This window comes from Pseudomonas sp. MDV22-iso1 (assembly GCF_058145095.1).
On record NZ_JBYVMF010000038.1, the window covers coordinates 1 to 41,974 of the forward strand.

Sequence of the window (41,974 nt, forward strand, 5' to 3'; positions counted from 1 at the left end):
GCAAGAAGATCAAAAGCAGATCAAAAGCCAAAGCGAGGCGGCCTGACAGCCGACCATTCTCTTTGGATATAACCGGATCAAACTGTGGGAGCTGGCTTGCCGGCGATGGTGGTTTTGAAAGCGCCTCAACTCTCCCTGATACAACCAAACTCCTTCCTACGCCTGCTTGACCCTCATCAACTTCTTCAAAAGCGGTCTGCCCAGCATCAACAGGAACACCGGTCCACCCACCAGTAGATAGAAGTAGTAGGTCACCGCCCGCCAGATCAGAATCGCCGCTGCAGCAGTTGATTTACCCACCATGGGGGTCAACAACGCTGCTGAAGTCAGTTCTGCCGCTCCGGCGCCGCCCGGCAACAGGCTGAATTGCCCCGCGCTGAGAGAGAGCATCTGGATCAAAAAGGTCCAGGCCCATTGCAGGTCCGCGCCCAGGCCGCGCAGTGCCAGGTACAACACGCTGTAGCGCAGCGCCCAATGCAGGCAGGTCAGTGCGAACACCGTGATCAATGTCTTGCGGGGTAGCTTCAATGTGTCAGTGAACGCGGCCAGAAAATGCAGGAGTTTTCGTGCCCATCGCAGGCGCGTGCTGGCCTGGACGTTGAGACGAGCGAGCAAACGACCGGTCAGGCGAATCAGCAAGCGGTGGTAGCGTGCCACTACCACGCAACTGACCAGACCACCGAACATCGAGAGGGCGCTGACCATCAGCAGCCACTCCATGCGCTGGCTCAGGTGCTGGAACAGTGCATAAATCAGGATCCCACTGAGCGCACAGAGAAAAAACACCAGGTCACTTAACTGGTCCATTGCAAATACAGCGCTGCCCCTGGCCGGTCGGACGCCGTTACGGGCGAGCAGTGCCATGATCGTCAGCGGTCCACCGCTGCCCCCGGGCGTGGCGCAATAGGCAAATTCGGCGGCCATCACCACGCCAAGGCTTTTCACCCGGCCGACCTTGTCGCGCTGATCGCCCAGCAATAGACGTAAACGCAGGGTGTTAAGCACCCAGCACAGCAGGATCATGCCGAACATGATGAGAAGCCAATGCAACGGAAAGTTGCGCAGCCGGTACCAGGTTTCGTTGCCTCCGAGCAGGGAGGGGATCAGCACCGCAACCAGCAGCGCGACGAGCAGCAGAATTCCGCGACTCATGCCGCGCGACCGATGCGCTGGTTTTGCCGTTCAAGCCACCGGGCTTTGGTCATGGGGACGCGGCCTTCGTCGAGCAGTCGTTTAAGGGTTTGTAGCCAATAATTGCGTGAAAACTCATGGCACATGTCCACTGGATGCAGGCCGAGGCGAATCACGGGTGCATGCCGCCAATGTTGTTCACGATAATCGCTGATCCACTTCGACAATCCCCGGCGCCATGGGCTACGCGCGCTCCAGACCAGTCCGGGTGCATCAACCGTGCTGAAATCGGGCAAGCGATACAGGTGCTGCGGGTCGCTGGTGTAGCTCAGCGGTAACTGGCGCAGTGCCTGGCGTGTCCCCTCGCTCATCAGCCAGGCTGGCGCGACGAAGCCATGAAGCGGCCAGTTGTAGCGATCAAACAGTTCGATGCCTGCGCGTAAGCGGGCAAGGGCCGCCTGTTCGGACAGGGTGTAGAACTCACCTTCGTGGGTGTAGACCCGACGCATGAACCAGTCCCGTGGATTACTCGGTTTCGTGCCGTCATCGCAATGAAAGTAGCCGTGGAGAGCCAGTTCGTCACCTCGGGCGACGCGATGGGTGAGCATTTGCCGGAAGTCCGGGTGAGCATCGAGATTGTTGCGCCGGTGGAAATCGGGCACGACCAACCAGGTGATCGGCACGTCACCCAAGGCGTCGACGGCTTCAACGAAAGGTTGGTAGTCGGCCCAGGTTTGCGGTGCGACATCGTGCAGCACCAATAACACGCTGGGCACGTTCATGGCTTTATCCATTGGCCGTCTGCGGCCAGTGATTGCCGAGCACGGCGTGGTAGTGCCCCAGAAGACTATTGACCACGGTGTCCCAGGCGTAATGCTGTTCGACATGGGCGCGGGCTTTTTTACCAAGCTCTGCACTGCCTGAGTGGAACAGTTCGCGGACCGCACTGGCCATCGCCGACGAATTGTTCGGGGCGCAGAGCAAGCCACATTGATCAGTGACGATCTCCTTGAATGCTCCGGCATCAACGGCGATGACCGGGATGCCGCTGGCCATGGCCTCCAGAATGACCAGGCCGAAAGTTTCCTGGTCGCCGGCATGCACCAGCGCATCGGCACTGGCTAACAGTCGCGCCACTTTTACAGCCGGGCAGAACTCATCGACGACGGTGACGTTCTCCGGCACGACCACTGGCATGGACGAGCCGACCAATAGCAAGTGATAGCGAGCACCTAGCTGTTTCATGCAATCGAGCAGCACCGGCAGGTTCTTTTCCTTGGAACCGCGCCCGGCAAAAATCAGCAAATGGGTCTCTTCAGCAATGCCCAGTTCGGCCCTTAGTTCCGGGTCCCTTGCGCCAGGATTGAATGTTTGCAGGTCGACGCCCAAAGGCTGGACGTAAACATTCCTGACCCCTAGCCCCTTGAGTTTGTCAGCCATGACCTGGCTCGGCGCCAGCACCCGGTCGAAGTTGCCATAAAGTCTGCTGACATAGGCTTCGACATTCGGGGTCACCCAGTTGCCCATGCGATTGCTGCACAGCAACGGCAAGTCGGAGTGATAGAAACCAATCACCGGCACATCCAGTTGACGCTTCGCATCTAAAGCAGCCCAGGCGGTGAGGTATGGATCGCCGACTTCTATGAGATCAGGCTGCAAATCCTGCAGTACGTTTCGCCACGGAGCCAAACGTACGGGGAAACGGTAGCCCTTGCCGAAGGGCAGGGCGGGAGCGGGAACGGTGAAAATGCCATCCCGTTCGCTCAGGTGGGCACCGGGGATCAGCAGGCTGTGGCGAATGCCAGGCTTGATCCCCAGGCGTCGGTGTTTGGCATCCAGATACGTGCGCACGCCACCGCTGGCAGGGGCGTAGAACATGGTTATGTCAGCGATATGCACGATGAGCATCCCTCCGGTCCGTTGTTCTCCCTTGGTTGACCTTAATGAAGGATAGATGTTCGGTTGGGGTTTGCTGGCGTAGGGGTTAGCGGGGGGGGGCGGTGGGAGCAAGACCGCCATCGCTGCATCGGTATCTACACATCTTTCAGGAGCTGCCAAAGTCCTGTGGCGCGGGAGTCATTCCCTCGCCACAAGTTCGGTGTGTTCTACGACGAGATACGTAGATCTGATGGAGCGCCAACCGTTCTAGATTCGGAAACTACCCACCAACTGTTTCAAGCGCGCGGCCTGCTGTTCAAGGTCGGAACACGCCCGCAACGTCGATTGCAGGTTTTCCACGCCTTCCTGGTTCAGCGTATTGATCTCAGTGATGTCGACGTTGATCGATTCAACCACCGCCGTCTGTTCTTCGGTCGCGGTGGCCACCGACTGGTTCATGCCGTCGATCTCGCCAATCCGCAAGGTGACGCTGTTCAAGCGTTCACCAGCGAGGTTGGCGATGTCCACGCTGTCCTGGCTGTGGCGCTGGCTGTCGCTCATGTTGCTGACGGATTCACGGGCGCCGACTTGCAGTTCCTCGATCATGGTCTGAACCTGTTGCGCCGATTCCTGGGTGCGATGCGCCAGGTTGCGCACTTCATCGGCCACCACCGCAAATCCACGTCCCGCTTCACCCGCTCGCGCTGCTTCGATCGCCGCGTTGAGGGCCAGCAGGTTGGTTTGCTGGGAGATGCTGGTGATCACTTCAAGGATCTGGCCGATGTTCACGGTTTTGCTGTTCAGCGATTCGATGTTGGTGCTCGACGCGCTGAGCATGCTCGACAGCTGATTCATCGCGGCAATGCTGCGGTCCACCACTTGCTGGCCGTCTTCGGCCAGGTTGCGGGCGTCGCTGGCCTGACTCGAGGCCTGTGCAGCGTTGCGGGCGATTTCCTGGGTGGCGGCGCCGAGCTGGTTGATCGCCGCGGCTACGCTGCTGGTGCGTGAGGCTTGTTGGTCAGAGTTGAACATCGACGAGTTTGAAGCGGCGAGCACGCGCAGGGCCACTTCGTTGACTTGACCGGTGGCCGATGACACTTCGCGGATCGAACCGTGGATACGTTCCACAAAGCGGTTGAATGCGGTGCCGAGGACACCAAACTCGTCGTTGTTCTGGATGGTCAGGCGCTTGGTCAGATCGCCTTCACCGTCGGCAATGTCTTCCATGGCGCGGGTCATGACATGCAGCGGCTGGATCAGGATGCGGATCAGCATGCCCAGCAAGGCAATGATGATTGCCACGGCAATAAGGGTCGCGACGACGGCCGAGGTGCGAAATTCGCTAAGCATCGAGAAGGCTTTTTCTTTATCCACCGATAAACCGATGTACCAGTTCACCGAAGGCAGGCCTTTGACGGGGGTGAAGTTGACGATGCGGGTCTTGCCATCCACTTCGACTTCGCTGAAATCGCTGCTGATACGCGGCGTGTTGCGTGGATAGGCCTCGCTCAACGTTTTCATCACCAGCGATTTGTCCGGGTGCACCAGGATCTTGCCGTCGGCGCTGACCAGGAATGCGTAGCCCATGCCATCGAAATCCCGAGCGCTGAGGGTGTCGATCAAGGTTTGCAGGCTCAGGTCGCCACCGACCACGCCGATGCTCTGACCGGCCTTCTTCGAGGCGCTGGCGATGGAAATGATGGTTTGGCCCGTGGCCGCATCGACGTAGGGTTCGGTCAGCGTCGCAGTGTTGCTGCTTTCGGCGCCTTTGTACCAAGGGCGCACGCGCGGATCGAAGCCAGCAGGCATTTTCGCGTCCGGGCGAATGGTGAAGCTGCCGGTGGCATCGCCAAGGTAGGACGCCATGAAGGTCGATGTCAGGGCTTTCTGCTCGAGCAGGCTGTCAACCGTGGACCGCTCGGGGTTGAGGGCGATGTTCTGGGCAAGGTTGTCGATCAACAGGATGCGGCCGGTCAACCAGGTCTGAATGTTGCTGGCGGTAACATCGCCCATTTCAGTGAGGTAGTTGTCCAGGTCTTCGCGGATGGCGGTACGCTGCAAGTAGTCGTTGTACAGCGTGAACGAGGCGAAGGCGGCGATGACAATGAGCGCGGCGGCAAGCAGTATCTTATGGCTGAAACGCAGATTTTTGTTCATGGCTTGGGGTTCCGCTAAGGTCTTAATGTCAAGGGCGTGCTTTTATAAAGGAACGCGAAAGGGGTGGTGGTAAACACAAGCGGATAATTCCGTGCTCTCCTTAGGGAATTACCGACGCTATTAGTCTTTTATATCGGCCGTGAAGGATCAAAGATTAACCATGGGTGACAAAATGCCTGACTCCTTGCAACTCGTTATCGGTGCCGATCTCGCGGGGCAGCCGATCGCCCAGGCGATGCGTCTCGCAAACCGCCATGGCCTGGTCGCCGGCGCTACCGGGACCGGCAAAACCGTCACCTTGCAACGCCTGGCCGAAGCCTTCAGCGATGCCGGCGTGGCGGTGTTCGCGGCGGATATCAAAGGCGACCTGTGCGGGCTGGGCGCTGCCGCAAACCCACAGGGCAAGATCGCCGAGCGGATCGCCGGGATGCCCTGGCTGAACTACACACCTCAGGCGTATCCGGTGACGTTGTGGGATATCCACGGCCAGTCGGGTCACCCGTTACGCACGACCTTGAGCGAGATGGGCCCGTTGCTGCTGGGCAGCCTTCTGGAACTGACTGACAGTCAGCAGTCGGCGCTGTATGCCGCGTTTAAGGTGGCCGACCGTGAAGGTCTGTTGTTGCTGGATCTCAAGGATCTGAAGGCGCTGCTCAATCATTTGCGCGACCACCCGGAGTCATTGGGCGATGACGCCGCACTGATGACCACCGGTTCCAGCCAGGCATTATTGCGGCGCCTGGCGACGCTTGAGCAGCAGGGGGCGGAAGCGCTGTTTGGCGAGCCTGCCCTGCAACTTGAAGACATATTGCAGCCGGCCGTCGATGGTCGCGGGCGCATTCACCTGCTTGATGCCAGCCGTCTGGTGCACGAGGCCCCGAAGGTCTACGCGACGTTCCTGCTGTGGCTGCTGGCCGAGCTGTTCGAGCAACTGCCGGAACGCGGCGATGCGGAAAAACCGCTGCTGGCGCTGTTTTTCGACGAAGCACATTTGTTATTCGCTGGCACGCCCAAAGCCTTGCAGGATCGCCTGGAACAAGTGGTACGGCTGATTCGCTCGAAAGGTGTCGGGGTGTATTTCGTCACCCAATCGCCGGGCGATCTGCCGGATGATGTGCTGGCACAGCTTGGCCTGCGCATCCAGCACGGGCTGCGCGCGTTCACCGCCAAGGAGCAGAAGTCCCTGAGGGCGGTGGCTGAAGGTTTCCGACCGAACCCGGCATTCGATGCCTTGGCAGTTTTAACGGAGCTGGGCATCGGCGAGGCGCTGGTCGGTACGTTGCAGACCAAGGGCACGCCGGAGATGGTCCAGCGGGTGCTGATCGCGCCACCGCAATCGCGGATCGGGCCGTTGACCGAGACGGAGCGCACAGTGCTGATTGCAGGGTCGCCGTTCAAGGGGCGTTACGACAAACCGATCGATCGCGAATCGGCCTATGAAGTATTGATGGGGCGCAAGGGATTGGCGCCCGAGCCTGAAGCGTTGCCGGGAAAACCCGCCGCTGAAGAGCCAAGCTTTACCGACAAGGCCGGGGAGTTTCTCGGCACTGCTGCAGGGCAGGCACTGAAATCAGCGATGCGACAGGCGGCTAACCAGTTGGGCCGGCAATTGGTGCGCGGGTTAATGGGGTCGCTGCTGGGTGGCAGCAAAAAACGCTAAAAGCAAAAGATCGTCCGAACGCGACTTGAGCCGTCGGACGATCTTTTGATCCTGCTTTCAATCCTTGGGTTTGGCGTGAGCCGCCAGGCGCTCAAGCGCAGCCCGCAGGTTCGGGTCGGTAATGCCATCGGCCGTCGCCTGGATGGTCGCCCCGGCGTCAACCGACAAGCTGATGGTATGCCCCGCCGCCCCTTGCGGGACAGTCGGTGGCTGCACCTTGAACAGGATGCGTGTCAGGCTGGCAAATTCATCGAACAGCTGCAATTGCCGTTGCAGGCGTTTTTGTTGATAGCGCAGGCGGGTCGCCCAGTGGCCGTCGGTGACGATCAGCAACAGGCTGCCTTCGCGCCATGAAGCCACGTGGCAATGCTCACGGGCAGCCGGTTGCAATTGGCTTTCCAGCAGACGCTGGAGATGGCCCAGGCGTTGAGCGTGGCCGAAGATGGCTTTCAGCGGTTTGGCTTCGCGAAGCAGGACGGCGGGTGCTCTGGCCGTAAGAGGGCGAAATGCCATGATCAGACACCTGAAGTAACAGAGCCGCCATGTTAGCAGAAAGCACCCGATTGACCCGACCCATTGCTTTGCGAGCGCTTTACCCATTAAATCAACAAGTAACTTCTGCCGTGTATGACTTGAAGTTCAGCAAAAAGCCCTTATTTTAAGTGAGCCCCGTAACAACGCTGTGCCAGCATCGTGGAACAACGCCACTTTCCTCACCATCGTTTCCGGGTAGAATGCTCGTTCGCATGCGGCCATGAGGGCTGCTCGGGCGACTCACGGGGCCGCCCTCCATCCCTTTAGTGTGGAAGATCCTGCCGATATGTTTGCGCCTTTGTTAAAGAAACTTTTTGGAAGCAAGAACGAGCGTGAAGTCAAACGCATGCTCAAGACGGTGCAATTCGTCAATGCCTTCGAAGAGCAAATGGTGGCCCTTTCGGACGATCAATTGCGTGCCAAGACAGACGAGTTCAAGGCCCGCATCGCCAAAGGGGAAACCCTCGACAAGTTGCTGCCAGAAGCCTTTGCGGTCGCCCGCGAAGCCGGTAAGCGTGTCATGGGTATGCGCCACTTCGATGTCCAGCTGATCGGCGGCATGACCTTGCATGAAGGCATGATCGCGGAAATGCGTACCGGTGAAGGCAAGACCCTGGTGGCAACGCTGGGTGTTTACCTCAACGCGCTGTCCGGCAAGGGCGTGCACGTAGTGACAGTGAACGACTACCTGGCACGTCGCGACGCCAACTGGATGCGTCCGCTCTACGAATTCCTCGGCCTGACGGTCGGCGTTGTCACGCCGTTCCAGCCGCCGGAAGAAAAACGCCTGGCCTACGCCGCTGACATCACCTACGGCACCAACAACGAATTCGGCTTCGACTACCTGCGCGACAACATGGCGTTCAGCATGGAAGAAAAATTCCAGCGCGAACTCAATTTTGCCGTGATCGACGAAGTCGACTCCATCCTCATCGACGAAGCGCGTACCCCGCTGATCATTTCCGGCCAGGCCGAGGACAGCTCCAAGATGTACGTCGAGATCAACAAACTGATCCCGCAGCTGGAGTTGCACGTCGAGGAAGTTGAAGGCGAAGTCACCAAGGCGGGTCACTACACCGTCGACGAGAAGACTCGTCAGGTGGAGCTCAACGAAGCCGGTCACCAGTTCATTGAAGACATGCTCACCCGCGTCGGCCTGCTGGCTGAAGGCGAGATCCTGTACTCGGCACATAACCTGGGCCTGCTGACCCACGTATATGCCGGTCTGCGTGCGCACAAGCTGTTCCATCGCAACATCGAATACATCGTGCAGGACGGGCAGGTCGTCCTGGTCGACGAACACACCGGTCGTACCATGCCGGGTCGTCGTTTGTCCGAAGGCCTGCACCAGGCCATCGAAGCCAAGGAAGAACTGAACATCCAGGCCGAGAGCCAGACCCTGGCCTCGACTACGTTCCAGAACTACTTCCGTCTGTACAACAAGCTGTCCGGCATGACCGGTACTGCAGACACCGAAGCGTTCGAGTTCCATCAGATCTACGGTTTGTCGGTGATGGTCATTCCACCAAACAGACCGTTGGCCCGTAAGGACTACAACGACCTGGTGTTCCTGACCGCCGAAGAGAAATACGCAGCGATCATCACCGACATCAAGGAATGCATGACCCAGGGCCGTCCGGTGCTGGTGGGTACTGCAACCATCGAAACTTCCGAGCACATGTCCAATCTGCTCAACAAGGAAGGCATCGAACACAAGGTTCTGAACGCCAAGTTCCACGAAAAAGAAGCCGAGATCATTGCCCAGGCCGGTCGTCCCGGTGCACTGACCATCGCCACCAACATGGCCGGTCGCGGTACCGACATCCTGCTGGGCGGCAACTGGGAAGTGGAAGTGGCTTCGCTGGAAGACCCGACCCCTGAGCAGATTGCCCAGATCAAGGCCGACTGGCAGAAACGTCACCAGCAAGTGCTCGAGTCGGGCGGCTTGCAGGTGATCGCGTCCGAGCGTCACGAATCGCGCCGTATCGACAACCAGTTGCGTGGTCGTGCGGGTCGTCAAGGTGACGCCGGTTCCAGCCGTTTCTACCTGTCGCTGGAAGACAGCCTGATGCGCATCTTCGCCTCTGATCGGGTGAAGAACTTCATGAAAGCCCTGGGCATGCAGCCTGGCGAAGCGATTGAGCACCGCATGGTGACCAACGCCATCGAAAAGGCTCAGCGCAAGGTTGAAGGCCGTAACTTCGACATTCGTAAGCAATTGCTCGAGTTCGACGACGTCAACAACGAACAACGTAAAGTGATCTATCACATGCGTAACACGTTGCTGGCCGCTGACAACATCGGGGAAACCATCGCTGACTTCCGTCAGGACGTGCTCAACGCTACCGTCAGCGCGCACATTCCACCGCAATCGCTGCCTGAACAGTGGGATGTGGCCGGTCTGGAAGCGTCGTTGCAGAGCGACTTCGGCGTGGCGTTGCCGATCCAGCAATGGCTCGACGAAGACGATCACCTGTACGAAGAGACCCTGCGCGAGAAGCTGATGAACGAGCTGATCGCGGCGTACCACGAGAAAGAAGACCAGGCGGGCGCCGAGGCGCTGCGCACCTTCGAGAAGCAAATCGTGCTGCGCGTACTGGATGACCTGTGGAAAGACCACCTGTCGACCATGGACCACCTGCGTCACGGTATCCACTTGCGTGGCTACGCCCAGAAGAACCCGAAGCAAGAGTACAAGCGCGAGTCGTTCACGCTGTTCTCCGAGCTGCTGGATTCGATCAAGCGCGACTCTATTCGTGTGCTGTCGCACGTTCAGGTTCGTCGCGAAGATCCGATCGAAGAAGAGCAACGCCTGCGCCAGGAAGCCGAAGCACTGGCGGCACGCATGCAGTTCCAGCACGACGAAGCGCCTGGTCTTGAGCAACCGGGATTGCTCGGTGAAGAGGTCGATGTGGCCCTCGCCGCTGCGCCGGTACGCAACGAGCAGAAGCTGGGTCGAAACGAACTGTGCTACTGCGGTTCGGGCAAGAAATTCAAGCATTGCCACGGGCAGATCCAGTAAAACCCGTTTCATACGCTGAAATACCCGCGCCGCGACCGGCTTATGCCGTCGCGGCGTTTTGCCATTTAACACCGCCGTTCATTCTGTGACGGTGATGACTACTTTTTAAGGAGCGCATTCATGGCTGTTGGTCTTGGTCCTTTGCCAACGTTGCACCCGGTTGCCGGTTTTGAACTCGGCATTGCATCGGCTGGCATCAAGCGCCCCGGGCGCAAAGACGTCGTGGTCATGCGCTGCGCCGAAGGTTCGACGGTGGCAGGCGTGTTTACGCTGAACGCCTTTTGCGCCGCCCCGGTGATTCTGGCCAAGCAACGCGTGCAAGGCCCTGTGCGTTACCTGCTGACCAACACGGGCAACGCCAACGCCGGTACCGGCGAACCTGGCCTGGCCGCCGCCGAGCGCACCTGCGCCAAACTGGCAGAGCTGACCGGTGTCGATGCCAGCCTGGTGCTGCCGTACTCCACGGGCGTGATCGGTGAGCCGCTGCCGGTCGAGAAGATCGAAGGCGCGCTGCAAGCCGCTCTCGATGACCTGTCGGTGGACAACTGGGAAGCTGCCGCCACCGGCATCATGACCACTGACACATTGCCAAAAGGCGCCAGCCGCCAGTTTCAGCATGACGGCGTAACCATCACCGTCACTGGCATCAGCAAAGGCGCCGGCATGATTCGCCCGAATATGGCGACCATGCTGGGCTACATTGCCACCGATGCCAAAGTCTCCCGCGATGTGCTGCAAAACCTGTTGCTGGACGGTGCCAACAAGTCGTTCAACCGCATCACCATCGACGGCGACACCTCGACCAACGACTGCTGCATGCTGATCGCAACCGGTCAGGCAGCACTGCCGGAAATCACCCGCGCCGAAGGCGAGTTGTTCGCCAAGTTGAAGCAGGCCGTGTTCGAAGTGTGCATGGACGTCGCTCAAGCCATCGTCCGTGACGGTGAAGGCGCGACCAAGTTCGTGACCGTTGAAGTCAATGGCGGCGGCAATCATCAGGAGTGCCTGGACGTTGGTTACACCGTGGCACACTCGCCGCTGATCAAGACGGCTCTGTTTGCTTCCGATCCAAACTGGGGCCGCATTCTCGCCGCTGTTGGCCGTGCGGGTGTGCCAGACCTGGACGTGAGCAAGATTGACGTGTTCCTCGGTGAAGTGTGCATCGCCAGCCATGGCGCCCGCGCAGCAACTTACACCGAAGCCCAGGGCTCGGCGGTGATGCAGCAGGAAGAAATCACCATCCGCATCGAGCTGGGTCGCGGCGATTGCAGCGAAACCATCTGGACCACCGACCTGTCCCACGAGTACGTCAAGATCAACGCTGAGTACCGTACGTAAACCGGGCCGGCCGAGCGCGACCCCGGCCCATCGCGAGCAGGTTTGCTCCCACATTGGATGTGTGTACAGCTCGATCCATTGGGGGCGCGGGCTTACTCGCGATGACGGTCTGCCAGTCACCACAAGACTGGCCTGTTTTCCTCATCAAAAGGTCCCGAACATGAGCCTGCACCTGATCATCGGCGACAAACTGCTTTCCTCCTGGTCCCTGCGCGGCGCACTGGCTCTCGAACTGGCCGGCGCTACCTATACCGAAGAATTGATCAAGCTGAACCAGCCCGATACTCGCGAACGTCTGCTCAAGCACTCGCCGACCGGGAAAGTCCCTCTGTTGAAAACCGAGCACGGCACCATCGCTGACTCCATGGCCATTGCTGAATACCTGGCCGAACAATTCCCCGGTGCCAATCTATGGCCCAAAGACACCGCCGCCCGTGCCCAGGCGCGTTCGGCCTGCGCGCAGATGCACGCCGGGTTCTTCGCCATGCGCGGCAACATGCCGTTTGACCTGTCTCGCGATGCACCGCTGTCGCCGGTTCCAGCGGACGTTCAGGCAGACACTGAGCGCATGCTGGCGTTGTGGGCCGAGTGCCGTAACGCTGCGTCCGAACCAGGTGCGTTTCTGTTTGGCGATGCGACAATAGCCGACGCCTTTTTCGCGCCGATCGCCGTTCGCCTGCGCACCTATCAGGTGAAATTGCCGGCGGTTGACGAGGCCTATGTCGAAACCATCTACCAATGGCCAGCATTCAAGGCTTGGCAGAAAGCAGGTCTGGAGGAGGTTGGGCAGTGAAACGTGTTCATGTAGCTGCAGCGGTCATTCGTGACGGCAGCGGCAAGATCCTCATCGCTCGTCGTGCGGACACTCAGCACCAGGGTGGCCTTTGGGAGTTTCCCGGTGGCAAGGTCGAGACCGACGAATCTGTTGAAATCGCCCTGGCGCGGGAGCTTCAGGAGGAGTTGGGCATCGTGGTCAACGCTGCGCGTCCGCTGATCAAGGTCCGACACGATTACCCGGACAAGCAAGTGTTGCTGGATGTCTGGGAGGTGTCGGCGTTTAGCGGCGAGCCTCACGGCGCTGAAGGCCAACCGCTGGCCTGGGTCGCACCCCGTGATCTGCTGGATTACGAGTTTCCGGCCGCCAATCAGCCAATCGTCGCAGCCGCGCGTTTGCCTGCCGAATACTTGATCACCCCCGAAGACCTGGAAACCCCGGCCCTGCTGCGCGGTATTCAGAAAGCCATTGCGGGCGGCATCAAGCTGATCCAGCTGCGGGCGCCCAACGGCTACGATCCGAAGTACCGCGATCTGGCCGTGGATGCAGCGGGTCTGTGTGCCGGCAAGGCGCAGTTGATGATCAAGGGACCGTTCGAATGGCTGGGTGATTTTCCGTCAGCCGGGTGGCACATCACTTCGGCACAATTGCGCAAACACGCGGCGGCGGGCCGACCGTTGCCGACATCGCGCTGGTTGGCTGCGTCCTGCCACAACGCTGAAGAGCTGGCACTGGCCGAGCAGATGGGCGTGGATTTTGTGACGTTGTCACCGGTACAGCCGACCCAGACGCATCCGGATGCTCAGCCGTTGGGTTGGCAGCAGGCTGCCACGTTGATCGAGGGATTCAGCAAGCCGGTGTTCCTGTTGGGCGGTGTTGGCCCGACTGAACGGCAGAAGGCTTGGGAAGCAGGGGCGCAAGGTGTGGCGGGGATTCGGGCGTTTTGGCCTGAGGCCTGATTGTGTGTTCAGGCTGCTGGCCCCATCGCGGGAAAGCCTTGCTCCTACAGGAGTAATGCTTGCTCGCGATGGGGCCACTCAATGCTTGGACTAAGCCTCAGGTTTGGAAGCCGGCTGCCACAAAATCTCGGCAACGCCCTGGCGCTTGGCAATCAAGCGCGCCACCACAAACAACACATCCGATAACCGATTGATGTAGGCCAACCCAACCCCGGCCAACGGTTCAATCGCATTCAACTGCTGGCACTGGCGCTCCGCACTGCGTGCCAGGCTTCTGCACACATGGGCCTGGGCGATCAGCATCGAGCCGCCCGGCAGGATAAAATTCTCCAGCGGTCCCAGCTCCTCGTTCCAGAGATCAATGGCCGCTTCCAGGCGTTCGATTTCAGCCGCGTTCAGTGCTTGATACACCGGCATCGCCAGCTCGCCACCCAGATCGAACAGGCGGTGCTGACAAGGTGCCAACACGTCGATCACTTCGTTCAAGCCCGGATAACGGTCGCTTTCTGCCGCCAGACCCGCCAATAACACGCCGACCTGGCTGTTCAGCGTATCAACCTCGCCAATCGCCTCGATGCGCGGGTGATCCTTGGGGACGCGGCGGCCGTCACCCAGCCCGGTTTCGCCTTTGTCGCCGGTGCGGGTGTAAATCTTCGACAAGCGAAAGCCCATGGGTTACCTCGATAGCTGATTGAGTTCTTGAGAGACCAGCGGAGTGCCCGCCAGGGGCAGGCGTAAGGTGAAACACGTGCCTTGGCCCAAGGTCGATTGCACTTCCATCTGACCCTTGTGGTTGTTGGTGATGATGAAATAAGAAACGGACAGGCCAAGGCCGGTGCCCTGGCCGATTTCCTTGGTAGTGAAAAACGGCTCGAAGGTGCGCTTGCGGACGTTCTCACTCATACCGATACCGTTGTCCTCTACCTGGATCTCCGCCCAAGGCGGGTTCAACTTGGTACGCAGGATAATTCGTCCGGGCTCACGGTCATCCTCGCGCTGGTGAATGGCCTGTGCGGCGTTTTTCAGCAGGTTGAGTAACACCTGTTCCAGTTCGTTGGCGGTGCCAGGCACCGGGCCGAGCTGTGGATCGAACTGGCGAACGATGGCCTGGCCTTTGAAATCGAAACCGATCGCCAGGTCGAAGTCGTTACCCGCGATTTCCACTGCCTGATCAATCAATGCCGGTAGATCGCAGGGGGCCATTTGGCGGGTGCTGCGACGGCTGAAACTGAGCATGTGCGTCACGATCTTCGCCGCGCGAGCGCCCGCCTGCTGGATACCGTCGAGCAGCTGTGGGACTTCGCGCGCGACCAGGTATTGGTTAACGGTCTCCAGCTCAATACCCATGAGTTCAGCTTGTTCGAGGTTTTTCGGCAGCTCCGAGGACAGGCGTCGGCGAATGTTCTGCACGTTATGCAGGATGGCGCCCAGCGGGTTATTGATCTCGTGGGCCATGCCGGCCGCCAGCCCCCCTACGGAAAGCATTTTTTCCGACTGCACCATCATTTCTTCGAGCGACAGGCGTTGGGTGATGTCATCGATGCGGATCACCACACCGCGTCCGGCCCCGCCCATCAATGGATAAAACGTCAACGCATAATGCTTGGGCTCGTCGTCCTTGAACCAGGTCACACGCTCGATCTTGGCCACGGTGTGCTGTTCGACTGTTTGCTTGAGTTGCGGCAGGAACGGCTTGAGGGGTTCGAACGCAAGGAATATCGGCTGATTCAACGCTTCATCGAGGCGCGTACCGGACAGGGCGCTGGCTTCCTGATTCCATTGCGTCACGTAGAGCTGTTCATCCAGTGCGATCAGCGCCGACGGCATGGAGTCGATGATGCTGTTGAGGTAGTTCTGGAAGCCCGTGAGTTTCTTTTCGATCTTGCTGCGCACCTGGACTTCGAGCTCCAGCTTGCGGTTGGTGTGACGGGTTTCTTCGGCCAGACCCTGGGCCTGGTCATAGGCTGCCTGGGAGTCGTCCCGGGCGCGCTTGAGTTGGTGCTCGCGGGCTTCGATTCGCGAGAGCATGGTATTGAACGCCTCGGCGAGGCTGCCGATTTCATCATGGTTGCCCCGGGACGCGCGCAGGGCATAGTTCTCTTCGCGGGTCACCTGTCGGGACAGTTCTTCGAGTTGATGGATGGGCTGGGTAATCAGGCGTTTGATCTGCCGGGCGATCACCAGCCATAACAGCACACTGAAAATCAGAATGCCGAGACTGGCCGTCAGGGTGCCGGTGTAGAAGGCCACCGGTAATTCGCTGCTGGCAACCAGGAGCAAATGGCCGGGAGCCGTGCCGGGGCGGGGCAGGGTGATCAGTTGATTGCTGCGAAATTCAGTCGCTTGCCAGGACTCGATGTGCCGGTAGCGCTCCGGCAGCTTGAGCTTTTCGCCATGTTGCAGTTGCGCGAGCCGTTCGCCCTTGCCGTCGTAAAGTGCCGCCGCGCGCAACGGGGAATAGCTGTTCAGTTCGTTGAGCAGGCGTTCGGCGCTTTCCGGCGACTGCAAGGCCTCGGACACCAGACTCGGGTTGGACACCAGCCGCCCGATGGTCTGCAACGCCTGGGGCGCCATGCTCTCCTGCGAGATGTAATACGCGGCGCTGATAAAGGTCAGGTTGGCGACCAGCAGGACAGTGGTCAATAGCACCAGCAGGGCGGCCAGCAGTTTCTGGCCGACCGGGAGGTTTTCAAGGCGCTGGCGCAATGGCATCAGGTTCGTCGCTGAAAAGGAACAAGTGGCCAGCGTAGCCGCTGCTCAGTCGCTGGGCAATCCAAGGGTGTGCAGATGGGCGATCAACCGTGACTCAAGCTGATTGAGGTGCGGCAGGTTCAATTGATGCCGGGCGGCGACTTTACAGGCGTAGCCCAGTAGGTAGCTGATTTCGGTGCGCCGCCGATTGCTGACGTCCTGATACATCGAAGAGTAATTGGCTGCGGTGGCATGGATGACGCGCTCTACTTCCTGCTGCAGTTCCTCGGCAGCGGCGGGCTGGCCGCAACGTTCGAGCAGCTCGGTCAGTTCGCCACAGAGGGTGGCGACTTCGCAATGATGGTCCTGAAGGCCGCCGTTGCGGCAATCGTGCAGCACCGTCAGCGGATTGATCGCACAGTTGAGCGCCAGTTTTCGCCACAGTCGAGTCAGGATATCGGTACTCCATTCATGTGGGATGCCCGCGGCGGTTACATCATCCAGCCAGAACGGCGCCACTGGATGACTCGCATCTCCCAGCCAGGTGTAACCGTGGCCGGCGAACACTACGCGCCAGTCGCCATCGCGAAAGGCGCCTTCGGTGCTTGAAGCGAAGATGCAGCGCGCCTGTGGGGCCTGTGCGGCGACGGCGTCCTGGCTGCCCAGGCCATTCTGCAAGAGGATCAACTCCGCTCCAGGGACCATCCGGGGTACAAGCTGGGCGACAGCGTTCTCGGCATCGTAGGCTTTACAGGCCACCAGCAGACGAGCAATCGGTTCACTGTTGTCAGGTGTCTGCGCCGGTACCGGATAGCAGCGTGCTTCACCGTGTTCGATCAGTGTCAGCCCGCCCGCGGCCTCGTAAGCTTGCAGGCGCGTCGCGTCCCGCACGATCAACCTGACCGGTAACCCGGCACGTGCCAGGCGTGTAGCCCACAATGTGCCGAGACTTCCGGCGCCCAGAACATGCCAGGTGGTGGACATCAGCTTTTTGCTCGGATTGAGGCGTGCATCAGCGGCTCGCAGTGAATGATGGGAAAGACCCGTTATAATCAGCGCGGATTTTAACCGCAAGCCAGGCGTGCTCCATCGGTACGCCTTTTATTGGAGAGATTACATGCCGTCGTTCGACGTGGTATCCGAACTGGACAAACACGAAGTCACCAACGCGGTCGAAAACGCCGTCAAGGAACTCGATCGCCGTTATGACCTTAAAGGCAAAGGCACCTTCGAGTTCAAGGAAAAGGACCTGACTGTCAACCTGACTGCCGAGGCCGATTTCCAGCTCGAAGCTATGATTGAGATCCTCAAGCTGGCGCTGGTCAAGCGCAAGATCGATGTGCAGTGCCTTGAGGTCAAGGACGCTTACGCATCGGGCAAGCTGATGAAGCAGGAAGCTGTGCTCAAGGAAGGCATCGACAAAGAGCTGGCGAAGAAAATCGTCGCTCACGTCAAAGACGCCAAGCTCAAGGTCCAGGCCGCCATTCAAGGCGAGCAAGTGCGTATCACTGGCAAGAAGCGTGACGACCTGCAGGAAGCCATTGCGGCCCTGCGCGCCAAAACCTTCGACATGCCGCTGCAGTTCAACAACTTCCGCGACTGACGGGGGCGGGAACCTCTCGGCGTTTTCGGCGTCCGAGGCCCAAGCAACGGCAGAAACGATTGAGCCCCATGGGTTCGGTCTTTCTGCCGCTCATTTTTCGTGTGCCGGGTAGCCGGAAATCAGGAGTGTAACGATGGATTTGAATGCTGAAGTGGACAACCTGGTCAAGGCGTCCCAGGCCTGGATTCCGATGATCATGGAATACGGTAGCCGTGTGCTGCTGGCGATCATTACCCTGGCCATCGGTTGGTGGCTGATCAATAAGGTCACGCAAAAGCTCGGTGCCCTGCTGGCGCTGCGTAATGCCGACCTGGCCCTTCAAGGCTTTATCAGCAGCCTGGCGAACATCATTCTCAAGGTATTGCTGATCGTCAGCGTGGCGTCGATGATCGGTGTCGAAACCACATCATTCGTTGCGGCCATCGGTGCAGCGGGTCTGGCCATCGGTCTGGCATTGCAGGGCAGTCTTGCAAACTTCGCTGGCGGCGTGCTGATTCTGTTGTTCCGCCCGTTCCGTATTGGTGACTGGATCGAAGCTCAGGGTGTTGCAGGTACAGTTGACAGCATCCAGATCTTCCACACCGTACTGCGTACCGGTGACAACAAAACCATCATTGTGCCAAACGGTAATCTGTCTAACGGCATCATCACCAATACTAACCGTCAACCGACTCGCAAAGTCGTCTTTGATGTGGGCGTGGATTACGAGGCGGACTTGCAGAAAGCCCGTGAGGTATTGCTGGATCTGGCCAAGGACGAACGCATTTTGGCAGAGCCGGCTCCGCAAGCCGTCATTTCTACACTGGGCGATAGTTCGATTACTGTTTCCCTGCGTGTTTGGGTTAAAACAGCCGATTACTGGGACGTGATGTTCATGTTCAACGAACAGTCCCGTGATCGATTGAAAACTGCGGGTATCGATATCCCGTTTCCACAGCGGGTGATTCGAGTGGTTCAGGAATCTGCGGTGCAGTAACTGTAAAACGTAAACAATAAAAAAGGCCCATCCGAAGATGGGCCTTTTTTTGGTTACCGCGAACTAACTGCTTTCGATTACAAGATCGACAGCGGGTAGTCGACGATCAGACGGAACTCGTCGATATCGCCTTCGCCTTGGTCAGTGTTGGCGCGGTGCCATGCTTGACGAATGCGGAACGACAGGTCTTTAGCCGGGCCAGCTTGTACTACGTACTTGGCCTCAACGTTGGTTTCGTGGTGTTTGCCATCTTCACCGTACAGGCCAGCGTATGCGCCATTAGTTGGAGCGTTCGAACCGTCGATGTCCCAACCTTTAACGTAACGGGTCATGAAGCTCAGACCAGGAACGCCGTATTCGGCCATTTTCAGGTCATAACGTACTTGAGCCGATTTCTCGCCAGGACCGTTGAAGTCAGAGTACTGGATGGAGTTGGCGAGGAAGATCGAGTCGCCGCCACGGTTGTTTTTACCCACGCCGACGTAGTCGAACGGAGTATCGCCGTTGATTTTCTGGAAGCCAACGGTGAGGGTGTGTGCTTTCAGGAACGAGAAAGCAGCTGCCAGGGAGAACGCGGTGTTGCTGATGTCGCCGGCTTCAGCGCTACCGGAATCGTCTGTGCGGTAGATGTTACCGTCCAGGTTCACCGACTGATCGCCACCCATAGGGATGGTGTAGTTGGCGTTGGCGTAGTACTGGTTCCAGATATCTTCGAGCTGGGCGCCATACAGCGACACGCTGAAGTTTTCGTTGATGCCGTATTTCGCACCACCGTAGTTGATGGTGTCGGCTTCAACGCCAGCGTAGTTGGCCCACAGACCGCCGTCACGGCCGTTTTTGTCCTGGCTGGTCGCCGAGTAGAAGTGACCGGCTTCGAGGTCAAGGTCTTTGATCTCGCTGCTTTGCAGTTGGAAACCGCTGGCAGTTTGCGGAAGGATGCGCGAGCCGCCAACAGCAAATACAGGAGCGGTGCTTGGCTGCATGTCGCCAGCTTTCAGCTCGGTCTTGGAGATGCGAACTTTCAGTGCAGCGCCGGCTTTGCCTTGGCTGTCATTGTTTTCGCCAGCAGCGTTAGTGCTCAGGTTACCCGAACCCGAGTACTTGTCGGAGCCGTCCAGTTTGATGGCGAGGTAACCGAAAGCGTCAATACCAACACCAACGGTGCCCTGGGTGTAACCAGAGTTGAATACACCGTGGAAACCCTGGGTCCAGTCTTTGTCATCGACTGCGCCGTCTTTCTTGTTACGGTTGAAGTAGTAGTTGCGGAGCAGCACGTTGAAAGTGCTGTCTTCAACAAAACCTTTGGCTTCGGCCTGGTCGCCTACGAAAGGTGCGGCCGTAGCCATTTGAGTGCTGGCTGCTGCTGCAACTGCCAGTGCGATCATGCTCCACTTCATCACGCGCATCGTGATTTGCTCCTTTGGTTTTATAAGAGTACTGCCGTCCCACCTGTTTTATTATCTGGGCGGCTCTTTCTTTTTGTGTCGGCGCAAACTTATATCACGCCGACCATGTTGGCGATACTTGCCCATCTAACCTTTCAGCATCTTTACGAGCGTGTCGCAAATAGCGTGGTCGATGTCGCAAATTTGCAGCCCCGACGCAAGCGGACTGACAACTTTTTCGTTGTTTTCCAGGGCCTGAGCATCGGTAAAAAGAGTCCCTGGTAAAACGTGTGAATCTCCATTGGGCAACCCTGCCACTGTTTTTATTTGCCTTCAGGCTGCCACATCCAGTGGAGGCGCCAAAAGCTATGTGGGTGTGAATGCAACAAGCGTGCACAAATCAGGGTTACGCCGCTGTTTTTTTCAGAAACACCTTCTTCCGCTGTAAAAACCTCATAAAGCCGGGGGGTTCAGCGCCTTTTTTCAGGGCTTGACGCCATCATTGGCATCGTGTTTCAGCCTGATGGTCGGCAGCGTGACAACCAAAAACGTTACCGGTTCACCCCGTCAGTGAGTAAACGGCGGATGCCCGACGCATCAGCGTAGACGCACTGTGCGATTTTGGTGCAATAAATTTCAATCGCTGTGCTGAATTCATACAGCAAGCCCGCCAAGCTGTCGCGAACACATCGTTGTTTTTCAGTCATTTCCGAGGTTTTTTTAAAGTAATTGGTTCTGAAGTGGTGCGCCTTGGCCAAAAATGTTCCATGTCGGAGCATGTGTCGTGTGAATTGTCGATCATCGTGAAGCGGGCGACGTTCGCGGTTATGCTGCCGTCCTGTCGCTTGGCGCGTCGTCTCTGGAGGCGGACGCTAAGCTCAAAACTGATGACCAGCCGGGAGTGCGCGCAGTGTTCGCTTTAGATCCACGACTTCAACAAGACACGTTACCCATCGGGGATTTCCCGCTTTGCCGGCTGCTGCTGTCCAACGATTCCAACTATCCATGGTTCATTCTGGTGCCGCGCCGCAACGATATCAGCGAGATATTTCAGTTGGATGTCGCCGATCAACAGCAGCTATGGCAGGAAACGACTGCGCTTTCGGAGGTGCTCAAGGATTCGTTCGACGCCGATAAGTTGAATGTCGCGGCACTGGGTAACGTAGTCAGTCAGTTGCACATGCATGTGATCGTGCGCAAACGCGAGGATGCTGCGTGGCCGGCTCCGGTGTGGGGCAAACACCCTGCCACTCCTTATAGTCAGGAGCAGGTCGCGACCATTCGCGAGCGACTGCGGCTGGTGTTATCCGATGACTTCACGTTTCTGGAGGGTTGAATCATGAGCCTGGAAGAACGCGTCAACGATCTCGAAAGCCGACTGGCGTTTCAGGATGACACCATTCAGGCGTTGAATGATGTGCTGGTAGCGCAACAGCGCGTGGTTGAGCGCTTGCAGTTGCAGATGGCTGCCTTGCTCAGGCGCCAGGAGGAAATGGCGGGTCAATTCGATTCGTCCGAAGAGGAGGCGCCACCTCCGCACTACTGATAAACAGCAGGCAATAAAAAAACCGCGATCAGCCTGGCTGCTCGCGGTTTTTTTTAGCTTTGGATCAGCGTCGCGGCAGAGCAGCGATCACGTCTTCGGCTTGCAGGCCCTTGTCACGATTCATGACGGAGAACTCCACGCGCTGGCCTTCCACCAGAACGCGGTGGCCTTCGCCACGAATAGCCCGGAAATGCACGAAGATGTCATCGCCGGAATCACGGGAAATAAAGCCGAAGCCTTTGGACGTGTTGAACCACTTGACGGTGCCGGTATCGCGGTTGGTCATGTCATAGCTTGGCGAGGCGGCAGCCGGTGAAGATTTGTAGAAGCTGATCGCCAGGTGCAGCAGAACGGCGATGACGGCAGCGATCAGGCTGAACAGAACGGCAGGCTGGCCGGCAATGACAGGCATTGGCGCGAACAACGTCAGGGTTTGCAAGACGACAGCCAGAACCAGCAAGGCGCTGACGAGGTTTTGCAATTGATGACGCGTGCCTTTGTTCCAGTAAGGAATGACAGGAGCGAGGGTCAGATTAAGCAGGCCGAAAAAGGCCAGGTACAGCGCATCTTGGTGTTGCAGGTAAGGAACAGCTTCGGCTTGCAGGCTAGGGATGAAGGACAGCAGCAAGGCTGCTGCGCCCATTAGCAGGTGGACGATTTTCAACATTTTGATTAACTCACGTTAAGACGGATCACAAGGAAGAGCTGATGGAGCACGGTTCGCTTCAGAACAATAAGAGGCGTTGGGCACGTTCCCGATATCAGCCTATGCGCAGCGCCCGGAAAAAAAGGTGCTAGCGACACACTGCCTATTTAACAGCAAAGCCCGTGGCTACTCAAATCAGGGAGTCCAGCGGCACTGGGCGGTCGATTTGTCGCACGCCCCAAGGGCATCCATTGCTGCGGTGTGGCGACAGGCTTGCTAGAGTGGTCCTGCACCTGTTGGATGAATTTTCATCACCTTTAGGGGAAACGCATGGCAATCGATATTGGTATCAGCGAAGAAGATCGCAAGTCGATCGTCGACGGACTTTCGCGTCTGTTGTCGGACACTTATGTGCTTTATTTGAAGACCCATAACTTCCATTGGAATGTCACCGGGCCCATGTTTCGGACCCTGCACCTGATGTTCGAAGAGCAATACAACGAGTTGGCGCTGGCCGTCGATTCGATTGCCGAGCGCATTCGCGCACTGGGGTTTCCGGCGCCGGGCGCCTATTCCATTTATGCGCGTCTGTCTTCCATTAAGGAAGAAGAGGGCGTTCCCAAGGCCGAGGACATGATCCGGCAGCTGGTCGAGGGTCAGGAAGCTGTCACCCGCACGGCTCGCGGTATTTTCCCATTGCTCGACAAGGTCAGCGACGAGCCAACGGCAGATTTGTTGACCCAGCGCATGCAGGTCCACGAGAAAACCGCGTGGATGCTGCGCTCATTGCTGGATCAGTAATAAAGAGCAGGCGAGCGCGGATGACGTCTGGTCGATGTCGTCCGCGCAATGCCATCCTTTTCCCTTCTTGCTGAATGAGCTTTTACCCGCGCATGTAGGAAAACGTCTTCAGCAAGACCCGCTCCGAGATCGCCTCTCAGTTGTAGGCTTATCCTACGTCGACGGTCATAAAGTCATCTGGATATACCTTTGCGCCTGCGCTTTGATAAGAGCCAGCATTGCTCTTGCAAGTGGCGGGATGACAAAGGAGTGTCAACAGTATGGATAGTGTTGTCAGAGGCAAAGAGGGACGGTTCGATCCACTCAAAGGTATCGGGATCGATCCGTTTGTCAGTGAATTCGATATGGGGCTGGCCCAGCCGTTATCACGGTCTGTTCGTTTAAACGGCTTTGCGACCTGTTTGCGGCTGGAGCAGGTTTACTGGGATATTCTGGGAGAAATGGCCAGGGCCAATCGATGTTCGGTCAGTGCGTTGTTGTCTCACGTCGATCGCGAGGTGCATTTGCGCCACGGAGGAGTGAAGAATTTCAGCGGACTGGTCAGGGTTGTCTGCGTTGTACATAGCTTGAAGGAAGGGCGCGCGTGACCCTGACTGGGCAGGCGCGCTAAAAGTGGCAGAGTGTCGGTCTGTGCAGTCTTACGGCTGCACTGGCTGCATTTAATGGATATAATCCCGCACTTTTCCGCAAAGCCCTGCGTATGCGGTAGCAACCTGATCGCCGAGACAACCCCCATGCCGATGTACGACTATCAATGTGCTTCCTGTGGTCATCAGTTGGAAGCCATTCAAAAGATCAGCGCAGCACCGCTGGTCGACTGCCCTGCCTGCCAGGCGCCAGAGCTTAAAAAGATGCTGTCCATGCCAGGCTTCCGCCTTAGCGGTACCGGCTGGTACGAAACCGATTTCAAGACCGGTTCCAAGAAGAATCTGGCTGGCGGCGACAAAGCTGACTAAGGTCTGGAACCTGAGTTGAACGACACGAGCGAGTTCTTGCACCATCAGCAGACTGATGCGCGCGGGGCCTCCAACCGAATTTCGAATTACGAGAAGTGAAACCACTACCATGATGCGCAGCCATTATTGCGGCCAACTGAACGAAAGCCTGGAAGGCCAGGAAATTACCCTTTGCGGATGGGTTCACCGTCGCCGTGACCACGGTGGGGTGATTTTCCTCGATATCCGTGATCGTGACGGTCTGGCCCAGGTGGTTTTCGACCCGGATCGCGCAGAAACCTTCGCCGCCGCCGATCGCGTGCGCAGCGAGTACGTGGTCAAGGTCACTGGTAAGGTGCGTCTGCGTCCGGCCGGTGCCGGCAACGCCAACATGGCTTCGGGCATGATCGAAGTGCTGGGCTACGAACTCGAAGTCCTGAACGAAGCGGAAACCCCGCCGTTCCCGCTCAACGAGTTCTCGGATGTCGGCGAAGAGACTCGTCTGCGCTATCGCTTCATCGACCTGCGTCGTCCGGAAATGCTCGAGAAGCTGCGTCTGCGTTCGCGCATGACCACCAGCATCCGTCGCTACCTCGACGAGAACGGCTTCCTCGACGTCGAAACGCCGATCCTGACCCGTGCCACGCCAGAAGGCGCCCGTGACTACCTGGTGCCGAGCCGTACCCACGCGGGTTCGTTCTTCGCATTGCCGCAGTCGCCGCAACTGTTCAAGCAACTGTTGATGGTGGCCGGCTTCGACCGTTACTACCAGATCGCCAAGTGCTTCCGCGACGAAGACCTGCGTGCCGATCGTCAGCCTGAGTTCACTCAGATCGACATCGAAACCAGCTTCCTCGATGAAAAAGACATCATGGGCCTTACCGAAGGCATGATCCGCAACCTGTTCAAGGAAGTGCTGGATCTGGACTTCGGCGACTTCCCGCACATGACCTGGGACGAGGCCATGCGCCGTTACGGTTCCGACAAGCCAGACCTGCGTAACCCGCTGGAACTGGTTGACGTTGCCGACCAGCTTAAAGAAGTCGACTTCAAGGTCTTCAGCGGACCGGCCAACGATCCGAAAAGCCGTATCGCCGCTCTTCGCGTTCCAGGCGGCGCAAGCATGCCCCGCAGCAAGATCGACGATTACACCAAGTTCGTTGGCATCTACGGCGCCAAAGGCCTGGCCTACATCAAGGTCAACGAGCGCGCGAAGGGTGTCGAGGGGCTGCAATCGCCGATCGTCAAGAACATCCCTGAAGCCAACCTCAATGTGATCCTTGATCGCGTTGGCGCGGTAGATGGCGACATCGTGTTCTTCGGTGCCGACAAGGCCAAGATTGTCAGCGAGGCCCTGGGCGCACTGCGGATCAAGGTCGGTAACGATCTGAACCTGCTGACCTGCGAGTGGGCACCGATGTGGGTTGTCGACTTCCCGATGTTCGAAGAGAACGACGACGGCAGCTTCACCGCCTTGCACCACCCGTTCACCGCGCCGAAATGCACGCCGGAAGAACTGGAAGCCAACCCGGCGACCGCTCTGTCCCGTGCCTACGACATGGTATTGAACGGTACCGAGCTGGGTGGCGGTTCGATCCGTATCCACCGCAAGGAAATGCAACAGTCGGTGTTCCGTCTGCTGGGTATCAGCGAAGCGGAGCAGGAAGAGAAGTTCGGCTTCCTCCTCGATGCTTTGAAATACGGCGCGCCACCCCACGGTGGTCTGGCTTTCGGTCTGGACCGTCTGGTCATGCTGATGACCGGCGCCCAGTCGATCCGTGAAGTCATTGCCTTCCCGAAAACCCAGAGCGCGGCTTGCGTCATGACTCAGGCTCCGGGTGTGGTAGATGCCAAGGCATTGCGCGAACTGCACATTCGTCTGCGCGAAACGCCTAAAGCAGAGTAACGCTGACCGTAAAGGCGCATCCTTCGGGGTGCGCCTTTTCTTTAGGTCGAGATTTTTTTTTGCTGGCCGACGATTCGCGTGGCGGGCAATGTTTCAAAGAGAATTCGGAGCGAGTTATGGCGGGTCATTCCAAGTGGGCGAACATCAAGCACCGCAAAGAACGTCAGGATGCCAAAAAGGGCAAGATTTTCACCAAGTGGATTCGTGAGCTGACCGTCGCAGCCCGTCAGGGTGGCGGTGATCCGGGTTCCAATCCGCGTCTGCGTCTGGCGTTGGACAAGGCGCTTGGTGCGAACATGAGCCGCGACATCATTGACCGTGCAGTCGCTCGCGGTGCGGGCGCTGCCGACACTGACGACATGGTCGAGTTGACCTACGAAGGCTACGGCCCTGGCGGCGTGGCGGTAATGGTCGAGTGCATGACCGACAACCGTAATCGCACTGCTGCAGCCGTTCGACATGCCTTCAGCAAGTGCGGCGGCAATCTGGGAACTGACGGTTCGGTTGCTTATCTGTTCGAACGCAAAGGTCAGATCTCCTTCGCACCGGGTGTCGACGAAGACGCGCTGATCGAAGCGGCCATGGAAGCGGATGCCGATGACGTGGTCACCCACGAAGACGGTTCCATCGACGTGTCCACCTCGTTCGCCGGTTTCTATTCCGTGCGTAACGCGTTGGAGGCGGCCGGTTTCAAAGGTGATGATGCGGAAATCGTCATGCTGCCGACCACCAGCGCCGAGCTGGACCTGGAGGGCGCCGAGAAGGTCCTCAAGCTGATTGACATGCTTGAAGACCTGGATGACGTGCAGAATGTCTACTCCAATGCGGATATCCCGGAGTCGGTTGCCGCTCAACTCGGTTGATGCATTTATTAAAGATCGCAGCCTTCACTTGGCCCCTGTAGGAGCTGGCGAAGCCTGCGATCTTTTGATTTTGGCTTTTTATTAAAGGATCGCAGCCTTCGGCAGGTCCTACACGGTTATTCTCAAGCTACAGCGATCTCTTTCTGCAGGCGTTATGACTTTAATACTTGGTATCGACCCCGGTTCGCGCATCACCGGTTATGGCGTGGTGCGCGATACCGGGCGTGGCTGTGTGTACGTAGCGTCGGGCTGCATTCGTACCGGTTCGGGGGAATTGCATGAGCGTCTGCAAATCGTTTATCGCGGCGTTCGTGAAGTCATTCAGACCTATGGCCCTGTAACAATGGGAATTGAAAAAGTCTTTATGGCCCGCAACGCCGATTCCGCGCTGAAACTTGGCCAGGCGCGCGGCGCCGCCATCGTGGCCGGCGCTGAGGAAAGCCTCGAAATCGCCGAATACACCGCGACTCAGGTCAAGCAGGCGGTAACAGGCACTGGCTCGGCGAATAAAGAGCAGGTGCAGATGATGGTCATGCATATGCTGAAATTGACCAGCAAGCCGCAAATAGACGCCTCTGACGCCTTGGCCATTGCGATTTGTCACGCTCATACCCGGTCCAGTCTGCTGCCGCATGGCCTGGGTGCCGCACGCAGTCGTGGCGGTCGCCTGCGTCTCTGATAGCATCAGCAATCATTTTTAGGGAATGAGGGTTTTTGTGCCTGTGTTGCCGGTACGAAACCCTTGTTCTGTCAGTCGCCAGCAAAGCTCTGGCAAACGCTCAAGGATCTGAAACGTGATTGGACGCTTGCGCGGCACCCTGGCTGAGAAACAGCCGCCGCACCTGATTCTGGATGTAAATGGTCTGGGGTATGAGCTGGAAGTGCCTATGACCACGCTTTATCGCCTGCCGTCGGTCGGTGAACCGCTGACCTTGCACACCCATTTGGTCGTGCGCGAAGACGCGCAGTTACTCTATGGTTTCTATGGCAAGCGTGAGCGAGACTTTTTTCGCGAGTTGATCCGTCTCAATGGTGTGGGGCCGAAACTGGCCCTGGCTTTGATGTCGAGTCTGGAAGTCGATGAGCTGGTGCGTTGCGTGCAATCCCAGGACACTTCGGCACTGACCAAGGTGCCCGGCGTCGGGAAGAAAACCGCCGAGCGTTTGCTGGTAGAGCTCAAGGACCGCTTCAAGGCATGGGAAACCGTGCCGGCGATGTTCGCTCTGGTACCCAATCAGCCAGGTGGTCCGGATGCACCGGCGCCGGTCGCGACGGCAGAAAATGATGCAGTCAGTGCGCTGATCTCCCTGGGTTACAAGCCGCAGGAAGCCAGCAAGGCGATTTCCGCGATCAAGGAGAAAGGCTTGAGCAGTGAAGACATGATTCGTCGTGCCCTGAAGGGAATGATCTAAGTGATTGAAGCTGATCGTCTGATTACCGCCGCGCCGGGCCCTCGTGATCGCGAGGAAGTCCAGGACCGGGCAATTCGTCCTGTCAGCCTGGCCGAGTACATCGGTCAACCGACGGTTCGCGAGCAAATGGAATTATTTATCCAGGCTGCTCGTGGGCGTAACGAATCCCTGGACCACACATTGATTTTTGGTCCGCCGGGGCTGGGTAAGACCACCTTGGCCAACATCATCGCTCAGGAAATGGGGGTGTCGATCAAAAGCACCTCCGGTCCGGTGCTGGAGCGTCCGGGTGATCTGGCGGCGTTATTGACCAATCTTGAACCTCATGACGTGCTGTTCATCGACGAAATCCATCGGCTGTCGCCGATCGTCGAGGAAGTACTGTACCCGGCGATGGAAGATTTCCAGCTGGACATCATGATCGGCGAGGGGCCGGCTGCGCGATCAATCAAGCTTGATCTGCCACCCTTCACCCTGGTGGGTGCGACGACGCGCGCCGGTATGCTGACCAACCCGTTGCGGGATCGTTTCGGGATCGTGCAGCGCCTTGAGTTCTACAGCACCGCGGACCTGGCGACGATTGTCAGCCGTTCAGCGAGCATCCTCGGCTTGCCGCTTGATCCGGAGGGCGCCTTTGAAATTGCCCGTCGGGCCCGGGGTACTCCACGAATCGCCAACCGCTTGTTGCGTCGGGTGCGGGACTTCGCTGAAGTGCGTGCCAAGGGCCATATCACCAAGCCGATCGCCGACCTCGCCTTGAACCTGCTGGATGTCGACGAGCGTGGTTTCGATCATCAGGATCGGCGTCTGTTGCTGACCATGATCGAAAAATTCGACGGTGGCCCGGTCGGGGTGGACAGTCTGGCGGCCGCGATCAGCGAAGAGCGCCACACCATTGAAGATGTGCTGGAGCCGTACCTGATTCAGCAAGGCTATATCATGCGGACACCCCGGGGGCGGGTGGTCACGCGGCATGCGTACCTGCATTTTGGTTTAAACATCCCGTCACGAATGGGCGATATGCCTGTAGTAGACGAATCCCTGGATGCCGTAGACGATTAATCACTTCTGCGGGCTGATCGATTCGAGGTTTGCGCTGTCCTAGGACCGTGCTTTCGCGAGAAAGCCGCAGAACAATGAAAAACAGTTGCCTGGCCGGATTGGCAACCTGAGGAGTAAGCACTAGAGTATGCGCGCGCAAAACGGGCTTGAGCCTTTCGCACATCGTTGTCGCGTTTATTACGAGGACACCGATGCGGGCGGCATCGTGTATTACGTTAATTACCTCAAGTTTATGGAACGGGCTCGAACCGAGCGGCTCCGGGAGCTGGGCTTTGCCCAATCCCAGCTGGCAGGGGAGGACCTGTTATTCGTCGTGCATTCCAGCGAAGCGCGCTACCACGCGCCGGCGCGACTGGACGACGAGCTTCTGGTAAGTGCTGAAGTAATCGAATTGAACCGGGTCAGCCTGCGTTTCAAGCAGCAGGTCAGGCGGACAACGGATAATGCGCTGCTCTGTGAAGGGCAGTTTTTGGTGGCCTGTGTGCGCACTGACAGTTTGAAACCCCGGGCCATTCCCGAAGCTCTACGTGCGGCCTTTGCCGACGTGAGCGGCGCGGGTACACACTCAAAGCAGGAGATAAAGCGTGGAAGCTAACGTCGTCGACCATTCCTCCATGTGGAGCCTGGTCAGCAATGCCAGTATCGTGGTGCAACTGGTAATGCTGATCCTGGTAGCCGCATCGGTGACCTCATGGATCATGATCTTTCAGCGCAGCAACTTGCTGCGCGCGGGTCGACGTGCCCTGGAGAGCTTTGAAGAGCGCTTCTGGTCGGGTATCGACCTGTCCAAACTCTACCGTCAGGCCGGCAGCAATCCTGACCCGGATTCGGGTGTGGAGCAGATCTTCCGTGCTGGTTTCAAGGAGTTCTCCCGTCTGCGTCAGCAGCCAGGCGTTGATCCTGAAGCGGTCATGGAAGGTGTGGCCCGTGCCATGCGCGTTGCCATTTCCCGCGAAGAAGAAAAGCTTGAACAAAGCCTGCCTTTCCTGGCGACCGTCGGTTCCGTCAGCCCGTACATCGGTCTGTTCGGTACGGTTTGGGGCATCATGAACTCTTTCCGTGGCCTGGCCACCGCGCAGCAGGCAACCCTGGCCACTGTGGCACCGGGTATTGCCGAGGCGCTGATTGCTACCGCGATCGGCCTGTTCGCCGCGATCCCTGCCGTTATCGCCTACAACCGTTTTGCTGCCCGCAGCGAAACGCTGATCAGCCGCTACTACACCTTCGCCGATGAATTCCAGGCGATCCTGCACCGCAAAGTGCACACCAGCGAAGAATAAGCAGGTAATTTCCAATGGCTTTAATCGCTCGAGCTCGCAAAAAGCGCAAGCCGGTCGCCGAGATGAACGTAGTGCCTTACATCGACGTGATGCTGGTACTGCTGGTCATCTTCATGGTGACCGCACCGATGCTCAATCAGGGCGTGAAAGTTGATCTGCCGAAGGTTTCCAGCGAAGCCTTGCCGCAGGACAACAACACCCAGGTCCTGACCATTTCGATCAAGGCTGACAAGACCTATTACTGGAACCTTGGCAGCGAAGTCGATACCCAGAAGCAGCAGGACAAGGCCATGACCTTGCCGCAGATGACTGACGCCGTGACCAAGATCATTCGGACCGGCACTGAAGGTGGCAAGCACACCCAGGTCTTCATTCGAGGCGACAAGACCGTCGATTACGGATCGGTCATGGGCGCCATGGGCGGTCTCCAGAAAGCCGGGGTCGGTAACGTTGGCTTGATTACCGAGGCGCCCTGATGCAGCAACAGCGAGAGCCGACAGCCTCGGAAAGCTACTTCTGGCCTAGTGTCTGGGCAATTGGCTTGCACGTGCTGGTATTCGGCATGTTGTTTGTCAGCTTCGCCATGACCCCGGAGTTGCCGCCGGCCAGGCCGATCGTCCAGGCGACCCTGTACCAGCTGAAATCGAAAAGTCAGGCAACCACCCAGACCAATCAGAAGATTGCGGGTGAGGCGAAGAAATCCGCTGCGCGCCAGACCGAAGTCGAACAGATGGAACAGAAAAAGATCGAACAGGAAGCGATCAAAGCCGCGGAACAAAAGAAGGAAGATACGGCTCAAAAAGCCGAAGAATCCAAGAAGGCCGACGAGACCAAGAAAGCGGAAGAGGCTAAAAAGGCTGATGAAGCCAAGAAAGCCGATGAAGCGAAGAAGACCGCCGAAGCCAAAAAGGCAGAAGAGAAACAATTGGCTGATATAGCCAAGAAGAAATCTGAAGAAGAAGCCAAGAAGGCTGCTGAAGAAGAGGCCAAGAAAGCGGCCGCTGAAGAAGCGAAGAAAAAGATCGTCGAAGACGCGAAGAAGAAAGCCGCGGAAGACGCCAAGAAGAAATCTGAAGCTGAAGACGCGAAGAAGAAAGTCGCCGAAGACGCGAAGAAGAAAGCTGCTGCCGATGCTGCGAAGAAAAAGTCGCAGGAAGCAGCACGTAAATCCGCTGAAGAGAAAAAGGCCCAGGCCTTGGCAGATTTGCTTTCCGACACGCCTCAGCGTCAGCAGGCCTTGGCGGATGAGCAGGGCGATGAAGTCGCCGGCAGCTTCGATGACTTGATTCGTGCTCGTGCAGCAGAAGGCTGGGCTCGTCCACCTTCGGCACGCAAAGGTATGACGGTCGTGCTTCAAATCGGCATGTTGCCGGATGGTACGGTGACTTCGGTCAGTGTTGGCAAGTCCAGCGGCGATGGTCCGTTTGACGCTTCGGCAGTGGCGGCAGTGAAAAATATTGGTCGTTTGACAGAAATGCAGGGAATGAAGCCGAGTGATTTTGCTCCGTATCGTTCATTCAAGATGACATTCACACCTGAGGATCTAGCCTTGTGAGAAACCTTCTTCGAGGAATGCTGGTCTTTATCTGCTGCATGGCAGGTATGGCGGCAGCAGATGAGAAAAACATTCTGGTTACCAGCGGCAGTGATCGGGCTACCCCGATTGCAGTCGTGCCGTTTGGCAACCAGGGCGGCAGCGTGCTGCCGGACGATATGGCCGAAATCATCGGTAACGACCTGCGTAACTCGGGTTACTACTCGCCGATTCCAAAGCAGAACATGATCAGCCAGCCAAGTCAGGCCAGCGAAATCATCTACCGCGACTTCAAGGCGCTGGGCGCCCAATACGTCATGGTCGGCAGCATTACGCCTGCTGGCGGTCGCCTCCAGGTTCAGTACGCGCTATTCAACGTCGCCACCGAGCAGCAAGTGCTGACCGGTAGCGTGTCGGGTAGCGTTGATCAGCTGCGTGACATGGCTCACTACATCTCAGACCAGTCGTTCGAAAAACTCACCGGTATCAAAGGTGCATTCTCGACTCGCCTGCTGTACGTGACGGCTGAGCGTTTCTCCGAGAAGAACACGCGTTACACGCTGCAACGTTCGGACTATGACGGTGCCCGCGCCGTAACGCTGCTGCAATCGCGCGAGCCAATCCTGTCGCCGCGTTTCGCACCGGATGGCAAGCGCATCGCCTATGTTTCGTTCGAGCAGAAGCGCCCGCGCATCTTCATGCAGAACATCGACACCGGTCGCCGCGAGCAAATTACCAACTTCGAAGGCCTGAATGGCGCGCCAGCCTGGTCGCCGGATGGCAATCGCCTGGCATTCGTCCTGTCGAAAGACGGTAACCCGGACATCTATGTGATGAACCTGGGTTCGCGTCAGATCACGCGTGTCACCAACGGTCCTGGCATCAACACCGAACCGTTCTGGGGTAAAGATGGTTCAACCATCTACTTCACCTCCGACCGTGGCGGCAAGCCACAGATCTACAAAACCAGCGCCGGTGGTGGCGGTGCAGAGCGTGTGACTTTCATTGGTAACTACAACGCCAACCCTAAACTGTCGGCTGACGAAAAGACCCTGGTGATGATTCACCGCCAGGAAGGCTTCACCAATTTCAAGGTGGCGGCCCAGGATTTGCAGCGAGGTAGTGTAAAGATCCTCACTGATAGCACTCTGGACGAGTCGCCTACTGTTGCGCCCAACGGCACCATGGTAATCTACGCCACCCGCCAGCAGGGCCGGGGAGTCTTGATGCTCGTGTCCATTAATGGACGCGTAAGGCTCCCGCTTCCTACCGCACAAGGCGAAGTCAGAGAACCTTCCTGGTCCCCTTACCTGAACTGACGCGGCGCTACACGTTGTACTTAACACATTGGGGTTCATTAGGAGTTTCACGATGGAAATGCTGAAGTTTGGTAAGTTTGCTGCTCTGGCTCTGGCTTTGTCCGTAGCCGTTGGTTGCTCGTCTAAAGGCGGCGACAATGCCGGTGAAGGCGCAGCTGTTGATCCAAACGCTGGTTATGGCGCAAACACTGGTGCAGTTGACGGCTCCCTGAGCGAAGAAGCTGCTCTGCGCGCTATCACCACTTTCTACTTCGAATACGACAGTTCGGACCTGAAGCCAGAAGCCATGCGCGCTCTGGACGTTCACGCCAAAGACCTGAAAGCAAACGGCGCTCGCGTTGTTCTGGAAGGCAACACCGACGAACGTGGTACTCGTGAGTACAACATGGCACTGGGCGAGCGTCGTGCGAAAGCCGTTCAGCGCTACCTGGTACTGCAAGGCGTTTCCCCAGCTCAGCTGGAACTGGTTTCCTACGGCGAAGAGCGTCCAGTTGCTACCGGCAACGACGAGCAGTCCTGGGCTCAAAACCGTCGCGTCGAACTGCGTAAGTAATTCGTCATGCGAACGTGCCGTCGTGCTGTAACTGTTTTGGCTCTCAGCCTCGCACCGCTCGCGGTGTGGGCTGCGGTTCCTGTGGTCGAGGACAACTCCGGCTATAACAATAGCGGGAGTAGTTATCCGCCTGCGGGTTACGGTACGAACGGCGCCTATGCCGGGGGAGGGGTTTCGGCCCCTGTCTCGGCACAGGGCGAGCTGTTCAACCAACTGCAATCGATGCAGGAGCAGATCTCGCGCCAACAAGGCATCATCGAAGTTCTGCAAAATGATGTAGCGCGCATGAAGCAAGAAAGCCTGGAGCGATATCAGGATCTTGATCGGCGCATAGGAACCGGCGGTGCACCAGCCGCGACTCCTGAGAATTCTTCAAGCGGTGGCGATTTGAATGCCCCCGCAGCAGCAGGCGCAGGTGCCGGAGCAGCTGCCGCTCAAGCACCGGCTGCCGGTACTGAACCGGCTGATCCGGCGAAGGAAAAACTGTATTACGATGCAGCCTTCGACCTGATCAAGGCCAAGGATTTCGACAAGGCCAGTCAGGCCTTCGCCGCTTTCCTGCGCAAGTACCCGAACAGCCAGTACGCGGGTAACGCTCAGTACTGGTTGGGCGAGGTAAACCTGGCCAAAGGCGACCTGCAAGGCGCAGGTCAGGCGTTTGCCAAGGTTTCGCAGCTGTATCCCAAGCATGCAAAAGTGCCTGACTCGCTGTACAAGCTTGCTGATGTAGAGCGCCGCCTGGGTCATACCGACAAGGTCAAAGGCATTCTGCAGCAGGTGGTTGCCCAGTATCCGGGGACTTCCGCCGCTCAGCTGGCACAGCGCGACTTGCAGCGCATGTAAGCTTGCTGGACCCGTTTTGAAGAAACCCGCACTTGTTGCGGGTTTTTTCGTTAGAATTCACGCCCTTTTTATGTAATACCGCTTTTTGGGATTCGCGCGATGGCGGGGTTCCTTGAAGTGCCTGACGGAGGCGGACAGCCTGTTTAGCTGTTACGCCCGTGGCGACTATGCAAGACACATTGAGAATCACCGAAGTTTTTTACTCGTTGCAGGGTGAAACGCGAACTGCCGGGCTGCCCACTGTTTTTGTGCGACTGACCGGTTGCCCACTGCGTTGCCAATACTGCGACAGCGCCTACGCGTTCACTGGCGGCACTGTCCGTCCGCTCGATGACATCATCGAGCAAGTCGCCGGCTTTCGTCCGCGCTATGTGTGTGTCACAGGCGGCGAGCCTTTGGCGCAACCCAACGCCATTCCTTTGCTCAAGCGCTTGTGTGATGCCGGTTACGAAGTGTCACTGGAAACCAGTGGTGCTCTCGACATCTCGGCAGTAGATTCGCGGGTCAGTCGAGTTGTTGACCTGAAGACGCCGGGTTCGAAGGAGGCGCACCGTAATCGCTACGAGAACATCGAGCTGCTCACGCCCAATGATCAGGTGAAGTTTGTCATCTGTTCCCGGGAGGACTACGACTGGGCTGTCTCCAAACTGATCCAGTACGGTCTGGATCGACGGGCTGGCGAGGTGCTGTTCTCACCCAGTCACCATGACCTGAATGCTCGGGACCTGGCTGATTGGGTAGTCGCGGACAATCTCCCAGTGCGTCTGCAACTGCAGCTGCATAAATATCTTTGGAATGACGAGCCGGGGCGCTGAAATGACTGATCACCTGAACACTGCTGAAAAACGTGCGGTTATCCTGCTGTCCGGCGGCCTGGACTCGGCGACTGTCGTGGCCATGGCTCGCGCAGATGGTTACACCTGCTACACCATGAGCTTCGATTACGGTCAGCGCTCCCATGCGGAATTGCACGCTGCTGCACGCGTCTCCCGAGACCTCGGCGCGGTTGAGCATAAAGTGATTGGTATAAACCTGAACGGCATCGGCGGTTCAGCGTTGACTGACAGCAGCATCGATGTGCCTGAGGTTGCCGGTGAAGGCATTCCGGTGACTTACGTCCCTGCGCGCAACACGGTGTTTCTATCCCTGGCGCTGGGCTGGGCCGAAGTGCTGGGAGCGCGTGACATCTTTATCGGCGTGAACGCGGTGGATTATTCCGGATACCCGGATTGCCGTCCCGAGTTCGTCGAGGCGTTCGAGCGTATGGCTAATCTGGCGACCAAGGCTGGAGTCGAGGGGAATGGTTTCCGCATCCAGGCGCCTTTGCAAAACCTGAGCAAGGCACAGATTGTCCAGGCAGGGGTGAAGCTTGGGGTTAATTACGGCCTGACCGTTTCCTGCTATCAGGCCGACGATAACGGCCGGGCGTGCGGTAAGTGCGACAGCTGCCGACTGCGTGCTGAAGGCTTTGCAGCGGCCGGAATCGACGATCCAACACCTTATTTTTGATTTATTTCAAATTAGGTGTTGAATAGTCCTTAAAAATCAGTATTATACGCGCCACCACACAGCGGGTCGTTAGCTCAGTTGGTAGAGCAGTTGGCTTTTAACCAATTGGTCGTAGGTTCGAATCCCACACGACCCACCATTTTTATAGCAGTTTTAAAAGTCTGGAAGGCCCACGAAAGTGAGGATTTCCGGATTTTTTTTTGCCCGCGATTTGTGTTTGCCGCTGAGTGAGCCGTATCGCATGGCACAGGTCAGAATCATCTTTTGCATCCATTGGATATTCTGTAGCCTTGCGCCTCTTCAACGTTGTCCGTGCCTGATGATACTCACTCTCCCGGCGGTGCCCTCAAGGGGGCTGGAGCCGGGTGTATACTCGACTTTCGCGCGTAAGCGCTTGCAGGTCTTGCGAACATGACGCAGATTTCTGAACGCCTTCTGGTTCAAGCCCACCTCGACGCCAAGCAGCCCAAGCCGCTGACTGCCGAGGAAGAGGCCTATTACCGCGCCGCTATCGCCGCCGAGCTCAAGGCTCAGGACGCGGTACTGGTCGCCCACTTCTATTGTGATCCGGTTATTCAGGCCCTTGCCGAAGAGACTGGGGGCTGTGTCTCCGACTCGCTGGAGATGGCCCGCTTCGGCAATGCTCATCCGGCCAAGACCGTGGTCGTCGCCGGTGTGAAATTCATGGGGGAGACGGCAAAAATCCTCAACCCTGAAAAGCGCGTCCTGATGCCAACCCTGGAAGCGACCTGCTCGCTGGACCTGGGTTGCCCGGTGGACGAGTTTTCAGCGTTTTGCGATCAGCACCCGGAACGCACGGTGGTGGTGTATGCCAATACATCGGCCGCCGTCAAAGCCCGGGCGGACTGGGTCGTGACTTCAAGCTGTGCGCTGGAAATCGTCGAAAGCCTGATGGATAACGGCGAAACGATTATCTGGGGTCCGGACAAGCATCTGGGCACCTATATCCAGCGCAAGACCGGTGCGGACATGCTGCTGTGGGACGGTGCCTGCATCGTTCACGAAGAGTTCAAGTCCAAGCAGCTCGAAGACATGAAGGCGCTGTACCCGGACGCAGCGATTCTGGTGCATCCGGAGTCGCCAACGTCGGTGATCGAGCTGGCCGATGCCGTTGGCTCCACCAGCCAGCTCATCGCCGCGGCTCAGAGCCTGCCCAACAAGACGTTTATTGTCGCCACCGACCGCGGCATTTTCTACAAGATGCAGCAGCTGTGTCCGGACAAGGTGTTCATCGAAGCGCCAACAGCCGGTAACGGGGCAGCGTGCCGCAGTTGCGCACATTGCCCGTGGATGGCCATGAACACGCTTGAGCGCACGCTGAAGAGCTTGCAGGAAGGGACTAACGAGATCTTTGTTGATCCGGCGTTGATACCGCAGGCGATTCGCCCTTTGAAGCGGATGCTGGATTTCACCCAGGCTGCCCGGATGAAGCTGGCGGGTAACGCTTAAGACCGAAATCGAAAGCTCAAAAGATCGTCCGAACGCGGCCCTCGCCTTCGGACGATCTTCTTTTTGGGTCGTTATTTGGTTTTCTTTGGAATTCGAACGAGTTGGGTTCCTGAATACATGTCATGCCAGCTGCGTTTCTGTTTATCGAACAGTGACCAGACGAATCCCATGCCAACGCACAGCAGTGACGCAATCGATACAACAAAGCGCAATAGCGCCTGCCACAAGCTGATAGATGAGCCGTCGGCATTCTGCACGCGGATGCACCAGACTTGCATGCCCAGTGTCTGACCAGACCAGGTCCAGAACTTGGCGAAGAAACCAAACAGCACAAACACCAACACAGTAGACAGTAATGGATCGCCATCCAGCGCCCCTGCTTCGGTCAGCGTGCGCATTCTGTCTTCACCAATGATCGCCATCTGAATCATCTTGTAGATACCGCTGGTGACAATGAGCAGGGCGGTGCACAACAGGAAGTCGTAGAACATCGCTGCCAGACGACGACCCAGACCAGCGGCGGGAAAATCGCCCTGGGGATTCAGCAGGTGTTTCGACATGGCAGGCTCTCGGCGGAAAAAAGAAGCCATTTTACGGATTTACGCGCACAAAAAAGCCCCTGATGTCAGCATCAGGGGCTTTTTCGTAACAGAAGATTAGGCTTCTGCTTGTACTTCGTCAGCCTGCATGCCTTTCTGGCCCTGCACAGCAACGAAAGTCACTTTCTGGCCTTCTTTCAGGCTTTTGAAGCCGTTGCCCTGAATAGCGCGGAAATGCACGAACAGATCCGGACCGCTTTCTGGAGTGATAAAACCAAAACCTTTCTCGTCGTTAAACCACTTGACGGTACCGCTCTGACGTTGGGACATTTCTTATTTCCTATCACGCAAAAATTAATGACAGCCTCCTTCTAATGAAAGAGTACTGGGGCTGGTTGCAGGAGAGTAAGAAGACGTCGAACGGGATGTAGCTAACTTGTAGGCTACTGCCCAGGTCACGATTCCAAGCGACCCATGCAAACACAGTGAACAAACTCTACGCCAACTAAGGGAGAAAAAACAAGCCCCCGCGAAGGCCCGGTTTTGCTCAGGTTGGCGGCAATAGTCAGTGCAATAGTGCTCGCTTATTCGTTAGCGTTGTTCAATTGTTTTCGAACGTTATAAGTAAAGTTCATAATCGAAGCCTGAGGCCAAACCATGCACTCTTTTATGGCGATTGCGTTACACATTAGTGCACTGTTAACGCAATCGCGTTACTTATAGGAACAGTCAATCAACCGCGATAGTAGCGTTGTGGAACAAATGGCATTTTGCTTACAAGCAAAGGCACCTTTTTCCCACGAACGATCGCCCAGACCGGGGTATCGATGGCGACGTATGCACTGTCCACGTAACCCATCGCCAGTGGCGCCCCCAACGTCGGCCCGAAACCGCCGCTGCAGACAGTGCCGATGATATCGCCTGCTTCGTTGACGATTTCCGCGCCCTCACGTACGGGGGTGCGTTCCTGGGGCAATAGTCCAACGCGTTTGCGGCTGACACCGGATTGCTGTTGGGCAAATATCGGTTCAGCGCCAGGGAAGCCGCCAGCACGTGCGCCATCGGCTCGGCGAGGCTTGGAGATGGCCCACAGCAGGCTCGCTTCGATGGGGGTGGTCTCGGTGTTCATGTCATGGCCGTAAAGGCACAGGCCGGCTTCCAGGCGCAGTGAATCGCGAGCGCCCAGGCCAATGGCGGCGACTTCCGGTTCGGCCAACAGTGCGCGAGCCAAGGCTTCGGCACTGGCCGCCGGTACGGAAATTTCGAAACCGTCTTCACCGGTGTAACCGGAGCGGCTGACGAAGCAATCAACACCCAGCAGTTTTACCCGAGTGAACTGCATGAACGTCATGTTCGCTACTTCGGGTGCCAGTCGCGCGAGTACGGTCACCGCTGCCGGGCCTTGGAGCGCCAGCAGGGCGCGTTCTTCGAACAGCGGCTCGATGGTGCACTGGTCGCCGATGTGCTTGCGCAGGTGAGCCAGGTCCTGATCCTTGCAGGCCGCGTTGACCACCAGGAACAGCTCATCGGCACCCAGGTTGGCAACCATCAGGTCGTCCAGAATGCCGCCGGTGTCGTTGGTGAACATGGCGTAGCGCTGCATGCCCACTGGCAGGTCGATGATGTCGACCGGAACCAGTGTTTCCAGTGCCTTGGCAGCATTGGCGCCGGTCAGACGGATCTGGCCCATGTGCGACACATCGAACAACCCGGCCTGATCACGGGTGTGCTGGTGTTCTTTCATCACGCCAAGCGGGTATTGCACCGGCATGTCATAGCCGGCGAACGGCACCATGCGGGCGCCGAGTTCGATGTGCAGGGCATGCAACGGGGTTTTCAACAGGTGTTCGGTGGACATATTCAGCTCCTGAAAAAAGTGTGCAGATGCAGGTAAGCGCATCAGCACTCGATAATGTTGACCGCCAAACCGCCACGGGCGGTTTCCTTGTATTTGCTTTTCATGTCTGCACCGGTCTGGCGCATCGTGCGGATGACCTTGTCGAGCGAGACGAAGTGCTGACCGTCCCCGCGCAATGCCATGCGTACCGCATTGATCGCCTTGACCGAACCCATGGCATTGCGCTCGATGCAAGGAACTTGCACCAGCCCGCCGATCGGGTCGCAGGTCAGGCCGAGGTTGTGTTCCATGCCGATTTCGGCGGCGTTTTCCACTTGCTGCACGCTGCCGCCCAGGACTTCACACAGTGCGCCCGCGGCCATGGAGCACGCTACGCCGACTTCGCCCTGGCAACCGACTTCGGCGCCGGAGATCGAAGCGTTTTCCTTATAGAGGATGCCGATAGCAGCGGCGGTCAGCAGAAAGCGCACCACGCCGTCGTCATTCGCGCCGGGAATAAAACGCATGTAGTAATGCAGTACCGCTGGAACAATGCCCGCGGCACCGTTGGTAGGTGCCGTCACTACCCGTCCGCCATTGGCGTTTTCTTCGTTGACCGCCAGCGCATAGAGGTTGACCCAGTCCAGCACCGACAGTGGGTCGCGCAATGACGATTCCGGGTTTTTGCACAATTGCCGATGAAGTGCGGCGGCACGACGCTTGACCTTTAAACCGCCGGGCAAGATGCCTTCGTTGCGGCAACCGGCGGCAACGCAATCCTGCATCACCTGCCAGATTTTCAGCAGACCGGCGCGCGTCTCCGCTTCCGGTCGCCAGGCACTTTCGTTGGTCAGCATCAGCTGGCTGATCGACAGACCGTAGGTGGTGCAGTGACCGAGCAAGTCCTTGGCGCTTTTGAACGGGAAGGTCAGTTTTGTTGCGTCTTCGACGATTCGGTCGGCGCCCGCAGCGTCTTCATCGACCACGAACCCGCCACCGACCGAGTAATACTCGCGGCTGCGTATTTGCAGGCCAGCGGTGTCGAAAGCGCGAAAGATCATGCCGTTGGGATGATAGGGCAGGGGCTTGCGAATCATCGCCAGGTGTAGCTTTTCATTGAATTCGATGGTGTGTTCACCGAGCAGGTTCAGGCGACCGCTGCTGCGAATTTCCAGCAAGCGGGCGGCGACTGTTTCTGTGTTCACTGTATCCGGGTGTTCGCCTTCCAGGCCGAGCAGCACTGCTTTGTCGCTGCCATGTCCTTTGCCGGTGGCGCCGAGCGAGCCGTAGAGCTCGACCTTGACGCAGGTGGTTGCAGACAAAAGCGCATCACGCCGCAAGCCGTCAACGAACCGTGCGGCTGCACGCATCGGGCCAACGGTGTGGGAACTGGAGGGGCCGATGCCAATCTTGAACAGGTCGAACACGCTTAAAGCCATGGTTGTTCTCCGGTTTCTTGTTATAGGAATTGGCGGAAACTGTAACCTTCCACAGATCCTTTGTAGGAGTGAGCCTGCTCGCGATAGCGCTCTGACATTCAACAAAAATGTCCACATACAGATAGCTATCGCGAGCAGGCTCACTCCTACAGGGGTTTGTGGTGTTCTTGAATTTGGGGGCGATTAAACCCGCCCCCTTATTTGTTTAAGCGTAGCTTTCGATCGACGGGCAGGCGCAAACCAGGTTGCGATCGCCAAACACGTTGTCGACACGACCGACCGGTGGCCAGTACTTGCCTTCGATCAACGACGCTACCGGATACACCGCCTGTTCACGGCTATACGGATGCGACCACTCGCCCACCAGCTCC

The 41,974-nt window shown here is 57.8% G+C and carries 42 protein-coding genes and 1 tRNA gene; 28 read left to right on the plus strand and 15 right to left on the minus strand.

Annotation, left to right across the window (positions count from 1 at the left end):
- Positions 1-156 precede the first annotated feature (156 nt).
- The 4 genes from gpgF to AC3ZVB_RS27295 all read right to left on the minus strand — a co-directional run bounded on the left by gpgF (position 157) and on the right by AC3ZVB_RS27295 (position 5,166).
- Entirely contained in the window at positions 157-1,152 is a 996-nt protein-coding gene (gpgF, locus tag AC3ZVB_RS27280) for a glucosaminyl phosphatidylglycerol flippase (protein WP_490148287.1), read from the minus strand.
- Entirely contained in the window at positions 1,149-1,925 is a 777-nt protein-coding gene (gene gpgD, locus AC3ZVB_RS27285) for an N-acetylglucosaminyl phosphatidylglycerol deacetylase (protein ID WP_490148288.1), read from the minus strand. The genes gpgF and gpgD overlap by 4 nt, the downstream gene beginning before the upstream one ends.
- Complete coding sequence (gene gpgS / locus AC3ZVB_RS27290; protein ID WP_490148289.1) at positions 1,918-3,039, minus strand: N-acetylglucosaminyl phosphatidylglycerol synthase; 1,122 nt, start codon at positions 3,037-3,039, stop codon at positions 1,918-1,920. Before gpgS ends, gpgD begins: the two co-directional genes overlap by 8 nt.
- A 237-nt stretch (positions 3,040-3,276) precedes the next feature.
- Positions 3,277-5,166 carry a methyl-accepting chemotaxis protein gene (locus tag AC3ZVB_RS27295; RefSeq protein ID WP_194692576.1) on the minus strand — a complete coding sequence of 630 codons (1,890 nt, stop codon included), beginning with the start codon at positions 5,164-5,166 and terminating at the stop codon, positions 3,277-3,279.
- A 172-nt stretch (positions 5,167-5,338) separates the two neighbouring features.
- Between AC3ZVB_RS27295 and AC3ZVB_RS27300 the strand changes: the two genes are divergently transcribed.
- On the plus strand, positions 5,339-6,826 hold the full coding sequence (locus AC3ZVB_RS27300; RefSeq protein ID WP_162439883.1) for a helicase HerA-like domain-containing protein: 1,488 nt from the start codon (positions 5,339-5,341) through the stop codon (positions 6,824-6,826).
- A gap of 57 nt (positions 6,827-6,883) precedes the next feature.
- Here AC3ZVB_RS27300 and AC3ZVB_RS27305 read toward each other — a convergent pair whose 3' ends face one another.
- A complete protein-coding gene (locus AC3ZVB_RS27305; RefSeq protein WP_162439851.1) occupies positions 6,884-7,339 on the minus strand; it encodes a DUF721 domain-containing protein in 456 nt (151 codons plus the stop codon).
- Positions 7,340-7,646: 307 nt separating this feature from the next.
- Here AC3ZVB_RS27305 and secA point away from each other — a divergent pair, with 307 nt between their 5' ends.
- The 4 genes from secA (at position 7,647) to AC3ZVB_RS27325 (ending at position 13,454) form a co-directional block, all read left to right on the plus strand.
- Positions 7,647-10,382 carry a preprotein translocase subunit SecA gene (secA, locus tag AC3ZVB_RS27310; protein ID WP_490148290.1) on the plus strand — a complete coding sequence of 912 codons (2,736 nt, stop codon included), beginning with the start codon at positions 7,647-7,649 and terminating at the stop codon, positions 10,380-10,382.
- Positions 10,383-10,502: 120 nt separating this feature from the next.
- Positions 10,503-11,720, plus strand: coding sequence for a bifunctional glutamate N-acetyltransferase/amino-acid acetyltransferase ArgJ (argJ, locus tag AC3ZVB_RS27315; protein ID WP_162439853.1), 1,218 nt, complete (start codon positions 10,503-10,505; stop codon positions 11,718-11,720).
- A 160-nt stretch (positions 11,721-11,880) separates the two neighbouring features.
- The gene (locus AC3ZVB_RS27320) at positions 11,881-12,513 is read left to right on the plus strand and encodes a glutathione S-transferase family protein (protein ID WP_490148291.1); all 633 of its coding nucleotides are present in this window, start codon (positions 11,881-11,883) and stop codon (positions 12,511-12,513) included.
- Positions 12,510-13,454, plus strand: a complete 945-nt coding sequence (locus tag AC3ZVB_RS27325; RefSeq protein WP_490148292.1) for a Nudix family hydrolase — start codon at positions 12,510-12,512, stop codon at positions 13,452-13,454. Before AC3ZVB_RS27320 ends, AC3ZVB_RS27325 begins: the two co-directional genes overlap by 4 nt.
- Before the next feature lie 90 nt (positions 13,455-13,544).
- Here the strand turns inward: AC3ZVB_RS27325 and AC3ZVB_RS27330 are convergent, their stop codons facing one another.
- The 3 genes from AC3ZVB_RS27330 to AC3ZVB_RS27340 are packed head-to-tail and all read right to left on the minus strand — an operon-like array spanning position 13,545 to position 17,129.
- Entirely contained in the window at positions 13,545-14,126 is a 582-nt protein-coding gene (locus AC3ZVB_RS27330) for a cob(I)yrinic acid a,c-diamide adenosyltransferase (RefSeq protein WP_490148293.1), read from the minus strand.
- Positions 14,127-14,129: 3 nt separating this feature from the next.
- The gene (locus AC3ZVB_RS27335) at positions 14,130-16,166 is read right to left on the minus strand and encodes a sensor histidine kinase (protein WP_194692571.1); all 2,037 of its coding nucleotides are present in this window, start codon (positions 16,164-16,166) and stop codon (positions 14,130-14,132) included.
- A 45-nt stretch (positions 16,167-16,211) separates the two neighbouring features.
- Positions 16,212-17,129 (minus strand): putative 2-dehydropantoate 2-reductase, encoded by a 918-nt coding sequence (locus tag AC3ZVB_RS27340; RefSeq protein WP_162439858.1) that lies wholly within the window; start codon positions 17,127-17,129, stop codon positions 16,212-16,214.
- A gap of 133 nt (positions 17,130-17,262) precedes the next feature.
- Here AC3ZVB_RS27340 and AC3ZVB_RS27345 point away from each other — a divergent pair, with 133 nt between their 5' ends.
- Positions 17,263-17,748, plus strand: a complete 486-nt coding sequence (locus tag AC3ZVB_RS27345; RefSeq protein ID WP_007906601.1) for a YajQ family cyclic di-GMP-binding protein — start codon at positions 17,263-17,265, stop codon at positions 17,746-17,748.
- Positions 17,749-17,881: 133 nt separating this feature from the next.
- Positions 17,882-18,724 (plus strand): mechanosensitive ion channel family protein, encoded by an 843-nt coding sequence (locus AC3ZVB_RS27350; RefSeq protein ID WP_162439859.1) that lies wholly within the window; start codon positions 17,882-17,884, stop codon positions 18,722-18,724.
- 77 nt (positions 18,725-18,801) lie between these two features.
- Here AC3ZVB_RS27350 and AC3ZVB_RS27355 read toward each other — a convergent pair whose 3' ends face one another.
- Entirely contained in the window at positions 18,802-20,130 is a 1,329-nt protein-coding gene (locus AC3ZVB_RS27355) for an OprD family porin (RefSeq protein ID WP_162439860.1), read from the minus strand.
- Positions 20,131-21,019: 889 nt separating this feature from the next.
- On the opposite strand from AC3ZVB_RS27355, the gene AC3ZVB_RS27360 reads away from it, so the two are divergent.
- Both AC3ZVB_RS27360 and AC3ZVB_RS27365 read left to right on the plus strand, forming a co-directional pair.
- The gene (locus tag AC3ZVB_RS27360) at positions 21,020-21,445 is read left to right on the plus strand and encodes an HIT domain-containing protein (protein ID WP_490148294.1); all 426 of its coding nucleotides are present in this window, start codon (positions 21,020-21,022) and stop codon (positions 21,443-21,445) included.
- Between the two features lie 3 nt (positions 21,446-21,448).
- On the plus strand, positions 21,449-21,655 hold the full coding sequence (locus AC3ZVB_RS27365) for a SlyX family protein (protein ID WP_162439863.1): 207 nt from the start codon (positions 21,449-21,451) through the stop codon (positions 21,653-21,655).
- A gap of 64 nt (positions 21,656-21,719) precedes the next feature.
- On the opposite strand, the gene AC3ZVB_RS27370 is transcribed toward AC3ZVB_RS27365, so the two are convergent.
- On the minus strand, positions 21,720-22,322 hold the full coding sequence (locus tag AC3ZVB_RS27370; RefSeq protein WP_162439864.1) for a cold-shock protein: 603 nt from the start codon (positions 22,320-22,322) through the stop codon (positions 21,720-21,722).
- 309 nt (positions 22,323-22,631) lie between these two features.
- Between AC3ZVB_RS27370 and AC3ZVB_RS27375 the strand changes: the two genes are divergently transcribed.
- From AC3ZVB_RS27375 to nadA, 19 genes are all read left to right on the plus strand, one after another.
- Positions 22,632-23,102, plus strand: a complete 471-nt coding sequence (locus tag AC3ZVB_RS27375) for a Dps family protein (protein WP_162439865.1) — start codon at positions 22,632-22,634, stop codon at positions 23,100-23,102.
- A gap of 260 nt (positions 23,103-23,362) precedes the next feature.
- On the plus strand, positions 23,363-23,689 hold the full coding sequence (locus AC3ZVB_RS27380; protein ID WP_162439866.1) for a ribbon-helix-helix domain-containing protein: 327 nt from the start codon (positions 23,363-23,365) through the stop codon (positions 23,687-23,689).
- 147 nt (positions 23,690-23,836) lie between these two features.
- The gene (locus AC3ZVB_RS27385) at positions 23,837-24,058 is read left to right on the plus strand and encodes an FmdB family zinc ribbon protein (protein WP_010457489.1); all 222 of its coding nucleotides are present in this window, start codon (positions 23,837-23,839) and stop codon (positions 24,056-24,058) included.
- A 109-nt stretch (positions 24,059-24,167) separates the two neighbouring features.
- Positions 24,168-25,943, plus strand: coding sequence for an aspartate--tRNA ligase (aspS, locus tag AC3ZVB_RS27390; RefSeq protein WP_162439867.1), 1,776 nt, complete (start codon positions 24,168-24,170; stop codon positions 25,941-25,943).
- A 116-nt stretch (positions 25,944-26,059) separates the two neighbouring features.
- Complete coding sequence (locus AC3ZVB_RS27395) at positions 26,060-26,806, plus strand: YebC/PmpR family DNA-binding transcriptional regulator (protein WP_490148295.1); 747 nt, start codon at positions 26,060-26,062, stop codon at positions 26,804-26,806.
- Between the two features lie 154 nt (positions 26,807-26,960).
- Entirely contained in the window at positions 26,961-27,485 is a 525-nt protein-coding gene (ruvC, locus tag AC3ZVB_RS27400) for a crossover junction endodeoxyribonuclease RuvC (protein ID WP_162439869.1), read from the plus strand.
- A gap of 115 nt (positions 27,486-27,600) precedes the next feature.
- A complete protein-coding gene (gene ruvA / locus AC3ZVB_RS27405) occupies positions 27,601-28,218 on the plus strand; it encodes a Holliday junction branch migration protein RuvA (protein WP_090187430.1) in 618 nt (205 codons plus the stop codon).
- A complete protein-coding gene (ruvB, locus tag AC3ZVB_RS27410; protein ID WP_162439871.1) occupies positions 28,219-29,280 on the plus strand; it encodes a Holliday junction branch migration DNA helicase RuvB in 1,062 nt (353 codons plus the stop codon).
- 127 nt (positions 29,281-29,407) lie between these two features.
- On the plus strand, positions 29,408-29,875 hold the full coding sequence (gene ybgC, locus AC3ZVB_RS27415) for a tol-pal system-associated acyl-CoA thioesterase (protein ID WP_162439872.1): 468 nt from the start codon (positions 29,408-29,410) through the stop codon (positions 29,873-29,875).
- A complete protein-coding gene (tolQ, locus tag AC3ZVB_RS27420; RefSeq protein ID WP_017340467.1) occupies positions 29,865-30,560 on the plus strand; it encodes a protein TolQ in 696 nt (231 codons plus the stop codon). Before ybgC ends, tolQ begins: the two co-directional genes overlap by 11 nt.
- A gap of 23 nt (positions 30,561-30,583) precedes the next feature.
- A complete protein-coding gene (gene tolR, locus AC3ZVB_RS27425) occupies positions 30,584-31,036 on the plus strand; it encodes a protein TolR (protein ID WP_162439884.1) in 453 nt (150 codons plus the stop codon).
- Positions 31,036-32,115 carry a cell envelope integrity protein TolA gene (tolA, locus tag AC3ZVB_RS27430; RefSeq protein ID WP_162439873.1) on the plus strand — a complete coding sequence of 360 codons (1,080 nt, stop codon included), beginning with the start codon at positions 31,036-31,038 and terminating at the stop codon, positions 32,113-32,115. The genes tolR and tolA overlap by 1 nt, the downstream gene beginning before the upstream one ends.
- Before the next feature lie 17 nt (positions 32,116-32,132).
- Positions 32,133-33,413 (plus strand): Tol-Pal system beta propeller repeat protein TolB, encoded by a 1,281-nt coding sequence (gene tolB, locus AC3ZVB_RS27435; RefSeq protein WP_178114329.1) that lies wholly within the window; start codon positions 32,133-32,135, stop codon positions 33,411-33,413.
- 52 nt (positions 33,414-33,465) lie between these two features.
- Complete coding sequence (pal, locus tag AC3ZVB_RS27440) at positions 33,466-33,966, plus strand: peptidoglycan-associated lipoprotein Pal (protein WP_028621922.1); 501 nt, start codon at positions 33,466-33,468, stop codon at positions 33,964-33,966.
- Between the two features lie 6 nt (positions 33,967-33,972).
- Positions 33,973-34,809, plus strand: coding sequence for a tol-pal system protein YbgF (gene ybgF / locus AC3ZVB_RS27445; protein WP_194692568.1), 837 nt, complete (start codon positions 33,973-33,975; stop codon positions 34,807-34,809).
- A gap of 167 nt (positions 34,810-34,976) precedes the next feature.
- The gene (queE, locus tag AC3ZVB_RS27450; protein WP_045058222.1) at positions 34,977-35,624 is read left to right on the plus strand and encodes a 7-carboxy-7-deazaguanine synthase QueE; all 648 of its coding nucleotides are present in this window, start codon (positions 34,977-34,979) and stop codon (positions 35,622-35,624) included.
- Position 35,625: 1 nt separating this feature from the next.
- Entirely contained in the window at positions 35,626-36,318 is a 693-nt protein-coding gene (gene queC, locus AC3ZVB_RS27455) for a 7-cyano-7-deazaguanine synthase QueC (RefSeq protein WP_194692566.1), read from the plus strand.
- Positions 36,319-36,381: 63 nt separating this feature from the next.
- Positions 36,382-36,457, plus strand: a tRNA-Lys gene (locus AC3ZVB_RS27460).
- A 272-nt stretch (positions 36,458-36,729) separates the two neighbouring features.
- Positions 36,730-37,788 (plus strand): quinolinate synthase NadA, encoded by a 1,059-nt coding sequence (gene nadA / locus AC3ZVB_RS27465; RefSeq protein ID WP_162439877.1) that lies wholly within the window; start codon positions 36,730-36,732, stop codon positions 37,786-37,788.
- Between the two features lie 71 nt (positions 37,789-37,859).
- On the opposite strand, the gene AC3ZVB_RS27470 is transcribed toward nadA, so the two are convergent.
- From AC3ZVB_RS27470 to AC3ZVB_RS27490, 5 genes are all read right to left on the minus strand, one after another.
- Positions 37,860-38,348, minus strand: coding sequence for an RDD family protein (locus AC3ZVB_RS27470; protein WP_162439878.1), 489 nt, complete (start codon positions 38,346-38,348; stop codon positions 37,860-37,862).
- A 96-nt stretch (positions 38,349-38,444) separates the two neighbouring features.
- Positions 38,445-38,657 (minus strand): cold-shock protein, encoded by a 213-nt coding sequence (locus AC3ZVB_RS27475; RefSeq protein WP_003175786.1) that lies wholly within the window; start codon positions 38,655-38,657, stop codon positions 38,445-38,447.
- Between the two features lie 403 nt (positions 38,658-39,060).
- The gene (gcvT, locus tag AC3ZVB_RS27480) at positions 39,061-40,185 is read right to left on the minus strand and encodes a glycine cleavage system aminomethyltransferase GcvT (RefSeq protein ID WP_490148296.1); all 1,125 of its coding nucleotides are present in this window, start codon (positions 40,183-40,185) and stop codon (positions 39,061-39,063) included.
- 41 nt (positions 40,186-40,226) lie between these two features.
- On the minus strand, positions 40,227-41,603 hold the full coding sequence (locus AC3ZVB_RS27485) for an L-serine ammonia-lyase (protein WP_490148297.1): 1,377 nt from the start codon (positions 41,601-41,603) through the stop codon (positions 40,227-40,229).
- Positions 41,604-41,808: 205 nt separating this feature from the next.
- The coding region (locus tag AC3ZVB_RS27490; RefSeq protein ID WP_490148298.1) for a hypothetical protein at positions 41,809-41,974 on the minus strand (166 nt) is incomplete at its 5' end.

Excerpts from the sequence above, each read along its gene's own strand:
- argJ (WP_162439853.1), top strand. The coding sequence starts at position 10,503 with ATGGCTGTTGGTCTTGGTCCTTTGCCAACGTTGCACCCGGTTGCCGGT.
- aspS (WP_162439867.1), top strand. The coding sequence starts at position 24,168 with ATGATGCGCAGCCATTATTGCGGCCAACTGAACGAAAGCCTGGAAGGC.
- secA (WP_490148290.1), top strand. The coding sequence starts at position 7,647 with ATGTTTGCGCCTTTGTTAAAGAAACTTTTTGGAAGCAAGAACGAGCGT.
- AC3ZVB_RS27365 (WP_162439863.1), top strand. The coding sequence starts at position 21,449 with ATGAGCCTGGAAGAACGCGTCAACGATCTCGAAAGCCGACTGGCGTTT.
- queE (WP_045058222.1), top strand. The coding sequence starts at position 34,977 with ATGCAAGACACATTGAGAATCACCGAAGTTTTTTACTCGTTGCAGGGT.
- gpgF (WP_490148287.1), bottom strand. The coding sequence starts at position 1,152 with ATGAGTCGCGGAATTCTGCTGCTCGTCGCGCTGCTGGTTGCGGTGCTG.
- AC3ZVB_RS27300 (WP_162439883.1), top strand. The coding sequence starts at position 5,339 with ATGCCTGACTCCTTGCAACTCGTTATCGGTGCCGATCTCGCGGGGCAG.
- ybgF (WP_194692568.1), top strand. The coding sequence starts at position 33,973 with ATGCGAACGTGCCGTCGTGCTGTAACTGTTTTGGCTCTCAGCCTCGCA.
- pal (WP_028621922.1), top strand. The coding sequence starts at position 33,466 with ATGGAAATGCTGAAGTTTGGTAAGTTTGCTGCTCTGGCTCTGGCTTTG.
- AC3ZVB_RS27395 (WP_490148295.1), top strand. The coding sequence starts at position 26,060 with ATGGCGGGTCATTCCAAGTGGGCGAACATCAAGCACCGCAAAGAACGT.
- AC3ZVB_RS27355 (WP_162439860.1), bottom strand. The coding sequence starts at position 20,130 with ATGCGCGTGATGAAGTGGAGCATGATCGCACTGGCAGTTGCAGCAGCA.
- AC3ZVB_RS27485 (WP_490148297.1), bottom strand. The coding sequence starts at position 41,603 with ATGGCTTTAAGCGTGTTCGACCTGTTCAAGATTGGCATCGGCCCCTCC.
- AC3ZVB_RS27370 (WP_162439864.1), bottom strand. The coding sequence starts at position 22,322 with ATGTTGAAAATCGTCCACCTGCTAATGGGCGCAGCAGCCTTGCTGCTG.
- AC3ZVB_RS27305 (WP_162439851.1), bottom strand. The coding sequence starts at position 7,339 with ATGGCATTTCGCCCTCTTACGGCCAGAGCACCCGCCGTCCTGCTTCGC.
- AC3ZVB_RS27340 (WP_162439858.1), bottom strand. The coding sequence starts at position 17,129 with ATGTCCACCACCTGGCATGTTCTGGGCGCCGGAAGTCTCGGCACATTG.
- AC3ZVB_RS27385 (WP_010457489.1), top strand. The coding sequence starts at position 23,837 with ATGCCGATGTACGACTATCAATGTGCTTCCTGTGGTCATCAGTTGGAA.
- tolB (WP_178114329.1), top strand. The coding sequence starts at position 32,133 with ATGCTGGTCTTTATCTGCTGCATGGCAGGTATGGCGGCAGCAGATGAG.
- AC3ZVB_RS27320 (WP_490148291.1), top strand. The coding sequence starts at position 11,881 with ATGAGCCTGCACCTGATCATCGGCGACAAACTGCTTTCCTCCTGGTCC.
- nadA (WP_162439877.1), top strand. The coding sequence starts at position 36,730 with ATGACGCAGATTTCTGAACGCCTTCTGGTTCAAGCCCACCTCGACGCC.
- AC3ZVB_RS27335 (WP_194692571.1), bottom strand. The coding sequence starts at position 16,166 with ATGCCATTGCGCCAGCGCCTTGAAAACCTCCCGGTCGGCCAGAAACTG.
- AC3ZVB_RS27350 (WP_162439859.1), top strand. The coding sequence starts at position 17,882 with ATGGATTTGAATGCTGAAGTGGACAACCTGGTCAAGGCGTCCCAGGCC.
- AC3ZVB_RS27375 (WP_162439865.1), top strand. The coding sequence starts at position 22,632 with ATGGCAATCGATATTGGTATCAGCGAAGAAGATCGCAAGTCGATCGTC.
- AC3ZVB_RS27330 (WP_490148293.1), bottom strand. The coding sequence starts at position 14,126 with ATGGGCTTTCGCTTGTCGAAGATTTACACCCGCACCGGCGACAAAGGC.
- AC3ZVB_RS27345 (WP_007906601.1), top strand. The coding sequence starts at position 17,263 with ATGCCGTCGTTCGACGTGGTATCCGAACTGGACAAACACGAAGTCACC.
- ybgC (WP_162439872.1), top strand. The coding sequence starts at position 29,408 with ATGCGCGCGCAAAACGGGCTTGAGCCTTTCGCACATCGTTGTCGCGTT.
- queC (WP_194692566.1), top strand. The coding sequence starts at position 35,626 with ATGACTGATCACCTGAACACTGCTGAAAAACGTGCGGTTATCCTGCTG.
- AC3ZVB_RS27295 (WP_194692576.1), bottom strand. The coding sequence starts at position 5,166 with ATGAACAAAAATCTGCGTTTCAGCCATAAGATACTGCTTGCCGCCGCG.
- gpgD (WP_490148288.1), bottom strand. The coding sequence starts at position 1,925 with ATGGATAAAGCCATGAACGTGCCCAGCGTGTTATTGGTGCTGCACGAT.
- gpgS (WP_490148289.1), bottom strand. The coding sequence starts at position 3,039 with ATGCTCATCGTGCATATCGCTGACATAACCATGTTCTACGCCCCTGCC.
- gcvT (WP_490148296.1), bottom strand. The coding sequence starts at position 40,185 with ATGTCCACCGAACACCTGTTGAAAACCCCGTTGCATGCCCTGCACATC.
- ruvC (WP_162439869.1), top strand. The coding sequence starts at position 26,961 with ATGACTTTAATACTTGGTATCGACCCCGGTTCGCGCATCACCGGTTAT.
- AC3ZVB_RS27475 (WP_003175786.1), bottom strand. The coding sequence starts at position 38,657 with ATGTCCCAACGTCAGAGCGGTACCGTCAAGTGGTTTAACGACGAGAAA.
- tolA (WP_162439873.1), top strand. The coding sequence starts at position 31,036 with ATGCAGCAACAGCGAGAGCCGACAGCCTCGGAAAGCTACTTCTGGCCT.
- AC3ZVB_RS27470 (WP_162439878.1), bottom strand. The coding sequence starts at position 38,348 with ATGTCGAAACACCTGCTGAATCCCCAGGGCGATTTTCCCGCCGCTGGT.
- AC3ZVB_RS27380 (WP_162439866.1), top strand. The coding sequence starts at position 23,363 with ATGGATAGTGTTGTCAGAGGCAAAGAGGGACGGTTCGATCCACTCAAA.